The 57671-nt window shown below is 59.6% G+C and carries 49 protein-coding genes (2 of these 49 cut by a window edge); 25 read left to right on the plus strand and 24 right to left on the minus strand.

The genetic code is table 11. From position 1 onward, the window contains the following. Positions 1-96 carry the end of a hypothetical protein gene (locus DQG19_RS08500; RefSeq protein WP_198661691.1) on the plus strand. 432 nt of this gene lie to the left of the window's left edge, so the window shows 96 of its 528 coding nt (coding positions 433-528); its start codon lies off the left edge, out of view; it ends in the stop codon at positions 94-96. Between the two features lie 186 nt (positions 97-282). Next, the gene (locus DQG19_RS08505) at positions 283-852 is read left to right on the plus strand and encodes an outer membrane beta-barrel protein (protein ID WP_116125832.1); all 570 of its coding nucleotides are present in this window, start codon (positions 283-285) and stop codon (positions 850-852) included. 158 nt (positions 853-1010) lie between these two features. On the opposite strand, the gene DQG19_RS08510 is transcribed toward DQG19_RS08505, so the two are convergent. Then, positions 1011-2828, minus strand: a complete 1818-nt coding sequence (locus tag DQG19_RS08510) for a UbiD family decarboxylase (RefSeq protein ID WP_116125833.1) — start codon at positions 2826-2828, stop codon at positions 1011-1013. A 297-nt stretch (positions 2829-3125) separates the two neighbouring features. Between DQG19_RS08510 and DQG19_RS08515 the strand changes: the two genes are divergently transcribed. Then, the gene (locus DQG19_RS08515; RefSeq protein WP_232826465.1) at positions 3126-3851 is read left to right on the plus strand and encodes a hypothetical protein; all 726 of its coding nucleotides are present in this window, start codon (positions 3126-3128) and stop codon (positions 3849-3851) included. Positions 3852-3868: 17 nt separating this feature from the next. Then, positions 3869-4765, plus strand: a complete 897-nt coding sequence (locus DQG19_RS08520; protein WP_116125835.1) for an aminotransferase class IV — start codon at positions 3869-3871, stop codon at positions 4763-4765. Between the two features lie 315 nt (positions 4766-5080). Here DQG19_RS08520 and DQG19_RS08525 read toward each other — a convergent pair whose 3' ends face one another. Together DQG19_RS08525 and DQG19_RS08530 are read right to left on the minus strand one after the other, a co-directional pair. Beyond that, on the minus strand, positions 5081-6643 hold the full coding sequence (locus tag DQG19_RS08525) for a carbon-nitrogen hydrolase family protein (RefSeq protein WP_116125836.1): 1563 nt from the start codon (positions 6641-6643) through the stop codon (positions 5081-5083). 197 nt (positions 6644-6840) lie between these two features. Then, positions 6841-7209: a hypothetical protein gene (locus DQG19_RS08530; RefSeq protein WP_116125837.1), complete on the minus strand. Its 369-nt coding sequence runs from the start codon at positions 7207-7209 to the stop codon at positions 6841-6843. A 418-nt stretch (positions 7210-7627) separates the two neighbouring features. On the opposite strand from DQG19_RS08530, the gene DQG19_RS08535 reads away from it, so the two are divergent. Both DQG19_RS08535 and DQG19_RS08540 read left to right on the plus strand, forming a co-directional pair. Further along, complete coding sequence (locus tag DQG19_RS08535; protein ID WP_157974409.1) at positions 7628-9520, plus strand: phospholipase D-like domain-containing protein; 1893 nt, start codon at positions 7628-7630, stop codon at positions 9518-9520. Next, positions 9504-10550 carry a hypothetical protein gene (locus DQG19_RS08540; RefSeq protein WP_157974410.1) on the plus strand — a complete coding sequence of 349 codons (1047 nt, stop codon included), beginning with the start codon at positions 9504-9506 and terminating at the stop codon, positions 10548-10550. Before DQG19_RS08535 ends, DQG19_RS08540 begins: the two co-directional genes overlap by 17 nt. Positions 10551-10647: 97 nt before the next feature. On the opposite strand, the gene DQG19_RS08545 is transcribed toward DQG19_RS08540, so the two are convergent. Together DQG19_RS08545 and DQG19_RS08550 are read right to left on the minus strand one after the other, a co-directional pair. Then, the gene (locus DQG19_RS08545) at positions 10648-12123 is read right to left on the minus strand and encodes a helicase-related protein (protein WP_157974411.1); all 1476 of its coding nucleotides are present in this window, start codon (positions 12121-12123) and stop codon (positions 10648-10650) included. Between the two features lie 11 nt (positions 12124-12134). After that, positions 12135-13463 carry a phospholipase D-like domain-containing protein gene (locus DQG19_RS08550; protein WP_116125841.1) on the minus strand — a complete coding sequence of 443 codons (1329 nt, stop codon included), beginning with the start codon at positions 13461-13463 and terminating at the stop codon, positions 12135-12137. A 156-nt stretch (positions 13464-13619) separates the two neighbouring features. Here DQG19_RS08550 and DQG19_RS08555 point away from each other — a divergent pair, with 156 nt between their 5' ends. Genes DQG19_RS08555 through DQG19_RS08570 form a run of 4 tightly spaced genes read left to right on the plus strand, consistent with a single transcriptional unit; the run spans position 13620 to position 20096 of the window. After that, positions 13620-16412, plus strand: coding sequence for a DEAD/DEAH box helicase family protein (locus tag DQG19_RS08555; RefSeq protein WP_116125842.1), 2793 nt, complete (start codon positions 13620-13622; stop codon positions 16410-16412). Next, the gene (locus DQG19_RS08560) at positions 16409-17581 is read left to right on the plus strand and encodes a restriction endonuclease subunit S (RefSeq protein ID WP_116125843.1); all 1173 of its coding nucleotides are present in this window, start codon (positions 16409-16411) and stop codon (positions 17579-17581) included. The genes DQG19_RS08555 and DQG19_RS08560 overlap by 4 nt, the downstream gene beginning before the upstream one ends. Positions 17582-17597: 16 nt before the next feature. Further along, positions 17598-19058 (plus strand): DUF3883 domain-containing protein, encoded by a 1461-nt coding sequence (locus tag DQG19_RS08565; protein WP_116125844.1) that lies wholly within the window; start codon positions 17598-17600, stop codon positions 19056-19058. Beyond that, a complete protein-coding gene (locus DQG19_RS08570) occupies positions 19059-20096 on the plus strand; it encodes a restriction endonuclease (RefSeq protein ID WP_116125845.1) in 1038 nt (345 codons plus the stop codon). A gap of 10 nt (positions 20097-20106) precedes the next feature. Here the strand turns inward: DQG19_RS08570 and DQG19_RS08575 are convergent, their stop codons facing one another. Together DQG19_RS08575 and DQG19_RS08580 are read right to left on the minus strand one after the other, a co-directional pair. After that, a complete protein-coding gene (locus DQG19_RS08575) occupies positions 20107-21321 on the minus strand; it encodes a PD-(D/E)XK nuclease family protein (protein ID WP_116125846.1) in 1215 nt (404 codons plus the stop codon). Between the two features lie 108 nt (positions 21322-21429). Next, positions 21430-22560, minus strand: coding sequence for a Fic family protein (locus DQG19_RS08580; protein ID WP_116125847.1), 1131 nt, complete (start codon positions 22558-22560; stop codon positions 21430-21432). A gap of 182 nt (positions 22561-22742) precedes the next feature. On the opposite strand from DQG19_RS08580, the gene DQG19_RS08585 reads away from it, so the two are divergent. Together DQG19_RS08585 and DQG19_RS08590 are read left to right on the plus strand one after the other, a co-directional pair. After that, positions 22743-24245: a class I SAM-dependent DNA methyltransferase gene (locus DQG19_RS08585; protein ID WP_116125848.1), complete on the plus strand. Its 1503-nt coding sequence runs from the start codon at positions 22743-22745 to the stop codon at positions 24243-24245. A 10-nt stretch (positions 24246-24255) separates the two neighbouring features. After that, complete coding sequence (locus DQG19_RS08590; RefSeq protein ID WP_116125849.1) at positions 24256-24855, plus strand: hypothetical protein; 600 nt, start codon at positions 24256-24258, stop codon at positions 24853-24855. A gap of 455 nt (positions 24856-25310) precedes the next feature. Here the strand turns inward: DQG19_RS08590 and DQG19_RS08595 are convergent, their stop codons facing one another. After that, positions 25311-27350: a glycoside hydrolase family 3 protein gene (locus DQG19_RS08595; RefSeq protein ID WP_116125850.1), complete on the minus strand. Its 2040-nt coding sequence runs from the start codon at positions 27348-27350 to the stop codon at positions 25311-25313. Between the two features lie 162 nt (positions 27351-27512). Continuing rightward, positions 27513-28406, minus strand: a complete 894-nt coding sequence (locus DQG19_RS08600) for a bestrophin family protein (protein ID WP_116125851.1) — start codon at positions 28404-28406, stop codon at positions 27513-27515. Between the two features lie 251 nt (positions 28407-28657). On the opposite strand from DQG19_RS08600, the gene DQG19_RS08605 reads away from it, so the two are divergent. Together DQG19_RS08605 and DQG19_RS08610 are read left to right on the plus strand one after the other, a co-directional pair. After that, complete coding sequence (locus DQG19_RS08605; RefSeq protein WP_116125852.1) at positions 28658-29710, plus strand: succinylglutamate desuccinylase/aspartoacylase family protein; 1053 nt, start codon at positions 28658-28660, stop codon at positions 29708-29710. 210 nt (positions 29711-29920) lie between these two features. After that, the gene (locus DQG19_RS08610; protein WP_116125853.1) at positions 29921-30319 is read left to right on the plus strand and encodes a DUF2809 domain-containing protein; all 399 of its coding nucleotides are present in this window, start codon (positions 29921-29923) and stop codon (positions 30317-30319) included. 31 nt (positions 30320-30350) lie between these two features. Here DQG19_RS08610 and DQG19_RS08615 read toward each other — a convergent pair whose 3' ends face one another. The 8 genes from DQG19_RS08615 to DQG19_RS08650 all read right to left on the minus strand — a co-directional run bounded on the left by DQG19_RS08615 (position 30351) and on the right by DQG19_RS08650 (position 39566). Beyond that, positions 30351-30989 (minus strand): SET domain-containing protein, encoded by a 639-nt coding sequence (locus DQG19_RS08615; protein WP_116125854.1) that lies wholly within the window; start codon positions 30987-30989, stop codon positions 30351-30353. A 528-nt stretch (positions 30990-31517) separates the two neighbouring features. Beyond that, on the minus strand, positions 31518-32165 hold the full coding sequence (locus DQG19_RS08620; RefSeq protein WP_116125855.1) for a Crp/Fnr family transcriptional regulator: 648 nt from the start codon (positions 32163-32165) through the stop codon (positions 31518-31520). A gap of 171 nt (positions 32166-32336) precedes the next feature. After that, complete coding sequence (gene cydB / locus DQG19_RS08625) at positions 32337-33440, minus strand: cytochrome d ubiquinol oxidase subunit II (RefSeq protein ID WP_116125856.1); 1104 nt, start codon at positions 33438-33440, stop codon at positions 32337-32339. A 34-nt stretch (positions 33441-33474) separates the two neighbouring features. Continuing rightward, on the minus strand, positions 33475-34857 hold the full coding sequence (locus DQG19_RS08630; RefSeq protein WP_116125857.1) for a cytochrome ubiquinol oxidase subunit I: 1383 nt from the start codon (positions 34855-34857) through the stop codon (positions 33475-33477). Positions 34858-35067: 210 nt separating this feature from the next. Next, positions 35068-35682, minus strand: coding sequence for a TlpA family protein disulfide reductase (locus DQG19_RS08635; RefSeq protein WP_116125858.1), 615 nt, complete (start codon positions 35680-35682; stop codon positions 35068-35070). Positions 35683-37158: 1476 nt separating this feature from the next. Further along, positions 37159-38496, minus strand: coding sequence for an MBL fold metallo-hydrolase (locus DQG19_RS08640; RefSeq protein ID WP_116125859.1), 1338 nt, complete (start codon positions 38494-38496; stop codon positions 37159-37161). 48 nt (positions 38497-38544) lie between these two features. Then, positions 38545-38958, minus strand: a complete 414-nt coding sequence (locus tag DQG19_RS08645; protein ID WP_116125860.1) for a DUF6691 family protein — start codon at positions 38956-38958, stop codon at positions 38545-38547. A 5-nt stretch (positions 38959-38963) separates the two neighbouring features. Beyond that, on the minus strand, positions 38964-39566 hold the full coding sequence (locus DQG19_RS08650) for a YeeE/YedE family protein (protein WP_116125861.1): 603 nt from the start codon (positions 39564-39566) through the stop codon (positions 38964-38966). A gap of 112 nt (positions 39567-39678) precedes the next feature. On the opposite strand from DQG19_RS08650, the gene DQG19_RS08655 reads away from it, so the two are divergent. Continuing rightward, positions 39679-39936, plus strand: coding sequence for a DUF202 domain-containing protein (locus DQG19_RS08655; RefSeq protein ID WP_116125862.1), 258 nt, complete (start codon positions 39679-39681; stop codon positions 39934-39936). On the opposite strand, the gene DQG19_RS08660 is transcribed toward DQG19_RS08655, so the two are convergent. From DQG19_RS08660 to DQG19_RS08670, 3 genes are all read right to left on the minus strand, one after another. Further along, a complete protein-coding gene (locus tag DQG19_RS08660; RefSeq protein ID WP_116125863.1) occupies positions 39917-40576 on the minus strand; it encodes a Crp/Fnr family transcriptional regulator in 660 nt (219 codons plus the stop codon). The two genes, DQG19_RS08655 and DQG19_RS08660, sit on opposite strands and share 20 nt — an antisense overlap. A gap of 60 nt (positions 40577-40636) precedes the next feature. Next, positions 40637-41152, minus strand: coding sequence for a DUF3124 domain-containing protein (locus DQG19_RS08665; RefSeq protein ID WP_116125864.1), 516 nt, complete (start codon positions 41150-41152; stop codon positions 40637-40639). A 95-nt stretch (positions 41153-41247) separates the two neighbouring features. Then, entirely contained in the window at positions 41248-41649 is a 402-nt protein-coding gene (locus DQG19_RS08670; RefSeq protein ID WP_116125865.1) for a nuclear transport factor 2 family protein, read from the minus strand. A 243-nt stretch (positions 41650-41892) separates the two neighbouring features. Here DQG19_RS08670 and DQG19_RS08675 point away from each other — a divergent pair, with 243 nt between their 5' ends. From DQG19_RS08675 to DQG19_RS08685, 3 genes are all read left to right on the plus strand, one after another. Continuing rightward, positions 41893-44151, plus strand: a complete 2259-nt coding sequence (locus DQG19_RS08675) for a S9 family peptidase (protein WP_116125866.1) — start codon at positions 41893-41895, stop codon at positions 44149-44151. A gap of 63 nt (positions 44152-44214) precedes the next feature. Next, positions 44215-45360: a Gfo/Idh/MocA family protein gene (locus DQG19_RS08680; RefSeq protein ID WP_116125867.1), complete on the plus strand. Its 1146-nt coding sequence runs from the start codon at positions 44215-44217 to the stop codon at positions 45358-45360. Positions 45361-45513: 153 nt separating this feature from the next. Continuing rightward, positions 45514-46146, plus strand: coding sequence for a metallophosphoesterase family protein (locus tag DQG19_RS08685; protein ID WP_116125868.1), 633 nt, complete (start codon positions 45514-45516; stop codon positions 46144-46146). A gap of 126 nt (positions 46147-46272) precedes the next feature. Here DQG19_RS08685 and DQG19_RS08690 read toward each other — a convergent pair whose 3' ends face one another. Together DQG19_RS08690 and DQG19_RS08695 are read right to left on the minus strand one after the other, a co-directional pair. Next, positions 46273-47631: a pyridoxal-phosphate dependent enzyme gene (locus tag DQG19_RS08690; RefSeq protein WP_116125869.1), complete on the minus strand. Its 1359-nt coding sequence runs from the start codon at positions 47629-47631 to the stop codon at positions 46273-46275. Between the two features lie 27 nt (positions 47632-47658). Further along, positions 47659-49176 carry a hypothetical protein gene (locus tag DQG19_RS08695; protein WP_116125870.1) on the minus strand — a complete coding sequence of 506 codons (1518 nt, stop codon included), beginning with the start codon at positions 49174-49176 and terminating at the stop codon, positions 47659-47661. A gap of 56 nt (positions 49177-49232) precedes the next feature. Here DQG19_RS08695 and folP point away from each other — a divergent pair, with 56 nt between their 5' ends. The 7 genes from folP (at position 49233) to cmk (ending at position 56291) form a co-directional block, all read left to right on the plus strand. Further along, entirely contained in the window at positions 49233-50099 is an 867-nt protein-coding gene (gene folP, locus DQG19_RS08700; protein WP_232826466.1) for a dihydropteroate synthase, read from the plus strand. 135 nt (positions 50100-50234) lie between these two features. Next, positions 50235-51092, plus strand: coding sequence for an acyl-CoA thioesterase II (gene tesB, locus DQG19_RS08705; RefSeq protein WP_116125871.1), 858 nt, complete (start codon positions 50235-50237; stop codon positions 51090-51092). Positions 51093-51102: 10 nt separating this feature from the next. Then, entirely contained in the window at positions 51103-51753 is a 651-nt protein-coding gene (locus DQG19_RS08710; protein WP_116125872.1) for a hypothetical protein, read from the plus strand. Positions 51754-51805: 52 nt separating this feature from the next. Further along, on the plus strand, positions 51806-53728 hold the full coding sequence (locus DQG19_RS08715) for an ABC-F family ATP-binding cassette domain-containing protein (RefSeq protein WP_116125873.1): 1923 nt from the start codon (positions 51806-51808) through the stop codon (positions 53726-53728). A gap of 209 nt (positions 53729-53937) precedes the next feature. Continuing rightward, positions 53938-55143: a hypothetical protein gene (locus tag DQG19_RS08720; protein ID WP_116125874.1), complete on the plus strand. Its 1206-nt coding sequence runs from the start codon at positions 53938-53940 to the stop codon at positions 55141-55143. A gap of 135 nt (positions 55144-55278) precedes the next feature. After that, complete coding sequence (locus tag DQG19_RS08725) at positions 55279-55500, plus strand: DUF2795 domain-containing protein (RefSeq protein WP_068220307.1); 222 nt, start codon at positions 55279-55281, stop codon at positions 55498-55500. 101 nt (positions 55501-55601) lie between these two features. After that, on the plus strand, positions 55602-56291 hold the full coding sequence (cmk, locus tag DQG19_RS08730) for a (d)CMP kinase (RefSeq protein WP_116125875.1): 690 nt from the start codon (positions 55602-55604) through the stop codon (positions 56289-56291). Here cmk and DQG19_RS08735 read toward each other — a convergent pair. Then, complete coding sequence (locus tag DQG19_RS08735; protein ID WP_116125876.1) at positions 56272-56763, minus strand: DUF4112 domain-containing protein; 492 nt, start codon at positions 56761-56763, stop codon at positions 56272-56274. The genes cmk and DQG19_RS08735 overlap by 20 nt on opposite strands. 71 nt (positions 56764-56834) lie before the next feature. Beyond that, a protein-coding gene (locus tag DQG19_RS08740; protein ID WP_116125877.1) for a T9SS type A sorting domain-containing protein crosses the window boundary here: on the minus strand, positions 56835-57671 show its 3' end. Its footprint extends 1398 nt past the window's final position; 837 of the gene's 2235 nt are visible here — the last part of the coding sequence; the start codon falls outside the window, past its right edge; its stop codon occupies positions 56835-56837.

Genomic DNA, 57671 nt, shown 5'->3' on the forward strand with positions numbered 1-57671 from the left:
CGACTGACGATGGGCTACCTGCGCGCCCTACCGGCCGCTGTCCCCGGCTGCTGGTCGCTGACCGTGGCGCCCACCCTCGGCAACGGGCGGCGGTAGGTCCTGGACATCGGATGTCCCCGACATCCGATGTGGGGCTTAAAAAATCGCCAGACAATTCAATCACTTGATTATCAGCTACTTGCTATTTTAGACATCCGATGTCCTCCAGCGTCAGTCTCCCACATCGGATGTGCACCACATCCGATGTCGGGAGCGTTTCTACGTGCAAATCACCACCTGCCCATGAATTTCAAGCTATTCCTCGCCGCCATCCTGCTTGCGACCTCCACGCTCCTGACCGCCCAGTCCAATAACTATCGCCACTTGGAGTGGGACCTCCTGCGCCTCGGCTACACCGCCCCCAGCAGCGAGTTCTACAACGGCGGCGCTGCCATGGGCACGGAGGTACGCTTTAACGCCACGGATAACCTCTCGGCGGGTATCCGGCTCGAACTGGCCTTCTATACCTCCGACCTCGACGCCGACGTGATCGACATCGGTGCCGCCAGCAGCACGCTCATTACCGGCGATTACTACCTGAAGCGCATCGGTGGGTTTCGGCCCTTTGCGGGTGTCGGTATTGGAATGTTTACCGGGGCGAGCGCCACGGTACGCGATTTAGACAACCTGGACCCCGAGGATTTCAGCGGCGGCCGGGGTCTTGGACTTACCCCGCGCCTCGGCCTGGAGCTGGGCCACTTCCGCGTCAGCGCGGAGTACAATTACACCTTCAGCAACCGGGTGTCCAACTACTTCAGCATCATGGTGGCCCCCACCCTCTTCGGCGGACCGAAGGACGACAAGCAGCATTAGCTTCCGACATCGGATGTGGATCACATCCGATGTGGGGGGCTGCTAACGTAAAATAATCGATAGTTCATTCATTATCAGATCCTTGTCAATTTGCACATCCGATGTGCCCAAAGCGTCAAGCAACAACATCCGATGTGCAGCACATCCGATGTCGCGGGTCAGTACGTCAGCCCCATCCGCTCCATCAGCGCATCCACCCGGCGGGTGACGGCGTCGTCGGTGACCAGGCCGGGCGCGTGCCACGGCTTGATGCGGGCGTCGATCACCACCGGCCCGCGGCAGCCCCAGTGCTTGTGCTCGGTGAAGGCGTCGATGCCGTGGAGGTCGTGACTGGGATTGGACCGGGTGAACGCGGCCCACACGAAGTTGCTGAAGTCAGCGGCGAGGAAGGCACTGTCGTCGCAAACCACGATAAGTGGCGTCTTTTCCAGTAGCCCCGCACCTGCGTTCGCGCCCAGGAAGGGTTGGAGGGAGGCGTAGCCGTCTTCTTTAGTGAAGGTCGGTCCCTGGACCGCCAGGATGCCCGGGGCCACCAGCTGCGGCGCGCCATAGCCCTCCGGCAGGGACAGGGCATCGGGTACCGTGGCGGAGAGCGTACGGCGCGCTTCCCCCCGGCAGGCCCAGATGAGCTTGGAGCCCGCGTTCCAGCCGGAGCCGGAGTAGTCGAGGGTATCGATGGTGGTGCGCGTCTGGAAGTGGAGATCGCGCGTGGGGTCGAAGCGCTCCAGGAGGTGGCGGAAGAAGGCCGGCTGGTCGTTGGCGTTGAGTGCGGGATCGTCTTCCTGGGCCACGATGAGACAGTACTTGGCGAGGCTCGTCTGCCCGCTGCCCAGGATGCGGTTGGCCTGGGTGATGATCTCCTCGGGCACCTTCTCGCGGAACGGCATGTAGCGCTCCGAGCCGACGGCCAGCAGCAGGGGGTGGACGCCCGCCTCGTCGACGGCGTTGATCTGCCGGATGCCGGGAAATTCGCCGGGGGTGAGGTCCTCGACGAGCTGGTGGATGAGGTAGCCGAAACTGGAGTCCTCCGCCGGCGGCCGGCCCACGACGGTGAAGTGCCAGAGGGGGTCCTTGCGGTGCCAGACGGTCTCGACGTCCATGACCGGGAAGTCGTGCTGCAGCGAGTAGTAGCCCAGGTGGTCGCCGAAGGGCCCTTCGGGCTTCTTCTCGCCCTTGCGGATCGTGCCGGTGATCACGAAATCGGCGTCGGCGCTGAGGAGCCAGTCGCGGTCCCAGGCGTAGCCGAAGCGGCGCCCGGCCAGCATACCGGCGAAGGTCATCTCGCTCAGCCCCTCGGGCAGCGGCATGATGGCGCTGAAGGCGTGGCTCGGCGGGCCGCCGATGAAGACCGAGGCCCGAAAGGGCGCGTCGGTGCGGTTGTACTCGGTGTGGTGGACGCCGATGCCGCGGTGCAGCTGGTAGTGGAGGCCGATCTCCTCGTTGGTCACGTAGTCGTTGCCGGTGAGCTGTATGCGGTACATGCCGAGGTTGGTGTCCATGGGCTTGCGGCTGCCGGGCGGCAGGGTGCAGACCTGCGGCAGGGTGACGAAGGCGCCGCCGTCCATGGGCCAGGACTTCACCAGCGGCAGCTGGTCGATGGTCGTCTGGGCGTACTTGACGGCGGGGCGCAGGTGCCGGCGGGGCAGGGCGGAGAGGGCCGTAAACGGGCTTTTGGCGTAGCGCAGCGGGTTCTTGGCGAAGTTGGCGGGGTCGGCCTTGAGTTCCACGACCTTCTTCACATTTGGCAGCGTCTTGCGGAAGAGAAAGTCGGTCCGCGCGTAGGTGCCGTATAGGTTGGATACCGCCTGGAAGGGGCTCCCCTTCACCCGTTCGTAGAGGATGGCCGGTCCGCGGGCGGCGAAGACGCGGCGGTGGATCTCGGCCATCTCCAGGTCGGGATCGACTTCTTCGGTAATGCGGAGGAGTTGGCCGGTGCGTTCGAGGTCGGCGACGGCGGCGCGGAGGGAAGCGTGCATGCAGGGTAAATAGGCGGGCGGCGCCTTTGGTTCTGCTCCGACGTGGGTCGCCCCCGGCGGAGGCCGGAGGCGACGATAAAAAATCCAAATTTCACACCGTGCCGGCGGGCGGCCCACCGGCTGCCACCAAGATAGGCGGCATAACAGTGAGTTGCAAACAATGCATTTACGCGATGGCTACTTTTCCGGGGCCAGGGGGCAGCGCTTGCAGTATTTTCCCTTTTTCAGGTATTTCTCGCAGCATTTCTTTTTCTTGCCCTTGTCTTTCTTACCGCCCTTTTCTTTCTTTCCCATACCATGAGAACCACCCGACGGATCAACCTGTGGTCATCGCCGCGTAATATTAGCACCGCACTGATGTACGCCTTCGCCCAGCGGCCGGATACGGTGGTGGTCGACGAGCCGCTGTACGCCCACTACCTCACGCGCCAGCCCACCGAGGCCGACCACCCCGGCCGGACGGCGATCCTGGCGGCCCAGGACACCGATGGCCAGACGGTGGTCAACCGGCTGCTCCACGACGATTACCCGGCCGAGAACGTGGTCTTCAAGCAGATGACCCACCACCTCGTAGAGCTCGACCCGAACTTCCTCTACGGCATGACCAACGTGCTGCTCATCCGCGACCCCTACGAGATCCTGGCCTCCTTCGGGCAGGTGATCGACACGGTCACGGCCGAGGACGTGGGCCTGCCCCAGCAGGGCGACCTCTTCGACCGCCTGACCGTCACCGGCAGCCTCTCCGCCGTGGTCGACGCCCGCCGCCTCCTCGACGACCCCGCCGGGATTCTCCGGGCCCTCTGCGAACGGATCGATATCGCCTACGACCCCGCCATGCTGCACTGGCCCGCCGGCCCCAAGGCATACGATGGCGTGTGGGCCGACCACTGGTACGCGGGGGTGCACCGCAGCACCGGCTTCGAACCGCGCCCGAAAAAGATCATCAAGCTCTCCCCCGACCTCACCGCCGTGGCGGAGGCGACCCACCCCATTTACGAACGGCTGCTCCGGCAAGCCATCTAGTTGCTTACCCCCCTTCCATGCTCCAAGCTTTCAACCCCGCCAACGAACACATCAAGGTCTACATCGACGGACACCTCCTGCCCCGCGCCGAAGCGAAGGTCAGCGTCTTCGACAGCAGCGTCCAGGGCGGCGATGCCGTCTGGGAAGGCCTGCGCGTCTACGACGGCCGCGTCTTCTCCCTCGACGCCCACCTCGACCGCCTCTTCGACTCGGCCCACGCCCTCTGGTTCCAGAACGTGCCCAGCCGCGAGACCGTCGTAGATGCCATCAAACAGACCCTGGAGGCCAACGATATGCGCGACGACGTCCACATCCGCCTCACCCTTACCCGCGGCGAGAAGATCACCTCCGGCATGGATCCCCGCCTCAATCAGCACGGCTGCACCCTCATCGTACTGGCCGAGCACAAGCCGCCGGTCTATCCGGACTCGATCACCCTGGCCACCAGCAGCGTCCGCCGCAACAGCCCCATGAGCGTGGACAGCAAGATCCACCACAACAACCTGATCAACAACATCATGGCCAAGATCGAGGCCAACCAGGCGGGCGCCGACGCGGGCCTGATGCTCGACAAGGATGGCTTCGTTTCCGAGGCCAACGGCGTCAACGTCTTCCTGATCCGCCGCGGCAAGGTGCGTACCCCCTGGGCCGACTACTGCCTGCCGGGCATCACCCGCGCCACCGTGCTGCAGCTCTGCCGCGACAACGGCATCCCCTGCGAGGAGGCGCGCATCAGCCCCAGCGAGTTCTACGTGGCCGACGAGGTATTCACTACCGGCACCATGGGCGAGCTGACGCCGGTGCGGGCGATCGACGGGCGGGAAATCGTGAATAAGTACGGGGCTTCGGTACTGGATACGGTGCAGGATCTGTTTCGGGGGCTTACGCAGTCTGGGGGGACTAAACTGGTTTAGCGGGCACTCGCTTCGCTCGTGCGGGGAAAGGGGTTCTCACAGATTCGGCTGCGCCGTCAGATTCTCCACAGATTTGCACGGATTTTCCCGCGGGACTCCGGATTACCCCGATCGGCGATGGTGGCGCTAACCAGTCACCAGTCAACCAGGCCCGCCCACGCTGCTCCATTTCTCACCGATTGTCATTGGCTACGCGGAGGGGTCGCGCTTAGGCACAGACGTACACGGGTTCTCGCAGGAGAAATCCGTGTACATCTGTGCATCAATCCGTTCCAATCTGTGTGAAACAAATCGTGCGAGCGCAGCGAGTACGCCCTACTTCAGCGAAAGATTATACACATCAATCCTACGGTCGCGCAGGTTATGCACGCTGCCGTGGACGTGCAGTTCCTTCAGCAGGTCGAGGTCGACGTCGGCCACGAGGATCATCTCGGTGTTCGGGGTGGCCTCGGCCTTGACGCCGTTGCTGGGGAAGGCGAAGTCGCAGGGGGTGAAGACCATCGACTGGGCGTACTGGATGTCCATGTTATGCACCTTGGGCAGGTTGCCCACGGAGCCGGCGATGGCGACGTAGCACTCGTTCTCGATGGCGCGGGCCTGGGCGCAGTGGCGCACGCGGCTGTAGCCGTTCTGAGTATCGGTGAGGAAGGGGACGAAGAGGATGTCCACGCCCTGCTCGGCCAGCAGGCGGGGCAGCTCGGGGAACTCGACGTCGTAGCAGATCAGGATGCCGATCTTGCCGCAGTCGGTGTCGAACGACTTCAGCTTGTTGCCGCCGGTCATGCCCCACACCTTGGCCTCGTCGGGGGTGACGTGCAGCTTGTAGAACTTCTCGACCGTACCGTCGCGCTTGCAGAGGTAGCCGACGTTGTAGAGCTTGCCCTTCTCCACGGAGGGCATGGAGCCGGTGATGATGTTGATGTTGTAGCTGATGCTGAACTCGCTGAACTTCTTCACCAGCGGCTCGGTGAACTCGGCCAGCTTACGGATGGCCTCCGGCTCGGGCAGGTCGTTGTAGTCGGCCATCAGCGGCGCGTTGAAGAACTCGGGGAAGAGCGCGAAGTCGGAGCGGTAGGCGGCCACGGCGTCGACGAAGTACTCGGCCTGTTCCAGCAGCTCGTCCATGCCGCTGTAGGGGCGCATCTGCCACTGCACGAGGCCGAGGCGCACGACGCTCTTCTCCGTGCCCACCTTGCGGGTCGGGGCGGCGTAGAGGACGTTGTTCCACATCAGCAGGGCGGCGTACTCCTCGCTCTCGTGGTCGCCCTCCAGGTAGCCCTTGATGATGCGCTTGACGTTGAAGTCGTTGGCAAACTGAAAGTTGAGCACCGGGTCGTGGATGTCCTTCGACTTCACGCGGTCGATGTACTGCTTGGGGGTCAGCTCGTCGGAGTACTGGTGGTACTTCGGCAGTCGCCCGCCGAACATGATGCCCTCCAGGTTCATCTCCTCGCAGAGCTCCTTGCGGTAGTCGTACATACGCCGGCCGAGCCGGAGTCCGCGGAACTGCGGATCCACGAAGACGTCCACGCCGTAGAGGATATTCCCCTCGGGGTCGTGGGTATCGAAGGTGTACTTGCCGGTAATTTGCTCGTAGGTGTGGGTATCCTTGAACTTGGCGTAGTCCACGATGATCGACAGCGCGCAGCCGGCCAGCTGTCCGTTGATGTGGATGGCAATCTGCCCTTCCGGGAAGCGCTTGATCAGCGCCTGGATCTCCTCCCGCGCCCAGGCGGCATCGGGCAGTACGGCGTAGGCCTCCTCCATGATGCTGCGCAGCTGCTTGTACTCTTTGATGGTGAGGTACTTGAGCTCTACTTTTTCAATTTCGGGGTGCGCGAGGGCGTTCTTTACTTCCGGGGTTGCGGGACTGGCCATGGACTGGGGTTGATAAGGGGATAAAGGGAGAGAACGCCCGCAGCGGCAAGCGGGTTGGGTGACGTGGACGTTATTGGAGCGGCGCGGCCGCGGGTGCGGGGCTTTTGTGGAGGAATCAAGTTGAATCGGGTAGCCTACTACCCTACTGCCGCGTTGACCGATGATCGTTTCCCCCGCCGCTGCGATCGCCCAGGCGCTCAGGCACTATCCGGCGCGGTGAACAGCAGCCAGAGATTGTAGCCCGGCACCAGCAGCCACCCCGGCGACTTCCCTGCGGCCCGCATCCGGTTGATGCTCACTACCACCAGCACGTAGCCATGCGCCACGAACAGGGGCGTAAAAAAGTAGGGCGCGATGGCCATGGGCTCGTGCCCGAAGAGGAGCCCGTCACCCGGCCGCTTATTCGCCAATACCGACAGCACCGTCGGCACCCCGAAAAAGATCATGATGGGCGTGACCCCCAGCAGCAGCGCGAAGGCGGGAAAGTATTCCCGGCTGATGCGGCGGCGGGGGTCGTAGAGGTCCCGGAGGTAGATGCCTTCGGGTGGGGTGGCTGCAGGTGGCATGGGCGATAGTATTCCCGCTGCAAAGTAGACGATCGATTTCATCGCTCGATTGTGCAGTGTATCAATGGATGGTGGCTAAGCTAGATGCGTGGCACTTACTTATGCGTTAAAATCACGTTTCAGCGTACATGATAAAAGGAATCAAAGGTTGGAATTATCCAACCAATCAACCTTATTGATTCGCAGGCAACACACAAGAAACAAATTACATGTTTTGACACTAATAGTGATAATAACTTTTTCCTTAAAATCAAAAAAGTATCATCTTGAAAGGCTTGGTTAGCTCAAAAAAATGTCCTTTTTTGAGAGAGTATACTCAATGAGTGCTGAAGTAAGCTTGGTGATTTGATACTATGAACTCTCTCAAGCCCCAGCTAACTTGACACAGACCTACTTTACTAATATCCACGAACAACTCGTGGATAACCTCTCCAAAGCAGAAACCGAAATTGTAGCGGCTCTGGCTTGGTTCACCGACGTCGAACTTGTCAACCTCCTTACGGATAAGGCGCAAACAGGCGTTAAGGTCGACCTAGTCTTAGCAAAGAACTCCCATAATGAGGAGGTTGATTTCTCGGCGCTAGAAGCCGCCGGAGGATCGGTGACTTGGATCACCACAAAGGGGTACGGGCTGATGCATAACAAATTCTGCGTTGTTGATGAGCAGGTTGCTATCACCGGATCCTACAATTGGACAGTAAATGCCAAGCGCAACAATGGCGAAAACATACTCGTGACCGCCGACCCAGTAGTTGTCAAGCAGTACCGAGATCAGTTCTTCGCATTGAAAAGTGGCGTACCGATTGAGGAAGCTGAAATTTACGGAGATGCAGGTCCGGTCGGAGATTCAATTCCCAAACACAAGATGGATGCACCAACCGGTGACTATGCCGAGTTCGAGAAGGAATGGAATCACTTCCTAAACAGTCGCGTGGTTCCGTTTGAACGTAATCTGATGAAGTCTTACGGTGCGGAGATCGCCGAGAGTACGCAGGGTAACGCGGAAGTAATTCCCCAGCAACTGGATTCAATCTACCAGCAGTTGCTGTCAGACACCGAAATCAACCATGAAGACATTGAGGTTCTAAAGCGCAGCCTAGAACAGAAAATTTCTTTTCACGAAGCAAAGAACAGTACGGCCAATCGCAATGCCATACACGTTGCAGAGATGAAACTGATTGCGCGTAAACGGGTACTGGAAAATCAGATCACCTCGCTGGAAAATGAGCGTGATAAGACCCAGCAAGAAATACTCGGCATCTCGGACACCCAGATTCCGATTTTGGAGAAAAAGAGGTTACACAGTCGCGAAGAAATAGATGACTTATCGCGTGAGGCCGTAAAACGACCTAGCAAGAAAAGAGTCTGGCCGGAGGTAGCACTTCTGATCGGCCTAACCTTTTACCTTGTACTGTTTTACTCTTCAGTGATGTACAATATCCTGTACGGCAAAGCTGATGCAAGACTCGCAGGTGAACGTGGAGGGGAGGTGGTTATGGAAGTGTTCAACGCGAATGCAATTTGGATGGCGCTAGATCGAGGCCTTTTTGTCCTTTCGTTTATACTGATTTTTACTGCTATTCCACTGGCTGTTGGGTATTTACTTCATCGTATCACTGGATGGACACGATGGATTTACGGAGTTGGGGCACTTCTTCTAGACCTCCTGTTAGCTTACATCATTACCAAGGCAATCTATGAGGTCCGATACGAAGAGACACCAGGTTTAGAGCCATGGGATAAGTTGATGGTGCTGTCATCTGGTGATTTCTACCTCGTTTTAACTATGGGGTTTGTTTCCTTCCTAATCTGGGGAGGGCTGCTTGATCACATTTACAAACAACTTGACACCGTCAGCAAATCAGAGAGCTATGAGGTCAACGAGGAAAAGAAATCTCAGTTGCTTGCAAAAGTTGCTGAGTACAACTCAGAAATTGAGACCATGGAGGAAAAAAAGTTGCTGCTGTCACGGCAAAATATAGATACCTCGGGCAAAATTACCGCCCTCCAGAATGACTTGGCACACACCGACTACGAAATGGCCAAGGAAAAGCTATTGATTGACTCTGACTATGAGGACAGAAAACACAAGCTACAGAATCTCAAGGAAACCATCTTGCTCCACCTGAACCGGGAACGTATTCCCGTATCAATGACCTCGCTGAAGGATCGTGTGAGTACTTTCCTCTCGGGTTGGGACGATTGGCTGTACGACTACTACGCCTCTACACTCGCCACCGAGCGCTCCCATGCTGCACACAACCGGGCCAAAGAATGGCTACAAAATAAGCGTGATGAAATATTTGCTTAGTGAAGGTGCCTTGCTGTTGCTATGTGCACTGCTATTGTCAGGCTGTGGAAGGGATGAGTCGGGTGAAGGTCTTCTTGCCAGCCAGGAAGAAGAGCCCAAATTTAGCGTTCACAACAACATTGTGATTCTTCCCGATTTGTCCAACCGAACGGATCAAACGCTTTATCCGAGAAATGTGACGGATGAAGAGATAATAGGCATGGTTGTCGACATGTTTCCCGACATGACCCGATACTACCACCGGCGTAGAAGTCAAAGAGATAAGTTGACGCTACAACCCATCAATTACAACGACGTACCTAACTATACGGAGCTAGAGGACGCGCTGACTTTCGACCTCGGAGTTTTTGAAAACCAAGGTGAACGCGCTAGCTACTTATTTGACCGCTCCGACAATAACCTAAGCGCGGACATTAAAAAGTTCAAGGGAACTGTTCCTACCTTCTACAAAGGAACCGAAAACGGGTATGCCTCCGATCTGTATGGTTTCTTCAGAAACCGAATGAAGAACCAGCCGCTGTTTCAACTGACGCAAGCGCGAAACAATGAGGCTATCGTCGATGACCAGCGCAAGGTACTGATCCTTTTGACGGATGGATACATGGACCTCGCCACGGATGGTCCAAAATCTTGCCCCGATAAGCAATGCCGTCGCCTCACGCAACATGTACTGAAAGACTTTAGGCGGGATTGCAAGTGCTCCCAAAACCCTGACTCCGCAGCCGAATTCTTTGCCTCCAGCGGCTACGGTATCCCCCCCGTGGATCCCGCGAATCTAGAAGGCGTGGAAGTTTTGATGCTGGAGGTTTACGATCGCTCTAAAACAACCAGCGGTCGCAAGACGGTATATCCCACTGACTTCGACGTGCTGGAGTTATTCTGGACGGACTTCTTCAAAAAGTCAGGAGCTAAGCGGTTCCACATGGTGGAAACCGCAGTCTCCGAAGCGGCCATCCGGACAGAAATACAAAACTTTTTGGCCGAGGATAAGTATGTGGCTGCTACACCATTGCTTTCCGCTGCGGAATAGCGCAAATAGGTTGTAGCTCGGGTTGCCAGCGCTTAGCTAACATTGCATCGTAGAGCACCAATTAGAAATGCGATCAAACCACCCGTTACGAGATGTATTAGCGAAGCAAATCTTTGGTGCTACCTTGACCCTCCGGAACGAGTAGGCAGCCGCACACTCGTTCGAACCGCTGTTCAGCGCGACCGCGCTCCGACCTTAACCAGCGTAAAAATACGTTTTGAATGCGCCGTTCTACCTCATCGGCTCCAACGGCAGCTACTTCCATGTCCGGAGGGCACTTTAACAGGTCAAAAAGATCATCTTCTGTAGTAGAAAGAAAGCGCCTAGTCTGCTCGTCAAAATGGATAAAATGGGGTCTTCCTTCCTCATCCCGTAAGAGCAAATATACTTGTGGTCGACTACCAGTATAATAGCGAGCGGAGGCAAGGTCATTAAGGAGCGCTAATGCTTCCGATTGATGCTGTAGTAGGGTACGGGAGTGATCAAGAAAGGGACTGGTTCCAGTAAACTCTTCCAGTTCCTCAAGAGAAACTTCTTTAAGTCGCGCGACTTTTATGCGGGATAGATCACCAATATCTCCGTATCGTACCGATTCTTCATTGGAAAGTAAGGGAAGCTCACTAAACTGCTGGGCCTTTTCAGTCCTTTCAAGAAGTCGATTTAGTCGCTTTCTTATCCGGTTACTTACCTCGTGCAAATGTGTCTCCACCGGGCCAAAGTCATAGATAAAAGTGTAAAACGAAACCGTTCGTGGCTCTTTCCACAGACGTAAAACACGCCCCGCCCGCTGAATGAGGACATCAGGGGTCCAAGGCATATCGTAGTTGATTACTACACTGGCATCCTGAAGATTCACTCCAGTGGATAATGCATTGGTAGTGATTAGTATATCAATATCCTTTTTCCTGAATTTGCCTTCAATTTTGCCGTCATTGGCGACTGGTGCAAACCTTTTAATTAATTCTAAAGTGTCCGATTCAAATTTGCGCTGCTGAACAACATCCCTTCTTTTTTCTACTGTACTGCAAATTGTGATTTCTGGAAAGTCAACTTGCAGTTTTTCTTCAAGGTATAGCGCAGTGCGTAGGTATTCGCAGAAAATCAACACTTTCGTGTTAGCAAGTTTACCCCGAAATAATTCTTTCAAAACAAAATATTTGGGGTCAGCATCAGGAGGTAGCGCCTCCAATCGATCTATGATGGGTCGAATGAGTTCACGCCGTCTCTCCAAAGTGCAGGCATACTTAACTTCCTTCTTTCCCTGCCCCTCCAATAACGGTTTATCAGCTACGACGTAGCGTAAACTGTTGATTAACGTAGCTGGAGAACTACTCCAGGCATATTCTATAAGATTTCGTACCCTAGTATTTGTATAGTGCCACAACCCCTTCCTATCACGGTATTTCAAGGTATCGTGATTGAAAACACCCGATTTAATTAGGCTTGAAATTTCCTTTTCAAGAGGAAGAAAGGACGTGATCGAATGAATATCTACAGAGGGTATCCAGCGTTTGTTCTCACGAAACAGAATGTAACTTCCACCATTGCCCTTTATAGCATAATCTTTGGCCACCTGGGAAGTGCTTATAACAGTGGCCACGGGCAGGCGTATGAACCGATCAAAAAATCTTCCTGCTCAAGTACACTCCAGGCATGAGCCGACAGTTTGTCGTCCAGCAGTTGCCAAAACACTCCCCTCCCTTTTTCGTCAAATTCTGCGGGCGGGGCAGTGTGAGGTAATAGCTTGAGTTGATTGTTGATGTCGCTCACACCCTTAGAATAAGGTGTCGCGGTGAGCAGGAGAATCAGTGCTTTACGTTCACGAACTAGTGGTTCGAGTCGTTTGAAACTTCGCCGAAGTGCGGTAGCGTCTGCTTTAACTCTGTTGCGAAAATGCTGACTTTCGTCGATGATGATTAGGTAGCGGTTGTCCACATACTTGAGGGCCTTTTCTACCTCTTTAAGAGCTTTACCGCTACGACTAACGTCTAGTAAGTTTCTTGTAAAGATTTCCGCATTCAGCGGGGTAGTACGAATTGACTCTTTCCAATCGGGGTGAACTTGCTTTGGAGAAAAAATTATCACATTGGTAATGCGCCTTTGGTGGGCCAGCCGAACGGCCACGTGCGTAGCCATCACCGTCTTGCCCAAACCCGTAGAGGCAACGAGCATGGCTCCCCGGTACTGATCCAGTTGGCGCAGCACCCGCTCGATAACGGCCTTTTGGTAGTCGACCGGATACTTGTACTCCGGTCTTAAATCAAGCGGCTGTTCCTCCCGCAGCAGGACATGCAGGGTCTTCAGATAGATATCAAACGGCCGATCCAGCGCTAGCCATCGGAGCAACGCATCCAGTAATTCCTGCGTCAGATCCTCCGTAGCGTCCGAATCCCATTTGGACTGGAAGGTATCGACGTAGTACTGTACCCGATCGCTTTCCTCCACCGGAGTAAGGTTTTCTACGTTGTTTTTCAAGCCGCTGTGCGTAAGATTAGCTGAACCGGCGAGCACATACGTATCATCAAAAATGTACACCTTTCCGTGGTTTCCCCATTGTGCCCGGCCCTCTATCGCGGCACCTTCGGTATGGCCGATGAACAGTTGGCGGTTTTTCAGACAGCATACTAGCTCGATGACCGCCGCTCGCCGGTCGGCTACGTCCCAGCTTGCCAGGTGAGCCAGTATGTTTTCGATAACCGCCTCGCGAAGTTTTTCCCGGTCGTTCTCGTCAAAACCTAGCAGCAGCCGTACTCGTACCGCGCCCAAGTGGGGCCGGATAAGGTCGTATCCCTGTACCGTAAAGTAACCAGTTGCGACATCGACAGATCGCTCGGCACGCTGCAGGTAGGGTTTGAGTGCCTCAACGGCATTACTGGACCAGTGGTCGATCGGACGATCAGTAGAAGTAGACATAGCGTGGTACCCGGATTGCCGGGTACTTAAAGTAAAGGGTTTTAGCCCTTTTTATTTTGCCGTGCCGTTAGGGTAACGCCAGGATTCTTCCCATATCCGGGAAAATCACCATCTTAGGCGCACACTCATCTCAGTCCGCGCTTTTGCGCCCACCCCATGAACCAGACCCCCGAGCAACTCGCCCGCGACCGCATCGACCGACATCTGCGGCAGGCGGGCTGGGAAGTACAGGATAAAAACGGCGTCGACCTTTACGCCAACGACGGCGTAGCCGTGCGGGAGTTCCAGACCAACGAGGGACCGGCCGACTACGTGCTGTTCGTCAAGCAGCAGCCGGTAGGCGTGATCGAGGCGAAGCGGGAAGAGGCCGGCATGAACATTACGGTGGTGGAGGAGCAGAGCCTGCGCTACCTCACCGCCGGCATGAAGTTCGTGAGTACCGACAAGCTCTGCTTCGCCTACGAGAGTACCGGCGAGATCACCCGCTTCACCGACTACCGCGATCCACTGCCCCGCAGCCGCGAGGTCTTCAGTTTCCACCGCCCGGAAACCCTGCTCGCCTGGGCGACCACGGCACCCGCGCTCCGCCGCCGCCTAAAGGAGCACATGCCGCCCCTGCCCGAGCAAGGATTGCGGCCCGCGCAGATCGAGGCCATCAATAATCTGGAGCGGTCGTTCGCCGACAACCGGCCGCGGGCCCTCATCCAGATGGCCACCGGGGCGGGCAAGACCTTCACGGCCTGCACCTTCGTGTACCGCCTCTTGAAGCACGCCAAGGCCCGGCGCGTACTCTTCCTGGTCGATACCCGCAACCTCGGCGAACAGGCCGAGCAGGCCTTCCTGAGCTACCAGCCGCGCGACGACAACCGCAAGTTCAGCGAACTCTACAACGTGCAGCGGCTCACGAGCAGCCACGTGGCCGGCGACAGCCAGGTGGTGATATCCACCATCCAGCGGCTCTACGCCACGCTGAAGGGAGAGGAACTGGACCCTACTGCCGAGGAGGAGGACCCCAACGAGAGCGGTGGCTGGCGCAAGAAGGAACCGCTGCCCGTGGTATACAACGAGCGCCACCCCATCGAGGAGTTTGACTTCGTGGTGATCGACGAGTGCCACCGCAGCATCTACAACCTCTGGCGGCAGGTGCTCGACTACTACGACGCCTTTCTGATCGGCCTCACGGCTACCCCCGACAGCCGCACCTACGGCTTCTTCAATAAGAACGTCGTGAGCGAGTACACCTACGAGCAGTCGGTGGCCGACGGAGTCAACGTACCCTACGACGTCTACACCATCGAGACCCGTATCACGAAGGCGGGCGGCCTCATCCCCAAGTCGGAGCGGCGCATCGAGCAGCGCGAGAAGCTGAGCCGCCGCCGCCGCTGGGAGGCCATCGACGAGGACGTGGAGTACGAGGCGCGGCAGCTCGACCGCGACGTGGTGAGTCCCGACCAGATCCGCACCATCATCCGCGAGTTCCGGCGGGTATTGCCCGGGCTGTTTCCCGACCGCTACCACGCCGACGGCACCTTCGAGGTGCCCAAGACGCTGGTGTTCGCCAAGAGCGACAGCCACGCCGACGACATCATCCAGTGCGTACGCGAGGAGTTCGGGCAGGGCAACGACTTCTGCAAGAAGGTGACGTATAAGTCCGACGAAGACCCCAAAAGCGTGCTCAACCAGTTCCGCAACTCCTGGAACCCGCGCGTGGCCGTGACCGTGGACATGATCGCCACCGGCACCGACGTGAAGCCGCTGGAGGTACTGCTCTTCCTGCGCGACGTAAAGAGCAGCAACTACTTCGAGCAAATGAAGGGCCGCGGCACCCGCACCATCGACTTCGACGCGCTGCGGGACGTGAGCGGTACCGCCAAACATGCCAAGACCCACTTCGTGATTATCGACGCCGTGGGGGCCACCGAGAGCAAGAAGACCGTCAGCCGCCCCCTCGAGCGCAAGCCCGGCGTACCCCTCAAAGACCTGCTTGGTGCCGTCAAGATGGGCGTGCGCGACGAGGAACTCTTCAGCAGCCTCGCCAACCGCCTCATCCGGCTGGAAAAGCAGGTGACCCCCGACGAGCGCGCGCAGTTTGAACAACTCGCGGGCGGGCGCAGCATCAAGCAGGCCGTCAAACAACTGCTGGACGCCTACGACCCCGACGTACAGGATGCGGCGCGGACGCAGGTGCAAAGCGAACTCCGGGGAGCCGCGCCCGACGACATCGACCGGGCCACCGAGCAGGCCCTCGAAGACCTGACCCGCAACGCGGCCCGCATCTTCAACGGCGCGCTGTGCGAGTACGTGGAGAACGTGCGCAAGGTGCACAGCCAGGTGATCGACCACGTGAGCGTGGACGAGGTACTGCGCAGCGAAGCGGCCGGCTTCAGCCAGGAGCGAAGCAAGGAGGTGGTCAGGGACTTTCAAGGCTGGCTGCGCGAGCACGCCGAAGAGATCACGGCCCTGGACATCTACTTCCGCCACCCCCACCGGCGGCGGGAAGTCACCTTCGCCATGGTCAAGAGCCTGCTCGCTACCCTGAAGGCCGACCGGCCCAACCTCGCCCCGCCCTACGTGTGGGAGGCCTACGCCAAGCTGGAGGAGGTCAAGGGCGGCAAGCCCGAAAGCGAACTGGTGGCCCTGGTGAGCCTGCTGCGGCGGGTGGCCGGTCCGGACGAGCGGTTGACCGACTACCCCGGACAGGTGGACCGCAACTACAAGCGGTGGATCTTCGCCCGCAACAACGACGGCGGCGTGGTCAAATTCACGGAGGAGCAACTGGACTGGCTGCGCATGATTCGCGACCACGTCAAGCAGAGCTTCCACCTTGAGCCCGATGACCTGGACTACGCCCCCTTCGACCAGCGCGGTGGGCGGGGCGGCATGTTCCGCGCCTTTGGTGCGGAGATGAATGCCGTTATTGCGGAAATGAATGAAATATTGGTGGCATGATGAAGGAAGGGTGGAATGAGATTAAGTTTGGTGAAGTTTTGAAGGTCAGTTCCGGCAAAGGTCTACCAAGGTCAAAACAAGATTCTCATGGAACATGCCCCGTATATGGCGGAAACGGAGTTATGGGGCACCATTCCGAATACATGTATGCGGATTCTAAGTTAATCATAGGAAGAGTTGGGGCTCAGTGCGGAAATACTCACATTACATCTCCGAATTCATGGATCACAGATAACGCCTTTGTAGCAGACTTTGATGAAAAGCTCTACGATAAGCAGTTTTTATGGTATCTCATCCAAGAGATGAGACTCATTCGATATTCTAAATCGACTGCTCAACCCGTAATCTCAGGAAGATCCATTTATGGGATACGCCTAGACCTCCCCCCCCTCCCCGAGCAACGCGCCATCGTAGCCAAGCTGGAGCGGCTCTTCGCGGAGCTGGACCGCAGCGTGGCGGAGCTGGAGGCGGCCCGGGAGAAGCTGGGGGTGTACCGGCAGAGGGTGTTGAAGGAGGCGTTTAGTGGGCGGTTGACTGAGGGGTGGCGGGTATTAAAGGATGTTGATTTCGATTATCCAAGTGTAAAAATTGGAACTGTAAGTAAAGTAGGTACAGGAGCAACTCCGAAACGTGGAAATCCTCTGTACTGGAAGAATGGAAATATACCTTGGATTACTAGTGGCGCCTTAAATAGTGCAAAAGTGACCCAGGCTTCTGATTTTATTACGGAGGTAGCTATTAAAGAGACTAATGCCTCCATTTTTCCAAAGCACACCCTGTTGATTGCCATGTATGGAGAAGGCAAAACGCGGGGTAAATGTGCCGAACTTCTATTGGAAGCTGCGACCAACCAAGCTATTGCAGGCGTCGAACTTGATACACAAATGGCGTTTTTGCCTTTTGTTAAGTATTCATTCGAGAGAATGTATCATGAAATTAGAACTAAGTCATCCGGAGGAGTGCAGCCAAATTTGAATCTAACCATTATTAGGAATATAGAGATTCCGCTGCCTGCGATCGATGAGCAAATGGCTATCGTTGACGAAATAGAAACCCGCTTCTCCGTAGCCGACAAGCTCGAGCAGGAGATTACGGAGAACCTCGAGCGGGCGCGAGGCTTGCGGCAGGGGGTGTTGAAGCGGGCCTTTGCTGGGGAGTTGGTCCACTAAAATTCAAGATACCGTTATGATTTATCTTGACGAAAACGGTCAGAGACTGCGTAGGCTCTTGATTGAAAATGCTTTCAACAACGGAAAGCCAGTATACTATTCAACGGCTGCCGAATGGATAAAGGACGAGCTTGGATATGCACATTCCCAGGAGTTTGCAAATCTTCTTGGAGATGTGAGCGAGTATGAATATGAGAGCTCACCACAGCGCCCGTTTCTCTCTGCAACGGTGATATATAAAAACCCAAGTAGGAGTGTAAAGTATGATGCACGATATGGAGATGGGCTCATCAATCGCGCTTTAGCGATGGGTTTAGATAAGAAGTCCAATTTTGATCCGTTGAGTTTCGGTAGAGATGAAGAATCCGCTGCCTTTAAATTCTGGAGTCATTTATCGCGTTACAAGCAATTTAAAGATTACGTGCCGCCCATAGCTCAAGAACCGGCCGAACCAATTGCATATAGTGCACCAACAGTTCCCTTCTTTACTGTCGAAGAAATGGGTTTGTTTCATGAACTGGCTGGGAGACAATATTTAGAACAGAGTATAGGGGAAGCAATCAAAGAAACAATCAATAAAAAAGTTCGCTTCTGGCAGGAGCAATTGCTCAGCCGTTTCAACATGACTGATACAAACGTTAGCGAAAATTGGCAACAATCTGGTAACATCAAGAAGTATATATGGGGTCGCTTGAACCGGCCAGAAGATGAAGAAGCGGACGTTTTTTTTACGATTGACGCTATGGGTACGGAGAATCGCTTAAAGGCCCGCCTAGGATATAATTTTGGAAGAACAAATCATTTTTCTTCATACCAGATAAACAGACTCGAGGAAATTACAGCGTCCAATACCGATTTCTTTTCCGTGCCGGCACAGGAACTTCAAGGATGGGACTGGGAACGACTAGTGGTCGCAACCAATAGGTTTATTGATCGAAAGTGGGAAGCCTACCAGTCCGCAATCGAATATGTCCGTGGAATTACCACTGCATCACAAGAATCAAGACTGCGAACAGGTAATTTTCCAGTTGCACCAGCGGCCGCATCTGCCGAAGACAATACTGACGCTCCAATTGATCCAACAGGGAGTGGGCAAGATTTTGCCGCTCTCGCTCAGCGTAGGCATGTGATCGGTGAGGAAGGGGAAGATTACGTGCGCGATATATTAGAAGTAGAATACCCGGATTGGTCTTTCGAAAAGATGCCCGCCGGATCACGCTATGATATACGCGGCAAAACAGAAGGACAACCAGATATTGAGGTAGAAGTAAAAACTACCACGAGCACAGACGAGAGTGCGCCATTCTACGTGAGTGTTTCCGAATTGGAATACGCTAAGCGAACTACAAATTGCTATTACCTATACCGAGTGACGGGGCTAGGAGGCGATCAACAGAAAGTTGCTTACCGGCTCACGCGCGATGAATTGATGAAACGCACTCGGACAGCGATTACATTTCAAATTGAAGGCAAATAAATGTCAGATCAAAATAGTCAAGTATACGTAGTCCGCGCTGGCCGCCATGGCGAGCGTGAAGCCGCTGCTCTGGAAGCGAACGTGGCGACCATCGGTTTCGACAACATTGGTGATCTCACTCAGTATAAATCAAAGGAGGAGGTTAAGGCCCAGTTTGCCGAGCAGTATCCGGATAAGAGCGCGGTAGCCATCGGCAACTGGGCGGGGCAAGTTTGGCGCTTCAGTCACGAAATTCCGGTTGGTGCAACGATCATACTACCGAGTAAGATGCAGTCTACCATTCACGTAGGCCGGGTAACGGGACCGTATTACTACTCTGACGATCCAAACATGCTACACTGCTTGCCGGTGGATTGGAAGGCGGAAGTCCCCCGTACCTCATTTGACAAAGACCTGCTGTACTCCTTTGGCACCCTACTTACAGTGGCCTCAATTAAGCGGGAAGCCGGCGCGGAACGTATTTGGAATGCGGTGGAGGGTAAGCCCACGCCGGTGGTCAATCGGCCTAAGTCAAAAGAAAGCAAAGAAGTCAGCGAAGCGGAAGAGTCCGAAGTTGACCTGGTACAGCAAGCCGAAGATGACATTGTCCGCCATTTGAATCGCAGCATCGACGGGCACGATTTTGCTGATCTCGTTACGGAATTACTTGAAGTTCAGGGCTACGTCAGTCAGACAAGTACGCCGGGGGCAGACGGTGGCGTCGACATCCTGGCGGGGTCTGGTCCATTGGGTTTTCAGGAACCACGGGTATGCGTACAAGTAAAATTTACCTCGGCAACGGTAGACGTGCGAGTGCTCCGAGAATTGCAGGGAGTAATGCGCCGTACGAAGGCGGATCATGGGTTGCTCGTCTCGTGGAGCGGTTTCAACCGATCCGTGCTAAAGGAAGCGCGAGACGATCACTTTTTTATTCGTCTTTGGTCTCAGCGAGAGGTGTTAGAGGAGATATATCGTCATTACGATAAGCTGAGTGAAAAATGGCGGGCGCGGGTGCCGCTGCGGCGGATTTGGGCGTTGGTTTCTGAAGGGGAGGGATAGCTTGCGACGTTTAAGGACCGATAGTCGATAACGGTTGTTGAGAAGCTTTACATAAGCTGATTACCTTTTCGACTACATTCTTAATTAATTTAGTTCGAAGGGTTTCATCAAACAGTTTTGCCATTTCCTCTGGATCACCGAAATTGAACAAATTGTCTTGCCAGGGCCACCATTTAATTCCCTTCATATTTTGATGAAAGAACTTAATCTCACCAAGACGCATATCAACTGTTGACCGGATAGGTTCGTCTTTGTGGGTGACGATTCCATAGACGGTCCGATCATTCACGCAAGTAGCCTGGCCCTGAATTTCAACACGGGCTACAGATGGCCACTTCTTGTGAGTTATTACCAGTGAGGTCCAGCTATTCGTGGCCATATCGCTGAAGCTTTTATTCTCCGGGTTGATGGACCAGCCTTCGTCGAGTTCAGCGGTTAATCTATCGGTAAGTTCCGCTATGAAATTAGTGACGGCTTCCACCCGGACCGCTTCTATCTGCTTACTCACCAAGTCAGCTGCGATATAGTTATTTTGGATTGCTGTTTTGAGTTCTTCAATCATTTCGTCGTTGGTTAGCTGCCCAGTGAGTTTTCGCACTAGAACAACATATTGTTTAATGGTTTCCCGAAGCGGTGCGTGATCCACGGCTTTCTCCCGGCAACGCTGCAGCCAGGTCAAAAGGTCATCACCGTAGGACACCCGATGGTATTCTATTGCCCCGTGCAAACTTTTACTTTTTTTGGCACCATCTTTTGAGTCACGGCCATCAAGAGTCAGATAGATGAGTACGCTCCCCTCCGCATCGCGGGCATGCAGGAACTGACTGTAGCGTTCCAACTGGTTTTCCTGATCCCCAGCGTGTATCTTATTTTCGATGATAGCTTGACGTTCACCGGTTTCCAGGAAGATGTCTGCCCGACCACGTGGAAGTCGCTTCTCCGCTTCAACCGACGTCTGGTCAGTTATGGGAAATTCTATACGAGCCACCTCAAAAAATAATTCGGCGAATACTCTGCCCATTCCGTGCGTTCCAAGTGGGTTAAGGAGATCCATAATAAAGGCTGAGTGTAGATACTCTTCATCGTGTTCCTTCCGCAGCAGCGAGAAGATGTTAAAGGACTCCTTCTTGAGTTTAGTGATGCGGTCGTTATTGGCCTTGATTCTTGCAACCTGACTGAGGAGCTGGTTTACGCTGCTCCTGTCGAATGTGGAATTGGTGGTCATTTATAGATGATCGTTACTTATTTGCGCAGTGATATGCGGTGGTAGCCAAGCTACTTATTAAAAATGGAATTCAGCGTATATGCGCCAACGCGGGTATGGGCTATTGATCTACCGCTTGCTGGAGAAAAGCTCGAGGTAATCCTTGAATTCGAAAAGCTTCTCCCTGCCGGAAGTGGGCCTCTCCTGTAAAATATCAATTTCCTGCAGAGCCTGGAGAAGACGACTGGAAGTATTTTCCGACTTTCCTATCAGTTCCGCCGCTTCCGTGATCGTGATGACTGGACGCAAGTACAGGGCATCCATGACGATACGGGCATCCTCAGCCTTCCTACCCAGGGTCAGCAGCGTCGCGTCAACTGACTTTGATAATTTTAGAATTCCGTCGAATGTCCGGATTCCGTCGCGGGCGGTTTCCGCCACGCCGACGAGGAAGAAGCGGAGCCATTGCTTGAGGTCGTTTTTCGCGTGTACGCCGGAAAGGTTATCGTAGTAAAGTCGCCGGTTGCGCTCAAAGAAGTCAGATAGGTAAAGTACGGGACTTCGTAGGGTGCCGGTGCTGATCAAATACAGCGTGATTAGCAATCTCCCCACCCGTCCGTTACCGTCCAGAAACGGATGAATGGTTTCAAATTGATAGTGCAGGATGGCGGCGCGCAGCAGGTCGGGTAGCGGGTGTTCCTGGTCATTTGCGAAGTATTCAAGGTCGGAAAGCAATCTTCCTACCTCACCAGCGGGCGGGGGCACGAAAACCGCATCGGAGATGCTCGCGCCGCCGATCCAGTTTTGGCTGTTCCTGAACTCCCCGGGCATCTTATGCTGCCCCCGTACCCCTGCTAACAGCATGCCGTGGGCTTCCCGAATCAGGCGCGAAGAGATGGGTAGCTCCGTAAGTCGGTTGATGGAGTGCTTCATTGCCGCGATGTAGTTGGTGACCTCTTCCCAGTCCTGCCGGCGATCCTGCGGCAATTCCTCCCGGTGCATGAAGGCTTCGGCGAATTCCGTTCTGGTCCCCTCGATGCGGTTGGACTCTACTGCTTCCTTGGTCAGGTGCATGCTGATGAAGAGGTCAATGTTAACGTAGCCCGAGAATGCATCAAGTCGCCCCAACTCAATGTCGGCTTTGCTCAATAAATGGATGATTTCCGGATCACTGATTTCCCATTTACGATTGACGGGGTTTGGTATGAATGCGCGGTAATAGCCCTGATTCACCCATTTTCCGGCCACAAACTTCATCATAGCTGCTTTTTTGAAGTAACATACGGATTTGTCTTCAAAAAAGGTCCAGTTGTGAAGATTGAGATGAAGTTAGCTTCATCTCCCGCGCGGTTAGAAACCGCTTTTTGCTTTCGCGGTCGGAGACCGCCTTTTACTACCTTGCACCTGCGCCCTGCCGCGCCTACCTCACTTAATTAGTCTCTATGTCTCAATCCGCTATCGTATCCAAGGTCTGGTCCTTTGCCAATGTACTGCGGGACGACGGGGTAGGCTACGGCGACTACCTGGAGCAGATCACGTACCTGCTCTTCCTAAAAATGGCGGACGAGCTGACCAAGCCACCCTACGGCAAGATGATCAACTTCCCCCGCCTAAAGGACGTCGAGGGGAACGAGATTCCGGACGGCGACGTCTGCAACTGGGAAACGCTGAGCAGCAAGCGCGGGGCTGAGCTAGAAGCCTTCTACGGGCAGATGCTGCGGACGCTGGCTACGGAGCCGGGCATGCTCGGACAGATATTCGTGAAGAGCCAGAACAAGATCCAGGATCCCGCTAAATTGCTCAAGGTGATAAACATGATCGACGAGCAGGAATGGAGCCTGCTGGACGCCGATGTGAAGGGAGACATCTACGAAGGCTTACTGGAGAAGAACGCGGAAGACACCAAAAGCGGGGCTGGGCAGTACTTCACGCCGCGGCCGCTCATCCGGGCCATGGTGGCCTGCCTCCGGCCGGAACCGCTGAAAACGATCATCGACCCGGCCTGCGGTACGGGCGGCTTTTTTCTGTCGGCCTACGATTATATCGTCCGCGAGCACCAGCTGGACCGGGAAGAGAAGAAGTTTCTCAAGAATGATACCTTTCACGGCAACGAAATCGTGGCCAACACCCGTCGACTGTGCCTGATGAACATGTTCCTCCACAACATTGGAGAGATAGACGGGGAGCCGAGTATCAGCCCCAACGACGCGCTAATCAGCGACGACGGCAGTCGCTACGATTACGTGCTGGCCAATCCGCCCTTCGGCAAGAAGAGCAGCATGACCATCACCAACGAAGCGGGCGAGCAGGAGCGGCAGGACCTCACCTACAATCGACAGGACTTCTGGGCCACTACCAGCAACAAACAACTAAACTTCCTGCAGCATATCCGTACCCTGCTGAAAACTAATGGTAAGGCTGCCGTGGTGCTGCCGGACAACGTGCTCTTCGAGGGCGGCGCCGGAGAAACCGTGCGTAAGGAACTCCTCAAGAGTACGGACCTGCATACGATCCTGCGGCTACCTACGGGCATATTCTACGCCCACGGCGTGAAGGCTAACGTGCTGTTCTTCGACAACAACCCCGCCGCTCCCGCTCCGTGGACAAAGGAGGTGTGGATCTACGACTACCGTACCAACGTACACCACACGCTTAAAAAGCGTCCGCTACGCTTGGAAGACCTGCAGCCCTTCATCGATGTCTACCACCCGGGCAACCGCGCCGCGCGCACGGAGGAGCCCGAGGGCCGCTGGCGCAAGTTCAGCTACGACGAGATTGTCGCCCGCGATAAGACCAACCTCGACATCTTCTGGCTGCGCGACGAAAGCCTCACCGACCTCGAAAATCTTCCCGAGCCGGACGTGCTGGCGGAAGAGATCATTGAGAGTTTGGAAGCTGCGCTGGAGGGGTTCCGGAGTGTGGCAGGGGAATTGACTGGTGAGTAAACGACGCAATATGGATAAGGGAAGCGAGCGGCGGTGGGAAAATCTGAATGTGGCTCTGGAGAACTACCGACTGTACCTTGGTAGAAAAAGCGATGATGTGCTCACGCTTATCGATCTACTGCATATTTCCAATTTTAAAGGAGGTAACGCGTCAATCACTGAACCGGAAGCAGAAATTGCCCGAAAATTGCCGGAGTATGAGCGGCGCATGGATGCTATCCGCAATGAGTTTGGCACAATGGGATTAGCGAATTTGTCCAATCAGCAGAGGGCAAGTCTCGTCAAGATGGTCAAAAAAACACTTGAACTTTCAAGTAATGAGCAATTCTGTATTCGAGGGTTCGGGCCGTCGTACTTAAGTGCATTGCTGCACGCGCATTTCCCCGATCTAATACCAATTATTGACAGGAGAATTTTGATAAATACCCGTAGGGTCAAGCGAAAGGATGTAAACAGCCAACTGCAAGTTAAGAGCATCCCGGATCACGTTGGCCCACTGATTAGCTGGTTTCACGATGCTTTGCAGTCCGGTCAAGCCTCAATGCGAGATTTGGACCGGGCACAATTCATTAAGCCGCTGGATGTGGCGGGACTGGATGAAAGTGATTGATCAATAGGGCTGAGTTCGCAGCTTATCGAAAGTTGATACCTACTAGATCAGATATTACCTGCTGCATAAACAGCCTATTGCCACCAACGGCAACTTCCACGCCGGACCGAGCTGTGACATCCTCCTCCTGCCGGTAACCAGCGATAAGACGTCCAGCCAGTGGATGCGAGAGATCGCGCTGGCCGTCGAGCACTGGCTCCCAAAGCCTGCTGAATCCGACTCCTAATCCCAAAATCACCGGTCGTTTTGGGAGTATGATCCTAAAATGTGAGGTGTTTGGGGATGAAGTACAAGCCCTGAACCGCAAACTTACTCGACCCCAACCGATACTGGTCAAACATAAGGAGGTATTGCCGCTGACGCATACCAGCCCTGGCCTGTTAATGATTATCGGTATGGCTGAAGGCGGACTCCTCAAGAGGCAAAAAATGCGCAGCATAGCGCAGTTGCCACCCTCAATACCCACTTATCCCCTCCCCAAACCCAAACAACCCATACCCCACCCCCTCATCGTAGCCGGGCACGTCCGATAGCTGCTGCTGCGCGGCGGCGTCCGAGACGGGGGTGGTGAAGGGCATCTTGCCGGAGGGCGCGAAGCGCCCGGTCACTACGTCGAGGACGGCCGCGGGGGTGGTGCCGAAGGTGGCCAGCACGGCGGGGATCTGCGGGTCGCCGTCGGTGTAGAGCTCGTCGATGGACCAGGGGTTGCTGTAGTTGACCACCAGTATGGTCGGTTTTATAGTCACCAGCGTACGCAGGCGGTCGACGTCGCTGCCGTTGGCGGATAGGTTGACGTGTAGGGGGCTGCCGTCCGACTGGAACAGCGACTTGCCCTGCGGTAGCACCCACAGCACGGTACGGTCGGCGGCTTCGGGGGTAGCGACGAAGTCCACCGGCCAGTCGCTGCCGGGCTCCGGACGGTACACCACCAGCGAGTCGCCGCCGCGCCGGGGCACATAGGTCGCGAAGTAGACCTTGGTGCGGGGTGCCAGGGGCAGTACCTGCTCGCCGTCCACCGCGCCGTTGCGCAGCAGCACGATCGATTTGCGCATCGCCTCCGCGGCCCGTTCCCGGAAGCGCTCCTGCCCCACCGTGGCGGCGGCGGCGTCGACGTCCACGTAGGGGTCCTCGAAGAGGCCCAGCCGGAATTTCTCCAGCAGCAGCAGGTATACGGACCGCTCCACCGGCTCCGCCAGCGCGGGATAGGTGCGAAGGGCCTCCAGCAGCAGCGCCGGATCGGCGGTGCCGGAGAAGAGGTTGACGCCCGCCTCCAGTGCGAGCTTGTAGCGCTCGGGGATGCTCAGTTCCTCCACGCCCCAGGGCATCATCTCGATCGGACCGGTATCCGAGTTGATGATCCCCGCGAAGCCCAGTTGCCCGCGCAGCACCTCCTGCAGCATCCGCTTATTGTAGGCGTAGGCCAGCTCGGGGTAGTCGGTGCCCACGGGGTAGGAGTAGTACGGCATGATCGCCGAGGTGCCCGCCTCGATCGCCGCCCGGAAGGGCACCAGGTTGTCCTCCAGCCGCCCCCCGGGGAAGACCTCCCGCTTGCCCCAGTCGAAGTGTGGGTCCTGCCCGCCCTCCGTAGCGCCGCCGCCGGGAAAGTGCTTCGTGGTCAGGGCGACGGAGCGCGGGTGCAGGGCCTCCCCCTGAAAGCCGAGCACGATGGCCCGGATCATCTGCGCCGCCAGCTCCGGATCCTCGCCGAAGGTGCCCTCGGTGCGCTGCCAGCGCGGATCGGTGGCGAGGTCGGCCATGTACATGTAGCCCTTGCGGAGGCCGACGGCCGCCCACTCCTGCCGCGCGATGTCGGCAAACTCCCGCACCAGGGCCGTATCGCGGGTGGCCGCCAGCCCCAGCTCGCCGGGCCAGGTGGAAAAGGGGGTGTCGCCGACGTTCAGTCCCGCGGCCACGTCCACCGCGATGTGGTTGCGCGGATTGGACGCCACGAGGGCCGGGATGCCGTGGCCCGTCCGCTCGCAAAGTTCCTGCAGCTTATTGGCCCAGGCGGCGATGATCTCCGGGGCCGGATTGGCCCGCAGGATGAAGTGGCGCCCGTGAAACTCGGTCACCGCCCGCGTGGTGCCCGCCGAGCTCATCATCGGGGCGTCCAGCGGCTTGCGGGTGAAGATGTTCGTCTCGGTTACGGCATCCTCCTCGTTGAAGCCGCTGGCGATGGGCTGCCCGTTGCCCGGCCCGAATCCCGCGTCGTTCTCCATCCGGGTGGTGCTGATGAGCATGAAGCCGGCCTTTTCCTCCAAGGTCATCCGGTCGAGCAGGTCGCGGCTGCGGGCCTCGGCGGGGAGGCGCCAGTCTTCGTAGGGGTCCAGGGTCCCGTTGCGGTTCAGGTCCTTGAACTGGCGGCCGTCCACGTTGAGCAGGCTTGCGCTGCGGTAGCCCAGCCGGGGTTGTTCGGGGGATGATTCCGCGGGCGGACGGCTGCTGCAGGCGGTGAGGAACAGGCCCAGGAAGGCCAGGATGGGGGTGTAGCGCATGATCGGACGGGTGGCAGGATGAGCCGGTGCCAGGGAAGATAGCGGAATCGGGGGAACCTTTGCACCTGCGTGCGCGCCTGCGCTTAGCGCGGTCGGAGATCGCATTGTGCTTCCGCTGCCGGAGGCAGCGTTGTACTTCCGGGGTCGGAGGCAGGATCGTACTTACATCAGGTAAAAATCCTCCGGCTCTACTTTGGGGGGGAGCTCCGTCTCGCCGAGGAGTTGGCGGATGTTGATGTCGATGGTGCGGCTGATGGCGCTCATCGCCGTATCGGTAGGCAGGTTCTCGAAGGGGTCCTGCAGGAGGTAGGCGGCCTTCTCGAGGAAGAAGAAGACCATGGCGATGAGGAGTACGATGAGTACCTCCAGCACGATGCCAAATTGTAGGGGCACCGACAGGATCAGGAACACCACGAACATGTAGATCGCCAGGTGCAGCCCCTTGCGGTAGTTCGTGGGAAAGACGGTGTTCTTGATCCGCTCGCATTTACCCATGTCGGCGGTGAGGCGGACGAGCGTCTCGTCGATCTGCAGCCGACTGAAGTTGTCGAGGAGCTCGGAGCCGCTGAGCTGCTTGGCGGAGGAGGTCTGCAGGCCCAGAATGCCGAGGGGTACGTTCTTGTGGCGGCGCAGGGCCTCCAGCTCTTCGGGGGGCAGCAGGCCGTCCAGGTCCGCGAAGGGGTCCTGCTCGCGCAAGGAGCGGGTCAGGGCGTAGCACCAGGCGATCTGCCGGTAGGCCATGCGCTGGATGGCGGGGTTGCCGTCCTCCAGGTAGAGCTGCAGCTGCAGCACCAGCGAGCGGGAGTCGTTCACGATGGCCCCCCAGATCTTGCGGGCCTCCCACCAGCGATCGTACGACTGCGAGATCTTGAACGACAGCAGGATCGAGATCGCGATACCCAAGGTCGTAGCGATGTTGATCGGAAACTCCGGCAGCCGGTCCTTCAGGATCAGCGGCAACAGGTCGAAGGCCGTAGCCCCAAAGAGCACGATAAAGAAGGGGATCTTGATCTTGTCAAAGATGTACTCAATGGGCAGGAACTTGCGGATGATCATGTTGGCTGGATTAGGGTGGCGGCTGCAAAAGTAAAAAGACTTGGTTGGGCCGCTGCGCGGGTTCCGGAGTCAACACGGAGGCGATACTGGGGGCTTCACGTACGTGCCACGGAGAGGTAGGCGGAGAGAAAAGAGGGGTAACGCAGAGGAACTGAGGTCCGCGAAGGTACGCGGAGGGGGGGTTAGCGCGCGGGCAACCTTCCGTACCGGGGGGCGTTGGGCCCTATTTACTACCCCGCAATACCCCTACCGTGCGCCTCGTTTGCTCTCTCCTCGTCCTGTTCCTCGCCGCTGCCCTGCCGGCCCAGTCTGCGTTTTCCTTTGCCGGCGAGTCCGTCCCGGCCGGTAGCCGCCGCGACTTCAGCATCCCCGTCGCCGCGGGCGATACCGCCACCACGATCCCGATCACGGTCCTGCACGGGGCTACCGACGGACCGGTCCTCAGCATCACGGCCGGCGTCCACGGCTACGAGTACCCGCCGATCCTGGCGGCGCAGCGGCTGGGGGAAACTATCGACCCCGACACCCTCCGCGGCACCGTCATCCTGGTACGCATCGCCAACTTGCCGAGCTTCCTTGGGCGGTCGCCCTTCGTAAGTCCCCTCGACGGCCGCAACCTCAACCGCAGCTTTCCCGGCCGGCCGGATGGCAGCCTCACCGAGCGCATCGCCCACTTCATCACCGCGCACGTCATCGCCTCGGCCGACTACTTCCTCGACCTCCACGGCGGCGATGCCCCGGAAGACCTCATGCCCTACGGCGCCTACTACGACAACGACGGGCAGCCGGAAGCCTCCGAGCAGGGCCGCGCGATGGCCGTCGCCCTGGGCTTCGACTTCATCGTCCGCTTCAATACCGACGGTAAGGACTATATGCGCCCCGACCACCCCAGCCTCTACTGCTCCGCCGAGGCCTTCCGCCGGGGCATTCCAGCCGCCGACGTGGAGTGCGGTCGCCTGGGCCTCGCCGAACCGCTGCTCGTGGACCGAATCGCCGGCGGCGTCGCGCAGGTGCTGCGAACGCTGGACATGCTGCCGGCCGCGCGGGATACCACCCCCGTCGGCGCCCCGGCCTTCATCACCGACCGCTCCTACCTGGAAGCCGCGCAGGATGGCATCTTCTACCCCGCCAAGCGGGCGGGGGAATACGTCACCGCGGGCATGGAGATCGGCTACGTCACGGACTACTTCGGTACCCGCGTCCAGACAATAGTTGCCGACACCGCCGGCGTTCTCCTGCTGGTGATCGGCACGCCCCCCATCCGGAAGGGGGAAACCATGGCCGTCATCGGACAGGTTGAGTAGCCAGGTTTAGGCCTCCGGCATTGCTTGGGGTTTTTTACCACGGATGGCCACGGATTGATGTCACCGATTCACCCAGATTTTGCCTATCACCACGGAGTAGCGGCGTAGCCGATCTGTACTAATCCAAGACGGAGCGACGCGAAATCCGCGTAAGCCGCAGGCGGACCTGTGGTAAAACAACCACTCCCGGCAACCTACCTTTGCCCCACCATGCTCACCTTCCGCCCCGTCTACCTGGCCCTGACCGGCGTGCTCCTGCTGGTAGAGACGCTCATTGCCCTCTACGTGCGGGACGCCTTCCTGCGCCCCTATGGCGGCGACTTCCTGGTCGTCATCCTGATCTACTACTTCCTGCGATCGTTCCTGACCTGGTCGCCGGCCGTAGTGGCCTGGGTGACCCTGGCTATTGCCTTCACCGTAGAGATCGGGCAGGCCTTTCAACTCGTGGACCTGCTCGGACTGAGCGGCAACCGGCTGGCGGAGATCGTGATCGGCACGGGCTTCAGCTGGCTGGACATGCTGATGTATGCGCTCGGCGTGGCGGCGGCTTACCTACTCGACCGCTGGTGGAGGAGGGGCCGGTTTCATCCGCAAAAATCCGCGCCCTAATCCACGGTGAGCCCCTCCGAAGGGAGCAATATTACCGCACCACCCGTTCCCCCACGTGGTTATCGCTGCCCGTAGGTACCCGTTTGCGGTGGTACTTGAGGGCATAGACGGACTTGTAGGCGCCGGGATCCCGCTTGAGCTCCCCGAGTTCGCGTTGGGTGGTGGCGGTGAGGTACTTCAGCAGGGGCTGGTCGACGGTGAAGAGGTGACCGATCGAGTCCTTGATCTTGCTGTCCCACTCGGGGTAGTGCTTATCGAAGTCGCCCGGACCGATGCGCTTGCGGCAGCCCGGCTGGTTGCAGGTCAGCTCCATCTCCTCGTCGAGGTTGAAGATGCCGTACTCGTCGGTGATCTGCTCGCCGGCCTTGATGGGGCGGATGGCCATCTCGAAGCCGTAGCCGGTGCTGATGGTGTTGCAGTTGCAGCAGTGGTTGACGTACTTGGCGAAGTCCCAGCTGACGATGCGGTCGCCGTGCTCGTCGATGTAGGAGTACTTGTCGACCACCTCCCGCATCGGGGCCTCGTGCTTAGCGTAGGCCTCGGGGGTGACGACCAGCTCCAGTCCGTCCTTGACGTAAACGATGGTGCCTTCGGGAATGTCGGCCGTGGCGAAGACGCCGTAGCCGATGGTGTCGTTGATAAACTGTAGGCGGGTATTGGGATGGATCATCGGGACCGCGGGTGTTGGTTGGTTGCCGCGGGTGGTTAAAAGTAGTCTTTCAAACTATACCGGGTGAAAATTTTTCACCTCCCCGGGCCCGGGACGGAGAAAACGGTCGGACCTACGGCGACAAGCCTGAAAAAGGAAAAAGCCGCGGAGCAACCCGCGGCTTTTTTAACCCTACACACATAAATTAAATCTCGAAAACGCTAACATAATAAGGCAGAGAAGACTACACACATACGCTCATAATCGTTGATACATCAAATGTATGATCATCTATACCGGGAAACGGTGATCTGGATCACACGACACCTAATCTTTTAGATTTTCTTGCTCCGCCAAGGCTGAAAAACGAAAAAGCCGCAGGAAATCCTGCGGCTTTTCGAGTGAACGTTCAACGGTATCTCGGATAAACTTGGCCTCTTAAACTAACCGGTGCGATATATTTTGCGGCGTCGTTTGCGCCTTGGCCCACAAAGGTAAGGGGGTTGTGCGCAGGAAGTGGTGATCCAGATCACAGAAGCCGGATTTTCTTTAGGCCGCCGGCGTGAGTCGCACCAGGTTGCGCCCGAGTTGTACCGTGCCCCGCTGCTCGAGCATCTTGAGCAACCGCGAAACGGCCTCACGGCTTACGTTCAAGTCGTTGGCAATGTCGCGGTGGGTGGCGTGTACGGTCTGGTCGTCCCGCAGGGCCGCCCGCTTGCGGAGGTAGTCGTGCAGGCGTACGTCGAGTTGACAAAAGGCCACCTGGTCCACGGTGAAGATGAGTTCGTTCATCCGCCGCGAGTACGACTGCAGAACGAACTGCTGCCAGCTGGCGAAGCGCATACAGTCGACGAACAGGGAAAGCGGCAACCCGAGGATCCGGGTATCTTCCTCCGCTACGGCACGGATCTCGCTGCGTTTATCGGCCAGGCTGCAGTCGAAGGTCATGGCGCAGCTCTCACCCGCAGTGAGATAATACAGGAACAGCTCTGCGGCGTCGTCCGACTGCCGGCTCACCTTGATGGAGCCGTCGAGCACGAGCGGCATCATCCGGAGCGGGTCGCCAAAGTCGATAAGGGTGGCTCCGGCCGAAAAGTGATGGACCCGTCCGTGGGCGGCAATCAGGTCACGCAGGCCGGGTTCCCGAAACTGTGGAAAGCCGGCACCGATGTCCGGGGGAAGTTGTTGGGTAGTCATGATCAGGCGTATGATTATATAACGCGCTGACCCGCCGCCGATTGCCACCCCGTCTACCCCTCCCGGCGACCGCCCCCTTCCCCAGCTCAGTAGCCCGGCGGGGTTCGCCCCTGCCCCCCTCCGGCTCGCAACTACGCCACTTTAACATTTCGGGCGCCAAACCGCCGGCGCTTAATAACTGTGCTCGTCCAGCCGCACCTTGCCCCAGAAGGTCTTGTATACGAAGGCCGTGTACCCGATGGCCAGCGGGCCACCGATAGCTACGAAGGTGAGCATGATGCCCAGCGACTTGTTGGAGGCCACCCCGTTGTATACCGTGATGTTGTTGCCGGAGCCGCTACTGTCGAGTAGGATGACCGGGTACAGTTCCATCGCCGCCGTAATGAGCAGCAGGCCCACCGTAAGGGCACTGAAGATGAAGGCCAGCAAGTACCGCTGCTTGCTGACCAGCCGGGGGATATTGGCAATGGAGAGGATGGAAAGTACCGGCACGATGAGCAGAAACGGGTTCGCCCTGAGTCCGTCCGACAGGTGCGGGATGTAGAGCAACACGTAACCGGTCAACAGGACGAAAAGCAACACGAACGCGATGATGGACCGCTGCAGCAGCGTATTGACCCGGGCAAACAGCCGGCCCTCGGTCTTCATCGTCAGGTAAATGGCCCCGTGCATCATGAACAGCGCCAAGGCCGTGAGCCCCACCAGGATCGCGAAGGGGTTCAGGAAGCTCAGCCAGTTGCCGCTAAACTCCATATTCTCGTTAAGGGGCATACCCAACAAGACATTTCCCAGCACGACCCCCAGGGAAAAGGCCAGCAGGGCGCTCGACACGCTGTAGGCCACGTCCCACATGCTCCGCCACCACAGCATCGGCTCCTTGCTCCGAAACTCGATACTGAGGGCCCGGAAGATTAACGCGAAGAGGAACAGCATAAGCGGTATGTACATGGCCGAAAAGAGCGTGGCGTACACCACCGGGAAGCCCGCGAAGAGGGTGCCGCCGCCAATTACGAGCCAGACCTCGTTGCCGTCCCACACCGGACCGACCGCGTTCAGCGCGATCCGGCGGCTCTCCTCCTTGCGGAAGAATAAGTGCCACGCCCCCGCCCCCAAGTCGAAGCCGTCCAGGATACCGTAACCCGTAAACACGGCTCCCACCACCAGGAACCAGAGCGTCGGATAGTCGATACCGGCAATGGTGGAATAGCCGGACCCGGGGTCATTACCGCAGGCGGTAAGGAATAGGAAAGGGACTAGGGCGAAAAGAATTTTCATGCTATTCAGTTACTAATTACAAAAGCGGAGGTCATCAAATCTCCCCCCCGGCCACCCGGGCCATCTCCTCCTGCAGCGGCCGGTCGTCGATCTCGCTTTCGTCGTAGGGGCCCTTCTTGATCTTTTTGTTGAGCAGGTAGATAAAGAGGGTCAGCAGCAGAATATAGATCAGCGTGAATCCGATGAGGGAGAACAGCACCTGGTTGGCCGTCACGGTATTGGACAGCGCGTCGGAGGTGCGCAGCAGGCCGTAAACCACCCACGGTTGCCGCCCCATTTCGGCGGTGTACCAGCCAAACTGATTGGCGAGCTGCGGCAGCACGACCGCCAAGACGAATACCCACAGCAGCCAGCGCTGCTTGAAGAGCGTGCCTCGCCACCAGAAGTAGCAGGCCGCCAGCGTCAGCCCGATCAGCGCCATACCGATGGCGACCATGATGTGATAAAACTGAAAGATGGCGTTGATGCGCTCCGGCCGGTCCGCCTCCGGAAAGGCCTGTAGCCCCGTGACGGGTGCATCGAAGTCCTGCTCGAGCATGAACCCTAGCCCGCCGGGTACCCCGAGCCCCGCGGTGGTTTCCGTTTCCTCGTCCACCCAACCCAGTACGTAGAGGTCGGCGGGGGCCGAAGCCTCCCAGTGGCCCTCCATGGCCGCCAGCTTCGCGGGCTGGTGCTCGCCCACCATGTCGGCATTCCGGTGCCCGGTGAAGAGCTGGCTTAGGCTGAAGACGGTCGCGACCACGAGCGCGATCTTGAAGGCCTTGCGCGACAGGTCGACGTACCGTCCCCGGATCAGGTAGTACGCATGGACGCTCAGCACCAGGAAAGTCCCGGCCAGGAAGGCGCCGATCCAGACGTGGCTCAGCCGGTCCATGCTGCTCGGATTAAATACCATGGCCCAGAAGTCGACGATCTCGGCCCGGGCCTCCATCCCCTCCCCCACGATGTGGTAACCCGCCGGGGTCTGCATCCAGCTATTGGCCACCGTGATCCAGATGGCCGAGAACATGGACCCCAAGAATACACCTACCGTAGCGATGAAGTGTACCCGCGAACTTACCCGGTTCCAACCAAAGAGTAGCACGCCCAGAAAACCGGATTCGAGGGCGAAGGCGAAGATGCCCTCCGCGGCCAGGGCACTGCCGAAGATGTCGCCCACGTAGCGGGAGTAGGTCGCCCAGTTCGTCCCGAATTCAAATTCCATCACGATGCCCGTCGCCACGCCGATGCCGAAGGTCAGGGCGAAGATCCGGGTCCAGAAGCGGCACATCGTCTCGTAGACCTTCTTCCCGGTGCGCAGGTACAGCCCCTCCATTATCACCATCAGTAATCCCAGCCCGATACTCAGCGGCGGATAGATATAGTGAAAAGCAATTGTGAAGGCAAACTGGAGGCGGGCGAGTACTTCGACATCCATGATCTAGAGGTTTAGGACGAATTTAGGGCGTACCGAAAGCCGAAATGAGGTGAGCCAGCTACTTTATACCGCGTATAGATTTGGGCCTTTCGGCAACTTTTAGAGGCGTCGAAGCGCGGGTGCAATGGATAGTTTGTATCCCCCTCAATCCGGGTTTATCGCCCGCAAAACCGGCCGCTACGACAAGGATTCCCACCCCGATTCGCGATCCTATTCCGCCTCCCGCGGTAGTGAACGCAATCCGTTCAGCAGTGCCCGGAACTTCCGGGTATCGTAGCGGGCCATCCCCTCATGGGCCACCACCACCTCCCCGTCGGGCGAGATCACGTAGGTCGTAGGGAGGGTCCCGGATCGGAGTTCCTCCGGCAGATTACCCCGCAAATGATAAACGGGGAAGTCGTAACCGTGCCGGCGTACATAGTCTACTCCCTTGGTAAAATCGGCCTCCACGTTCAGAAGCACGAAAGCAACCCGTTCGTCTCCCGCGTAATCCGCGTAGAGCGCATTGATGTTGGGCATTTCCGCTAGGCAGGGCGGGCACCAGCTGGCCCAGAGGTTGAGGAAAACTACCTTACCCGTCAGGTCACCTGCGTCCACACTGCGCCCGTCAGCATCGACCATGTGGAAATCCAGTTTTACAGTAGGCACACGCTCCTCCGCACCTGGGTCGGGCCCGTCCGTATCCGGCTGGAAAAGACCGGTAGCCAATATCCCCCGCTGCAGGAAAGCCATCACCGGCGTATGCAGCCCCGTCAGGTATAGTCCTCCAACGAGTACGATGGGAAACCACCAGGAGTCCAGCACCCACCTCAGTTTTGCAAGCATCGCTCAAAGTTAGGAACTGCGCGCTGCAGTACGATGGTGCCTCTGGCAGAGTAGCTTACTACCGCGGGCGGACCGCAGGTCGGGCCCTATCCGCGTAATCCATTTTCAGTACTGCGGGCTACTGCTTCAGTTATGCGGGAATCTGCGAAAATCTGTGCCGAAGCGCAGCGCCTCTGTGACGCCGCAGGCGATCTGCGTGAAACCCTATCCCACCGGCTGCCCTTCGTTCTTTTCTCTTGATAGAAAAGAACCAAAAGATCAAGCCTGTGCGCCCGCCTCTTGGGGGTCCGGCCCCCGGGCGTTCGCAAGGGCGGGTGGTACAAACCACGTGTGGCTTTAGTAAGTTTTGTGCCAATTGGTCATGTAGAGGATGCCGTTCGCTTATGGCAATGTGCGTCAGTACCGCGGGCGAACCTCAGGTCCGGCCCAATCTGTGTAATCACGCATCAGCATTGCGCGCCTCGCATCAGCCCTGCGGGAATCTGTGGCTATCTGTGCCCGAGCGAAGCGAATCTGTGATTAGCCGCAGGCGATCTGTGGTAAACCTTTTGTTGCGGTAACCCACCAAGACTTGTACAGACCTATGCCTTGTAAGTGTAAGCCAATATCAGCCCGGCGAAAATCTGTGTGTAAGCGTAGCGCCTCCGTGACGCCGCAGGCGATCTGCGTGAAACCCTATCCCACCGGCTGCCCTTCGTTCTTTTCTCTTGATAGAAAAGAACCAAAAGATCAAGCCTGTGCGCCCGCCTCTTCGGGATCCAAACCCCAAACCGGCTAAAACCTGCAAACTCGCGTGGGCGCTACCGGCTTCGATCAGATACGCTCCCCGTTGCTGCTGACCAGGCACCTTGGTGCCCGTACCGGCTCAAACAGTGCAGGTTTTTTCACGCCGGTTCGGGGCCCGGCCCCCGGGCGTTCGCAAGGGCGGGTGGTACAAACCACGTGTGGCTTTAGTAAGTTTTGTGCCAATTGGTCATGCAGAGGATGCCGTTCGCTTATGGCAATGTGCGTCAGTACCGCGGGCGAACCGCAGGTCCGGCCCAATCTGTGTAATCACGCATCAGCATTGCGCGCCTCGCATCAGCCCTGCGGGAATCTGTGGCTATCTGTGCCCGAGCGAAGCGAATCTGTGATTAGCCGCAGGCGATCTGTGGTAAACCTTTTGTTGCGGTAACCCACCAAGACTTGTACAGACCTATGCCTTGTAAGTGTAAGCCAATATCAGCCCGGCGAAAATCTGTGTGTAAGCGTAGCGCCTCCGTGACGCCGCAGGCGATCTGCGTGAAACCCTGTCCCGCTGTTCAAGCTCCGTTCTAATCTCGTAAAAGAAAAGAACCAAAAGATCAAGCCTAATGCCCGTAGATTCCGTGCACGCATCCTAAACTGACCCTCCGAAAAGCATCATCAACCGGATGGACCAAACCATTCCGCTGCCACCACCAGCAACCGACGCTCCTGCTCCGTACCCCGTCTCCCTTATTGAAACTCCTTGACCGCCTCACTAAGGTCATACACTTCCACGTCACCCGTCTTAGCCGCCACAATACTAGCCGCGATAGCCGAACGGTACCCCCCCGCACAGTGCACCACCACCGGCTTATCTGAAGGGATCTCCTCCACCCGGTCTAGCAATTCGGGCAGCGGAATGGCAATCGCCCAGGAAAAGAACTTACCCTTCTCCACCTCACTCGCATTGCGGACGTCGACAATGGTGTAGCTAGCGGGATGCTCCCGGAAATCGGCCAGGTCGATGGGCGACAGGGCGGCATCCAGCGCGGCTTCCCGCTGGGGGAAGGCGGCCTTGATGAAGGGCTCATAGCCGATCTTGGCGGCCTTGGCAATGACGGTATCGAGGGCGTTGCTGTCCTTGGCCACCAGGTAGAAGGGGGTGCGCGGCGCCACCAGGGCACCGAGCCAGGTTTCGAACTTGCCACCGTCCTGGATATTGAGGGCGCCCGCTAGGTGATCGAGCTTGAAGGTGGCCTCGTCGCGGGTATCGATGACCACGGTTCCCTTCTCCGGGGAAAAGCCGTAATCCTTCCGGACGACCCCGTCCAGCGCCTTCGTAAGGTTGGGGGCGCCCCGCTTGTTGACCTCCACGTCGTAGGGGAAGTACTTCGGCACGAACGGCTGGTCGGCGAGGAGCCAGTCGACGAAGTCGTCTTCCGACATCTCCTGCAGGGCGGGGTTCGTCCGTAATTCCTTCCCGATGGTGCTGCTACGCTCGTCACTCATGCCCTTGCCGCAGAGACTGCCGGCACCGTGGGCGGGGTACACTTCCGTATCCGGGTCCAGGGGCATCAGTTTTTCGCGCAGGCTGTGGTACATATCCCGGGCCAGCCGCTCCTTCTTGCTGTCGGCCTCCCCGCCGGATTCCCGGAGGTCGGGGCGGCCGACGTCACCGACAAATAGGGTGTCCCCGGTGAAGACCGCGCGCTGTTTCCCTTCCGCGTCCGTCAGCAGGATGCTGATGCCGTCCGGAGAGTGGCCCGGCGTATCGAGGGCCGTCAGGGTGCATTCGCCCAGATCGAAGGTGGCACCTCCGTCAAAGGCCCGGTGGGGGTAGCCTGCCTTCACCCTTTGGCTGACCAGGATGGGCGCCTGCGTGGTCTCGTGCATTTCCAGATGGGCGGACACGAAGTCCGCGTGCGGGTGGGTCTCGATGATGGCGGTCAGCTCCGCTCCCTGCTCCTTGAGGTAGTCGTAGTAGGGTTGCGGGTCGCGGGCCGGATCGATCACCACGGCCTGCTTGCTATCAGTAACTATATAGGAGGCATGGGCCAGTCCGTCGTCGAAGAATTGCTTGATATTCATGTTGATAGGGTAGATTGGTAAGATAAGGTTAGCGGGCGAGCGGGCGAATTAGTGGGGAAGCCGCTCCCGGACCACCCCGTAGGTAAAGGTGCCCAGGGTAGCGCTAAGCAGCACCAGGCCGATGAGCCAGATGCCCTGTCCCAGCAGGGTGAACATCGGCCCGGGGCAGGCACCCGTGAGGGCCCAGCCGAGTCCGAAGAGGATGCCCCCGAAGAGGTAGCGGGGTACGCTCAGGTTTTTAGGGTTAAGGCGGAGCTCCCGTCCGTGAATGGCGGTCCAGCCGAAGCGCTTGGCCAGGGCTACGCCGAGGATGCCCAGCACCACGGCCGTGCCGATGATGCCGTACATGTGGAAGCTTTCGAAGCGGAACATCTCCTGGATGCGGTACCAGGAAATGGCCTCGGACTTCGTCATTACGAACCCGAAGAGAGTGCCGATGAGGATATAAGAGAGGTAGCGCATGGGGATCAGAGTTGAAGAATTAGGGGAAGGAAGAACCAGCTCATGGCTAGCCCGCCGATGAAGAAACCGACGACCGCCAGCAGCGAGGGCAGCTGCAGGTTGGACAGGCCGCTGATGGCGTGTCCGCTGGTGCAGCCCCCCGCCCAGCGGGCACCGAAGCCGACGAGAAACCCACCCAGGACGACGACCACGAGGGTCCGCAGGGTAAACAGGGTGCCGAGGGAAAAGAGCTCGGCCGGCACGAAGGAGGACCCCGCCGTTTCCCCCGGGCCGCTGATACCGACCGAATGAAGGTAATCCACCGTCGCGGCGGAGATCTCTACCGGCTCCGGGGAGGGAAAAACGTAGAAGGCCAGAAAGCCGCCCAGTACGGAACCGGCCACGAAGAGCAGGTTCCAGCGCTGGGCCCGCCAGTCGATGTCAAAGAAGGCGTACTTCCGCCCCGCCCCCGCGAGGGTACAGGCGGTGCGCAGGTTGGAGGACACGCCGAATTCCTTACCGGCGTAGAGCGGCAGGAACATCACGGCGGCGATCACCGCTCCGCTGACGGACCAGTGCCAGGGCCCGGAAACCAGGGTATAGAATGAGGCTAAAAATAAGTGGGGCATAAGTGATTTCGTTCTGTACCGCAAAGGTCCGGGATGCCATTTTCCCGGTACGTGATCCGCATCACACAGCTGGATTTATCCGGCCTTAATTTTGCAGAACAACCTCTGCCGTATGACCGAACAAGACCTGGGCCTCACCGACCGCCTCGCCCTCGACCGCACCCACCTGGCCAATCAGCGGACGCTGCTCGCCTTCACCCGCACCGGCATGTACCTCTGCTTTACCGGCATCGGCATCTTCAACCTGATCAAGAATCCCGACCTCTTCTGGCTCGGTTGGGTGGCCATCGGTTTCGGTATCGGGGCGGCCGTCATCGGCCTCATCAATTACCTGCGCATGAAGGGCAAAATCACCCGCCTGTACCAGTAGCCAGCAGCCGGATCTGGTTACGGCTTAGCTCGATCTCCCCTCGGTGCTCGAGGGCCTTGAGAAGACGGGAAACCGCCTCACGGCTGACGTGCAGGTCGTCCGCGATCTCTTGGTGGGTGGTCTGGATGGTGCGGTCGCCCCGGACCTTGGCCCGTCGGCGCACGTAGTCGCCGAGCCGCACGTCGAGCTGATTGAACGTGACCTGGTCGATGGTCCGGATCAGTTCCCGCATTCGCTGGTCGTAGGCCTGCATGACGAAGTTCTTCCAGCTCTTGTACCGCATCATCCACTCGTCAAGCCGCTGCTGGGGCAGGGCCAGCAGGGTGGTGTTTTCCTCGGCTACGGCGCGGATCTGGCTCCGCTTGTCGGAAATACAACACGAAAAAGTCATCGTGCAACTTTCGCCCCGCGTCAGGTAGTAGAGGAAGAGCTCGGCCCCGTCCTCGCCCAGGCGGCTCACCTTGATGGTGCCCGTGAGGATAAGCGGCAGCATACGGACGTAACTGCCGTAATCCAGGATCACCTCCCCCTCCCGGAAGTAGCGGACCCGGCCCTGGTCGGCAATGACCTGCAACAGGCCGGGTTCGGTAAAGTCGGGGAAGTACTGCTGTACCTCTTCGGTGGTGAGTTTATCTTCCATGGGCGGGGTTGTTGCCGGACAACGCCCCACCGTGGGTACCGGTTTTCCGGCGGCCCCACCCTACCTGACCCGCACCCCCCGCGTCGTGAACGAAATCCCCTGCTGCCCGTAAGTGGAGATGAATACCCCCTCCAGCAGTGGCTCGTGCAGTCCCGCCGGTACCGCCCACTCGAAGTAGAAGTTATCTCCCGTGCCGCCTTCCCGGTCGTGGTTGTCGATGATGATGGCCACCGTCTCCTGCGGCCGCAGATAGATCGGATCGGCGAAGTAGTTGCGTACCAGCTCGCCACCCGTACCGTAGTAGTTGGCGCTGGTGAGGTAGATCGTATCCCGCAGGTTGATGTTGCGGATGCTGATGGTGCCCGTCAGGTCGAAGGTGCGGTGCTCCGACTCGGTATAGATCTGGGAGTAGCTCGACAGGTAGGTTTCCCCCCGCGTAAGCGAGTCCCCCACGGGCAGGGTCGCGCGGCGGGCGGCCCAGTTGGTAGGATCTACGGAGCTGATCTCCTGCTCCTGCGCTTCGCAGGCCAGCAAAAACAGGAAGAGAACCGGCAGGAGGCGGATGAGTCGGTGCATGCTACGAAGGTAGGTATTTCGGTGGGGCGCGGCGGCAGCGGCGGGCGGGGCCGCGGGTGCGGGGGCGCTTCGCGAACCGCGGGGAAGGTAGGCACCTACCTCATGAAACGCACCTCGGTGATCAGTCCCCCCTCGACCGTATAGATGGCGATGACCTCCAACGGAGCATCACCCGGCGTCCGCCGCACGCTTTCGTGGTCCAGGACGCGGTTGCCCATCACCATCCGGCTCACGAGGCGGCACTGCAGGTCGGGCAGTCGCTCGAACATGCGGCCGTAGGTGTCGCGCATGGCTTCCTTGCCCTGCCCCTGCAACTCGTCGGGGTAGGCGTAGATCTTCACCGAGTCAGCGTAGGCACTGAGAAAGAGTTCCAGATTGCCGGTATTGTAGCCGTCCAGCTGGGTCTGAACCGGCGTCACTACGGCGTAGGGGTCGGACGGGGACTGAGCCGGGGCCACGGCGGGCAAAGCGAATAGGAGAAGCAATAGGTAGCGCATAGCCGGGGAAGTTTGACCAACCAAGATAATTATCCGGAATAAAGCTACCCCGGTCGGGCACGTTGTCCGGTAGTCACTGCTCCAGTAACCGCCCGGTACCGACGAAGTAAGCCGCGGACAGTAGCGGGCCGACCGGCGCCGGCAGCCCCGACAATTCGGATGAGTAGCCAAAAAAGGCGCGGCGCCGGACCGGGCAGCAATTTCGTATGTTCGGCTTCGCTACTACCCCCCCGAACCCCGCTTATGCTTCGCTACCCCACCCTCCTCGGACTCCTGCTGGCTGCCCTCGGCCCGATCTGCCTGGCCGCCCAGACCGCAACCCCGGATAGCTTGCTCACGCTGGACCGCATCTACTCCGGCGAGTTTCGCCAAGATTACGCGCGGCCCATCTCCTGGATCGACGGCGGCGAAGCCTACGTGACCATCGAGCAGCGCGACGGGGCCGATGAGCTGGTGCGCTACCGCAGCCGGGACCGGGACCGCTCCGTGTACCTGGGTGCCGAACAGTTAAGGCTGGATAGCGGTCCCATGGCGATCGAAGATTTTTCCCTCTCCCCCGACGGCAGCCAGGTGCTGCTGTTCACCAATTCCCGTCGCGTCTGGCGCTCAAATACGAAGGGCGATTACTGGGTCTACGACCGCACCACCGGCACGCTGCGCCAGCTGGGCACGGCATTTCCAGCTTCCTCGCTGATGTTTGCCAAGTTTTCCTCCGACAGCCGCTACGCCTACTACGTGCACGACTTCAACCTATACCGGGAAGACTACCGCACCGGAGAAACCACCGCACTGACCCACGACGGTACGGGCGACCTCATCAACGGCACGTTCGACTGGGTGTACGAGGAAGAGTTCGGTAAGCGCGACGGCTTCCGCCTGAGTCCGGACGATCGCTACCTCGCCTACTGGCACCTCGACGCCTCCGAGACGGGCACCTTTTACATGATCAACAACACCGATTCGATCTACTCCCGTCCCATCCCGCTGCGGTATCCCAAGGTGGGTCAGTCTCCCTCCGCGGCCCGGATCGGCCTTATCGACCTGACCACCGACCGGACGCACTGGATACCCGTACCCGGCGGGGAGCGCGACAACTACCTGCCCGGCCTGCAGTGGGTCAACGACGACCTGCTCCTGATTCAGCAACTCAACCGCCACCAGAACGAGCTTACGGTCTGGGCCTACCGCCCCTCCGATAGCGACCTGCGCCGCGTGTACACTGAGACCGAGGACACCTGGGTAGACCTCGGTTACCCCGACATTTCCGCCAACAGCTGGGGCAACAACGACCTGCCGCTGGTCGACGACGGTTCGGCCTTTCTCCGCATGACGGAGTCCGACGGCTGGCGGCACGTCTACCACGTCGATATCACCACCGGGCAGCAACGGCTGGTGACGCCGGGCGACTACGACGTGGCCTCCCTCCGTACCGCCACCCGCGATTCCCTGTACTTCGTCGCCTCTCCAAAAAATGCTACCCGGCGCTACCTCTACCGCACCGACCTGGCCGGGCGGGGGGACACCCTGCGGGTCACGCCCCAGCGCTACGGCGGCCTGAATGGATATGACGTAGCACCCAACGGCCGCTACGCCCTGCACACCCACCAGAGCGTGACCGAGGCCCCCACGGTGCGGCTCGTTGAACTGCCCGGCCACCGAACCATCGACGTGCTGGTCGATAACGCCGCCTACCGGGCCGCGCTGGCGGGGCTGGCCCTACCCGTAACACGCTTTTCGGAAGTGACTACGTCCGATGGGATCACCACGGACGTTCGGACCACCTATCCCGTAGACTTTGATTCCACCCGCACGTACCCGGTGCTGTTCCACGTCTACGGCGAGCCCTGGGGACAGGTAGCACTCGACGGGCCCATCGGGCTCTGGGACATTATGATGGCCCAGCGGGGCTACGTAATCGTGAACATGGACAATCGCGGCACGCCCAGCCTACGCGGCAGCGAATGGCGCAAGAGCATCTACCGGAAGGTCGGCGTCATCAACACCCGCGACCAGGCACTGGCCGCGCGCGAGTTGCTCAAGCTCCCCTACTTGGACAGCAGCCGGGTGGCCGTCTGGGGGTGGAGCGGCGGTGGCTCGATGACGCTCAATCTGCTATTTCGCTACCCCGACATCTACGGTACGGGCGTGGCCGTGGCGGCCGTCTCCGACCAGTTGATTTACGACAACATCTACCAGGAGCGCTATATGGGCCTGCCGAGCGAAAACCGCGAAGACTTCGTGGCGGGCAGCCCGGTCACCCACGCCGGCGGGCTGGCGGGCAACTTGCTGCTGATCCACGGGACGGCCGACGACAACGTCCACTACCAGAGTGCCGAGCTGCTCATCAACGAGCTGATCCGCCGGAACAAGCAGTTTGACCTGATGATCTATCCCAACCGTTCGCACGGCATCAGCGAGGGGACGAACACCCGCCGCCATCTCTACACCCTCATCACCGATTACCTGCTGGAGCACACGCCCCTCAACGGCGCGGCGCAGTAGCCCGGGGTCGTACTACCGACCCTTTGCTATATTGGCAGCCTCACCATACGAACGACTTCATCTATGTTTAACTCGCTCACCGTAGCCGTTGCCGGCGCCGGATTCATCGGACCCGTTCACGTCGAAGGCATCCGCCGCCTGGGGATTCGCGTCAAGGGGCTTCTCGGTAAGGACCTGGCCGAATCCCAGTCGGCCTGCAAGCAACTCAACCTCGACCACCCCTACGGCTCCTACGAGGAGCTGCTGGCCGACGATGAGATCGACGCCGTCCACCTGGCCGTACCCAACGTGCTGCACTACAGCATGGTCAAGAAAGCCCTCGCCGCCGGCAAGCACGTGATGTGCGAGAAGCCCCTCGCGATGACCTCCAAGGAGGGCGCCGAGCTGCTCGAGCTGGCCAAGAACAGTAACCTGAAATGCGGGGTGAACTACAACCTCCGCTTCTACCCCATCAACCTGGAGGTCAAGGACCGCCTGGCCGCCGCCGATACCCGCATCTTCGCCGTCACCGGCAGCTACATGCAGGACTGGCTCCTCTACGACACCGACTACAACTGGCGCGTACTGGCCGAACAGGGCGGCGCGCTGCGGGCCGTCAGCGACATCGGCACCCACTGGCTCGACCTGGTCCACTTCCTCACCGGCCTCGAAGCCGAAGCCGTGCTGGCCGACCTCACCACCGTCCACAAGCAGCGCAAGCGGCCCATCGGCGAAGTATCCTCCTTCACCAACGACGCCGAAAAGGAGCAGGCCACCGAGACCATCGACGTGACCACCGACGACTGCGCCAGCATCCTCTTCAAGTTCAGGGGCGGCGCCCGCGGCCAGCTCTTCGTCAGCCAGATCAGCGCCGGCCACAAGAACCAGCTGAAGTACGACATCGCCACCCAGCAGGCCGCCTATGAGTGGAACTCCGAGCGCCCCAACGAGCTCCTCATCGGCAAGCGCGGCGAAGCCAACCAACTCCTCATGAAGGACCCCGGCCTCATGACCGGCACCGCCGCCCCCTACGTGAACTACCCCGGCGGCCACAATGAAGGCTTCCCCGACACCTTCAAGCAGTGCTTCCGCGCCTTTTACAACGATATCCTCGGCAATACCCCCGCCGGCGAGTCGCTCTACGCCAGCTTCGAGGACGGCCACCGGGAACTGGTCCTGTGCGACGCCATCCTGGAAAGCCACGAGAAGCAGGGCTGGGTTGCACTCTAGGGAACGAGTAACCGAAGGGGCTGTGGGAGAAAGAGCGGGCGTGACCGTTGCTTCACCCTGGACCCCCAGCCCCTTCAATCCCTCATTCCATCACCCCACCAATCCCTTACTCCTTCAGTCCTTCAGTCCTTCAGTCCTTCATTCCCTAGCAGTATGCCCAGATACGCCATCACCGACATCCACGGCTGCGCCCGCACCTTCGCTGCCCTGCTGGAACGGATCGGCTACGGACGGGAGGATGAACTGTTTCTGCTCGGGGACTACATAGACCGGGGCCCCGACAGCGCGGGCGTCCTGCGGCGCATCTGGCGGCTGCAGGGACAGGGCCACCGGATCGTCTGCCTGCGCGGCAACCACGAGCAGATGCTGCTCGACGCCCACGCCCGCGGACACACGCCCTGGGACTACCAGCCCGAGGCCCTGGAACTGCAGCAGACCCTGCACTGGATCGAGCACCTCCCCTATTACCACGAGACGCCCGGCTACGTACTCGTCCACGCCGGACTCAACCTGGGCCTGGCCGATCCCCTGAGCGATACCCAGGCCATGCTGTGGATCCGCGACTGGGAACGCGAAGTCACCTACGAGTGGCTCGCCGACCGCATCCTGGTGTACGGCCATACGCCCCGCCCGGTCCGTGAAGTACGCCGCGCGGCCGATCTCCTGCCCGGCCGGCCGCTGATCTGTCTCGACTCCGGCTGTGCCATGCAGGCTCCGGGCATGGGCCACCTCGCCGCCCTGAACCTAGATACCCGGGAAGTCACCTTCATCGAGCGCCAAGACTAGTACAATGCTGCCTCCGGCAGCGACAGTACAATGCTGCCTCCGGCAGCGAAAGTAGGATGCTGCCTCCGGCAGCGCAGTCCGACGCGCTCTCCGAGCGCGCGGAGTCATCCGGCCCATGAACCCACCCTAGATCGCCTGCAAAATATCGTACTGCGCGATCAGGTGCTTCCGCCCGCTACGGTCAGTAGCCACCACCGCGGGATTCTCCTTCGTGATGTGGCGCCCCAGCTCGGACAGGGTCAGATCCGTACCCACCTCCGGGAAGGGCGCGCGCATAATATTCCGCACGGGCTGTTCGGCGTGCTCCATCGGATTCTGGAGCAGGAAGTTAAGTACGTCCGTCTCGGTCACCGAGCCGACCACCTCTTCCCCGTTCAGGACGGGCATCTGGCTGTATTCATGCTCCTTCATGGCCTTCAGGGCCTCGCGCACGCTGGCGTCGCGGGATACGCCGGTGAAGCTGGCCTCCTTCTTGTGGTTGATCAGGTCGCGGACCTTCAGTTCGGTTTCGAGGAAGCCGCGGTCGCGCATCCAGTCGTCGTTGTAGATCTTGCCGATGTAGCGGCTGCCGTGGTCGTGGATGACGACCACCACCAGGTCGTCGGGCTTGAGTTTGTCCTTGAGTTGCACGAGTCCGGCGACGGCGCTGCCGGCGGAGTAACCCAGCAGGAGGCCTTCCTCGCGGGCCAGGCGGCGGGCCATGACGGCACCGTCCTTGTCGCTCACCTTCTCGAAGAGGTCGATGATCTTGAAGTCGACGTTCTTAGGCAGGATGTCCTCGCCGATCCCTTCGGTGATGTAGGGATAGATCTCCTTCTCGTCAAATTCCCCGGTCTCGTGGTACTTCTTGAAGACCGAGCCGTAGGTATCCACGCCCCACACCTGCACGTCGGGGTTCTGCTCTTTCAGGAATTTGCCCGTGCCGCTGATGGTGCCGCCAGTGCCTACGCCCACGACCAGGTGGGTGACCCGGCCGTCGGTCTGCCGCCAGATCTCGGGGCCGGTGCTTTCGTAGTGCGCCAGGCGGTTGCTGAGGTTGTCGTACTGGTTGAACCAGAAGCTGTTGGGGATCTCCTCGCTGAGCCGCTCGGCCACCGAGTAGTAGCTGCGCGGGTCGTCGGCGGAGACGTTGGTGGGGCAGACGATGACCTCGGCGCCCATGGCGCGCAGGATGTCCAGCTTCTCCTTGCTCTGCTTGTCGCTGGTGGTGAAGATGCAGCGGTAGCCCTTCACGCAGCCGGCCAGGGCCAGACCCATGCCGGTGTTGCCGGAGGTACACTCGATGATGGTACCGCCGGGGCGGAGGCGGCCGTCGGCTTCGGCGTCCTCGACCATCTTGAGGGCCATACGGTCCTTGATGGAGTGGCCGGGGTTGAAGGTCTCCACCTTCATGAGGACGCGGCAGGGCAGGCCCTTCACGACTTTATGCAGTTCGACCAGGGGCGTATTGCCGATGGTCTGCAGGATATTGTCTTTTACTTCCATGGTTAGCTGGCTTTGGCGTCTGGTGCCTTACTCGATCTCGATAATCTCAACGTCCAGGCCCGTCTCCCGGATGAACGAACGCGCAATATAGTTGGCGGTACCCTCGTCGGTCGTCGGTTGGTCGAGGTAGAGGAGGTAGCCGGTGCCGCTGACTTCCACGCAGTCGGCGGCGGCTACCGTGACCGGGGTGCGGTAGAGGCGGTTCAATTCCAGGGCCCACTGCCGCGCGCTTTCGAAGGAGTCGTAGCGGCCGAACAGGAGCAGGAACACGGGCCCGTCCAGCTCGAACAGCGGTACGCAGTCGTAGTCGACGATCGCCGTCCCGTCCGCATCCACCCGGTAGCGGCGCAGGTTCCCGAGGTCCTCGATCCGGTCGGTGGTGACGAGCGCCTCGTCGGGTATTCCCACCGACAGGTCCGGATCGGCGAAGGAGTCGCGGTCGCGCTGGTACTCGCCGTCCTCGGGGGCCAGGGCGGGGGCCGGGGCTTCGGCGGATTCCAGGACGTCGAGATCGGGCTCGGCGTACTTGCCGCCGGCCTCGGCCGTGGCGGAGTAGTTTGCCTGCCGGTGCAGTCCGAAGCCCAGCCATACCAGGGACGGGATGCCCAGGATGAACACCCACCAGCCCAGCTTATAGTAGCCGGGGCGGCGGCGCAGCTCCCCGGGGAACCAGTCGCGGTAGGTCCGCCGGGCGCGGGCCCGCAGGAGCAGCGCGCGCCGCGCGGGTTGCCGGTACAGTTTCGGCCGGCCTGCGGCGGCGGGCACCAGGGCGGTAGGCGCGGGGTCGGGGGCCAGCGGATCCAGGGTTTCGGCGGGAAGGGCGGGCGGCGCGGCGGGGGCCGGTTTTTCGGCGCGCGCCAGCCAGCGCGGCAGGCGGATGCGGTGGCCCTTGAACTGGTCGATGCGGCTCGGGCTCATGACGTTGCGGACCACCTTGTCGTCCTCCACGGCCAGCATGCCGAAGCCGTACTTCACGCACTGCCGCTCCAGCTCCCGGAACTTACGGCGGGTGCGCCAGCTGTCGGCGGAAAAGATCGCCACGTCGTAGGCCACCCACTGGGCGTCGGCGTAGAAATGCTTAAACTGGTCGACCGCGTAGATGTAGCGGTACGTCCGCAACCGCCGGAGCAGGGCGCTGACCGCCAGAAACAGGGAGGCGAAGCACAGCAAGATCACCGCGTACACCTGCGGACTGCCAAACAGCGCCCACAGGTTCCACCCCCGCACCTGCGCCCCGCCGCCCACCCATACGAAGGCAGCCGTCAGGAGCACCGACAGGACGAAGGCGTGCACGCCGAGCCGGTAGTAATTGACCTGGTAGAGGATCTCTTCCTGCCGGTCCACGCTGGTGGCCTCCACGGTAGCGGTAAAGAAGGTCCGGTCCGGGCGCTGGTAGGCCAGGCGGGCGTCGATCAGGACGCCCTGGTAGTAGTGGGGCTTGTCCACGATGCGGGTGCCGCTGCCGCCGAAGCGCGGCCGCAACTTGTAGTGAAACCGCAGAAAATTGATGGCCAGGCCGCGGATCTGCTGTTCGGAATAGGGCATCTGGGGGTAAAAGTCGTGTATTATGCGGTAATTCGCGGATAACTTCCCCATTCTCCGTGAGCTTCCAGCCCTTCTCCCTCAACTGCAACGGCCGCCTCGTGACCGCCGAACGCCCCCTGGTGATGGGCATTCTAAACGCTACCCCCGACAGCTTCCACGCCGACAGCCGCACCGACCTCCAGCGGGTGGGCGGGGACGCAGGCGCCATGGCCGAGGCGGGCGCCGCCATCATTGATATAGGGGGGATGTCCAGCCGCCCCGGCGCGGAACTCATCGGGGCCCAGGAAGAGATGGACCGGGTAGTGCCACTGATTGAAGCCGTGGCCCGCGAAGCCCCCAAGGTGGTGATCAGCTGCGATACCGTCTGGGCCGACACCGCCCGGGCCGCCGTGGCCGCGGGCGCCGGCCTCATCAACGACATCAGCGCCGGACAGTACGACGACGCCCTCCTGCCGGCGGTGGCCGAGCTGCGGGTACCCTACGTACTGATGCACCTGCCCGAGGGCGCCACCCCGGCCACGATGCAGGACTACACCAAGGGTTACGGCGACAAGGTGGTCACCCACGTCTGGGACTTCCTCGCCCGCCGGCTCGGGCAGCTGCGCGAGCTGGGCATCCACGACGTGATCGTCGACCCCGGCTTCGGCTTCGGCAAGAGCCAGAAACAGAACTACGAGCTGCTGAAGAACCTGCACACCTTCCGCCACCTCGGGGCCCCGGTACTGGCGGGCATGAGCCGCAAGGGTATGCTCTACAAACCCCTCAAGACCAACCCGGAAGGCGCCCTGGCCGCCACCGCCGCGGTGAACCTGTACGCCCTCCAACAGGGAGCAGCCATCCTGCGCGTCCACGACGTGAAGGAGGGCGTGGAAGTGGTGAAGCTGTGGCGGTTACTGGAGGAAGCGAAGCTGGTGGGGGAATAATTCCGGGTGGAGGGCTTCCAGCCCGACAAACACCCGAGTGAAGCAAGCGGCACCTATCATACCCAGGGATATTCCTCACACGTCGTCCGCCCCGTAACCCACACCCCTTAGTCCCTAAATCCCTAGGTTTGCACCATGAAACAGATCTCCGAACTCCTGACCCTGCTCGATCTTGAACGGCTGGAGGTGAACCTCTTCCGGGGCGAAAGCCGGACGGTCGGCAGTGCGCGCGTCTTCGGCGGGCAGGTGCTGGCGCAGTCGCTGGCCGCCGCGGTGCAGACGGTACCCGAAGACCGGCACGTACACAGCCTCCACGGCTACTTCGTGCTGCCCGGGGACCTGGACCTCCCGATCGTGTTTGAGGTCGACCGGATCCGGGATGGCGGCAGCTTTACGACCCGGGCCGTCAAGGCGATCCAGAACGGAATGGCCATCTTCCACCTGACGGCCAGCTTCCAGCTCAGCCAGCAAGGGTTCGACCACCAGACCGAGGCCCCGGACGTGCTCGGCCCCGACGAGCTGGTAAGCTACGAGGGAATGGCCAAGCAGTTCGGCGATCAGCTGCCCGAGAACATCCGCCGCATGCTGAGTATCGAGCGGCCGCTGGAATTCCGGCCGGTGGAGTTTCACAATCCTTTCTCCCGTGAAAAGTATGCCCCCCAGCGCAACGTCTGGTTCCGCACCAAAGGAAAGATGGCCGACGACCGCCCTACCCACGCCCTCGTGCTGGCCTACGCGAGCGACTACAACCTGCTGACCACCGCGCTGCTGCCCCACGGCCGCGCCGCCGACTACCGTAATCTGCAGATGGCCAGTCTCGACCACGCCATGTGGTTCCACCGGCCCTTCCGCGCCGACGAATGGCTGCTGTACAGCATGGACAGCCCGAGTACGAGCGGAGCGAGGGGCTTTACGCGCGGCAACATCTTCGACCAGGAAGGGAAGTTGGTGGCCAGCGTGGTACAGGAGGGGTTATTGCGGGAAAAAAAGTAATCTTTGGGGCATGACCACCCCTCAGCTTACCGTCCTGTTGCTCTCCGTGGCGGTACTGATCGCCCTCGTTGCGTTTGTGGTGTGGTTTGTCCGGTCCCGGAATCGGACGCTATCCGTGACCCAGCACGGGATCAGCGACCGGGAACTGCTCCTCCGCATCTCCCGCGAACCCGACGGCTTCGTCACCGCCGACAGTATTTCCCGGACTACGGAGTTGACGAAAAACGAAGCCCGGATCCGCCTGCAATCCCTCTCCATGGCCGGTATCCTCGACCAGGCCCACAACCCGCGCCTGCAGGGCCACTATTCCCTGCGCCATCACCTGGGAGAACCGGTGATGCCGGACCTGTCTCCCGAACCCTTTCTGACGGTGGAGGACCTGGTCACCATATTCGAGTTGCACGGAATGCGGCCCCGCGACCAGGACCTGATCGTGAGTACCGGCCTGCCGCTGTCGCTGATCCGACGGGAGATGAAGTATTTCATGGGCGAGGGAGTGGTGGATATGCTGTACTACTCCGAGGGCTACGGGAAACAATCGCAGCGCATCTACGTGCTGAAGGAGCCCTACCGCAGCCAGCCGGATACCTTCCTGCATCGTGCGCACCGCGACGATCTGCAGTTGCGTACCATACTGCGCAACGATAACTTCATCGTTTAGGGGTACCTTTGCGCCTTATTTCGCGCAGCGCACGTTCAAGCCCCACTTAGCCATGCTTACCGCCACCGGCATCTACCAGCAATACGGAGACCGCATTCTCTTTGATCGCGTCACCTTTACCATCGGCACCCGCGACAAGGTGGGTCTGGTGGGCCGTAACGGGGCCGGTAAGTCGACCATGCTCAAGATCATCGCTGGCGACATCAGTCCCGACGAGGGTAAGGTGCAGCGGGAAAGCGGATCGACGCTCGGCTTCCTGCACCAGGAGATGGACCTCCCCACGGGCAACACCGTCATGGAGGAAACCCTCACGGCCTTCGCTCACATCCAGGAGATGGAGGACCGGCTGGAGGAGCTGAACCAGGAAATGGAGGTGCGCACCGACTACACCTCCGACTCCTACGCCAGCATGCTGGAGGAGTTTACCCATCTAACGGAGCGCTTTGCGCTGGTGGGCGGCATCACCATGGAGGCCGAGGCCGAGCGGGTACTGAAGGGGCTGGGATTCGCGCAGAAGGACTTCAACCGGCAGACCACCGAATTTTCCGGCGGCTGGCAAATGCGCATCGAACTGGCCAAGATGCTCCTGCAGCGGCCCGACTACCTGATGCTGGACGAACCGACCAACCACCTCGACATCGAGTCGATCATCTGGCTGGAGAACTGGCTGAGCAGCTACTCCGGGGCGGTCATCACCATCAGCCACGACAAGCAGTTCCTCGACAACGTCACCAACCGCACCCTCGAGATCGAGCTGGGCAAGGTATACGACTACAAGGCCGGCTACAGCAAGTACGTGGAGCTGCAGGCCGAGCGCCGCGAAAAGGCCGAGGCGGCCTACCTCAACCAGCAGAAGGTGATCGCCGACAAGGAGCGCACCATCAACCGCTTCATGGCCAAGGCCACCAAGACCAAGATGGCCCAGTCGATGCAGAAACAGCTCGATAAGATCGAGCGCATCGAGCTCGACGAGACCAACACGGCCGTGATGAACCTGCGCTTCCCGCCGGCACCGCGCTCCGGGGCCATCACCCTGAAGGCAAAGGACGTGACCAAGACCTACGGGAAGCTCAACGTCCTGAGGGGCGTGGACCTGAAGGTGGACCGCGGGGACCGCGTCGCCTTCGTAGGGCAGAACGGGCAGGGCAAGACCACCCTGGCGAAGATCCTGATCGGCAAGCTGCCGGCCACCGCCGGCGAGGTGGAACTCGGCCACAACGTGAGCGTGGGCTACTACGCCCAGAACCAGAGCGACGCCCTGGACGGCAACAAGACCCTGCTCGAAACCATGGAGGAGGCCAGTCCCCCGGACATGCGTACCCGGCTGCGGTCGGTACTCGGTGCCTTTCTGTTCTCGGGCGAGGACCAGGACAAGAAAGTAATGGTGCTCTCCGGCGGCGAGCGCGCGCGCCTGGCGTTGGCCTGTATGCTCCTGCGCCCCTTCAACCTGCTGGTGCTGGACGAACCGACCAACCACCTCGACATGGCCAGCAAGGACATGCTCAAGTCCGCCCTCATGGAGTACGACGGCACCCTGCTGGTCGTGAGCCACGACCGGGAATTCCTGGCCGACCTTACCGGGCGGACGGTGGAGTTCCGCGACCACAAGCTCTACGAGCATCTGGGCGACGTGAATACCTTCCTCGAGAAGCGGCAGCTTAACGACATGCGGAGCGTCGAGCTGGAAAAGCCGAAGAACGGAGCCGCCACCGCACCCGCGGCCACCGCCGCCCCCCGCGTGGAGCTGTCCAACGACGAGCGCCGCCGCCTGCAGAAGGACGTCAGTAACGCCGAGCGGCGCATCGAGCGCCTCGAAGCCGAGATCGAGAAGATTCACCTGCGCATGGCCGACCCTACCTTCTACGACGACGAGGCGCGCGTGGAAAAGACTACCGGGGAACTGAAGCGCAAACAGGACGACCTGGAAGCCGCCATGGAAAGCTGGGAAGCCGCCAGCCACCAGCTCGGCGAGTAGCGGCCGGGGACGAAGGATCGTTGGTCTGCCGGCCGGGGAGCGAAGCCCGGCAGCCGAAAATTCCGTCGGAGGGAATCTTTCCCTTAAAAAATTCCTAATAGTGGGGCTTCGCCTATACTTTTCGGCGGCGCCAAGCGTATATTACGTAACCGGCTGTAGTCGTGTTCGCTTCGTAATTATATTCCCCGGAAACTTTAGACATACGCTCCATGAAAATTGTTCTCGCTCGGCTTACGGCACTGATCTTCTGCCTGATGGCCTTCGCGAATACGAACCTCACCAACCTCGGTAACCCTTCCGACTACCAACGCTTCTCGCTACCCTTTTACGCCCAGCTCGTGGCCGTCACCTACGACCCGGGCATGCTGGTCAGCGAACCCGCCACCCTTTCCAACGCCTCCATCCGCAATACCTACAACCAGCTCGAGCGGCGGCCCACCCAGGTGCTGCTGAACCACCTGCTGGCGGCCAAGGGCGCGTACAAGCTCAACGACTTCCTCTTCTTCAAGCTGGCGCGCACCACCCTCAACTCCATCTACCAGGGGGAATCGCCCCGCGCCCGCGAGATCACGCTCTACAAGCTGCTGATCGATTCGGGCTTCGACGCCCGCCTGACCTTCCGGGGCGACCGGATCTTCATCAACGTCTACACCACCGAAGAGCTCTTCGAGGTACCCATCATCGAAGCCGACGGACGCACCTACGCCAACATCAGCTGCCTGTCCGGCGACTGCAAGGGGCGGCAGCGGCTCTACATCTTCAACGAGCACCCCAACCCCCGGGGCAAGTCGTTCGGCTTCCAGCTCAACCAGTGGCCCGAACTCGCCGAGCAGCCCGTCGACAAGGCCCTGCGCTTCAACTACCACGGCGTGATGCAGGAACTGAACGTCACCTTTGACAAGACGATGGTCGACATCATGACCGACTACCCCTTCATCCACGAGTACTGCTACCTCGACACGCCGCTCTCCCCCACCCTCGCCAAGAGCCTGCTGCCGCAGCTCGAGCGGTACATGCAGAACATGGACACCCAGCAGCAGCTGGAGCTCCTGGCCAGCTTCACCCGCTCGGCCTTCAACTACAAGGAGGATAACGAGTACTTCGGGCGCTCCAAGCCCATGGTGCCCGAAGAGGTCTTCGGCTACAGCTACAGCGACTGCGAAGATCGCTCGGCCCTCTTCTTCGCCCTCGTGCGCGACCTCCTCGACCTGCCCATGGCCGTCATCGCCTACGACGATCACCTCACGGTGGCGGTGGGTACCGACATCCCCGGCGATTCCTTCAACTACAAGGGACAGCGCTACATCTTCTGCGACCCCACCGGCCCCCGCAACAGCAGCCGGATCGGTGTGGTGCCTCCGGGCTACGAGGATAAAAGCTTCTCCGTAATCGGCACCTACAACCAGGCTAAGTAACTGACTGCTAACCGGTTGAAAACAAATTGGCGGCAACTGCCCGACCGTACGTTTCAAGTATTACCTTCGCCGCCCGATTCGGCGGAAACAAATCGCGGCCTGACGGCTTTTTTAGGTACTTAAACAACAGTCAGTATGTATTGGACGCTCGAACTTGCCTCTCACCTCGAGGATGCCCCCTGGCCCGCTACCCGCGATGAGCTAATCGATTACGCCATCCGCTCCGGCAGCCCCCTGGAAGTCATTGAAAACCTGCAGGCCATGGAAGACGAAGGCGAGAGCTACGAAGCCATCGACGATATCTGGCCCGATTACCCGCGTAAGGACGACTTCCTCTTCAACGAGGACGAATACTGATCCGGCGCGTTCCCGGCCCCCGGAGGGCCTCAGAAAGCCGATAGCCCGCGGGTTATCGGCTTTCTGCGTATCATCCCACCGATCTTCGCACCCACTCGCCCATGTCCGACCCGGTCCCCGCTTCCTATACCATTGCCATCGACGGCTACAGCGCCTGCGGTAAGTCTACCCTGGCCCGTGCCCTGGCCCGCCGCCTCGGCTACAGCTACATCGATACCGGTGCTATGTACCGCGCCGTCACCCTGCACCTGCAGCGCAACGGCACGAACCTCGCCGCCCCCGAGGAGGTCGCCGCCGCCCTCGCCGGGCTCCGCATCGCCTTCCGGCCGCAGGACAACCACGTGCTCCTCAACGGGGAAGACGTAGAGGGAGAGATCCGCGGGCTCGCCGTCAGCCGGCAGGTCTCGCAGGTGGCGGCCCTCTCCCGGGTGCGCCGCGCCATGGTCGAGCAACAACGGCGCATGGGCGCCGACGGTGGCGTCATTCTGGACGGACGGGATATCGGAACAGTAGTGTTCCCCGATGCCGACCTCAAGCTCTTCGTGACCGCCGAACTGGAAACCCGCATCGGCCGCCGCCTCGAGGAGCTACTCGCGGCCGGCCGCAAGGTCAGTCGTGCCGACGTGGCGGCCAACCTGCAGGAACGGGACTACATCGACAGCCACCGGGCCGACAGCCCCCTGCGGCAGGCCGACGATGCCGTGCTGCTCGACAATACCCACCTGGGCCTGGAAGAGCTCGTGGAGCGGGGCGTCGAGCTCGTGGCCGGCATCAGAACAGCGAAAAAATAAATTCAAAGATCTGCACGGTCACCCACACCAGCAGGATCATCAGCACCACGATCGCGGCAATCACGGCCAGCACCACGGGCCAGACGCTGCCTTGGTGCTTGCCCTCCTCGTAGTATTCGCGCATCAGCTCCGCGTTGCGGTAGTTCGCCTTGTAGAACAGATCGAAGATGTTGCCCAGGATCGGCACCGAACCGACGAAGGCATCCAGGATCACGTTCACCAGCATGCGCGCCACCAACCGGGGACTGGCCCCGTGGCGCGCCATTGTGGCGACGAGCGTTCCTGACATACCCAGCGATACGATGTCCCCGGCTCCCGGCACGAGCCCCAGGATGAAGTCCAGCCCGAAGCGGGTGCCCGTCCCCGGTATGCGAAACTTCGTATCCAGGAGGCGGCTGAAGGTGTCGACCCACTGTAGTTGCGGGACCTGCCGTTGCTGCTCGGTGAGAATGGGGTGATCGGATTTTGGCATAGTGACTGGTTTCGGGGGACTGCCCCCGCTCCATCAAGTGCTTCCGCGGCCCTGAGGTTCGCCGCAACCGGCTAGCGGGTGACGATCAGCCGCTGCGCCGCGAGCCCCGTAGCCGCTTCAACCTGTACGGTATATACGCCGGGGAGCACGCCCGTCAGGTCGGCGGTGAAGGAAGACCGGCCCGCCGCCCGGTATTCGCGCACTACCCGGCCCGCCGCGCCGATGACGCGGATGCGCTGCACCCGCGTGCCCGGCAGATCGGCCAGGTAAATCAATCCCGCCGTGGGGTTGGGGGCCAGCGAGAAGCGGAAATCTGCCGGGCGTGGCGGTCCGAACACCCCCGTCGTGGCCCGGGCGGGCAGGTCCGAGCGGTAGTAGGTGACGCCCCCGCGCTGGTTACCCAGGACGAAATCCACCTGAGCGTCGCCGTCGAAGTCCGCCACCGCGGGCGCGGAATACCCGCCGACGTCGAGGCCCGCCACCGTATCGCTCAGCGCCGTGAAGGGGACCGTGTAGTCGCTGAAGCGGTACGCCTCCAGGGTGCCCGCGCGGTTGCCCGTGACCAGCAGAAAGTCGTCTTCGTAGGGAAGTACGACCGGGCTGGGGTACCCGGTGGAGAAGCCCGGCCGGTTAGTATTGATCCCGCCCAGCTGCTCGATGTTGACGGCTGCCTTGGGGTCGGCATCGAAGGCCGGGAAGCCCTGGGAGCCGGTGTTGCGAAAGAAGCGGATGCGGCCGTCGTAGCCGCCCACCACCAGGTCCATCAGGCCGTCGCGGTTGAGGTCGGCCAGGTAGGGAGTGGACTGCTGCCCCGCGTCGAGGCCCTGAAAGTCGAAGACCGGCGCGGCGAAGGTGGCGGGCCGCCCGGGGCCGGCGGTGTTTTCGAGGTAGATGAGTCCGCCGCGCCG

The sequence above is a fragment of the Lewinella sp. IMCC34183 genome, from assembly GCF_003390915.1.
Lineage (GTDB): Bacteria > Bacteroidota > Bacteroidia > Chitinophagales > Saprospiraceae > Neolewinella.

Coding starts and splice junctions, on each gene's coding strand:
- DQG19_RS08560 (WP_116125843.1), top strand. CDS start 16,409: ATGATGAAGGAAGGGTGGAATGAGATTAAGTTTGGTGAAGTTTTGAAG.
- DQG19_RS08570 (WP_116125845.1), top strand. CDS start 19,059: ATGTCAGATCAAAATAGTCAAGTATACGTAGTCCGCGCTGGCCGCCAT.
- DQG19_RS08515 (WP_232826465.1), top strand. CDS start 3,126: ATGAGAACCACCCGACGGATCAACCTGTGGTCATCGCCGCGTAATATT.
- DQG19_RS08595 (WP_116125850.1), bottom strand. CDS start 27,350: ATGCGCTACACCCCCATCCTGGCCTTCCTGGGCCTGTTCCTCACCGCC.
- DQG19_RS08685 (WP_116125868.1), top strand. CDS start 45,514: ATGCCCAGATACGCCATCACCGACATCCACGGCTGCGCCCGCACCTTC.
- DQG19_RS08670 (WP_116125865.1), bottom strand. CDS start 41,649: ATGCGCTACCTATTGCTTCTCCTATTCGCTTTGCCCGCCGTGGCCCCG.
- cmk (WP_116125875.1), top strand. CDS start 55,602: ATGTCCGACCCGGTCCCCGCTTCCTATACCATTGCCATCGACGGCTAC.
- cydB (WP_116125856.1), bottom strand. CDS start 33,440: ATGAAAATTCTTTTCGCCCTAGTCCCTTTCCTATTCCTTACCGCCTGC.
- DQG19_RS08715 (WP_116125873.1), top strand. CDS start 51,806: ATGCTTACCGCCACCGGCATCTACCAGCAATACGGAGACCGCATTCTC.
- DQG19_RS08640 (WP_116125859.1), bottom strand. CDS start 38,496: ATGAATATCAAGCAATTCTTCGACGACGGACTGGCCCATGCCTCCTAT.
- DQG19_RS08505 (WP_116125832.1), top strand. CDS start 283: ATGAATTTCAAGCTATTCCTCGCCGCCATCCTGCTTGCGACCTCCACG.
- DQG19_RS08565 (WP_116125844.1), top strand. CDS start 17,598: ATGATTTATCTTGACGAAAACGGTCAGAGACTGCGTAGGCTCTTGATT.
- DQG19_RS08725 (WP_068220307.1), top strand. CDS start 55,279: ATGTATTGGACGCTCGAACTTGCCTCTCACCTCGAGGATGCCCCCTGG.
- DQG19_RS08655 (WP_116125862.1), top strand. CDS start 39,679: ATGACCGAACAAGACCTGGGCCTCACCGACCGCCTCGCCCTCGACCGC.
- DQG19_RS08600 (WP_116125851.1), bottom strand. CDS start 28,406: ATGATCATCCGCAAGTTCCTGCCCATTGAGTACATCTTTGACAAGATC.
- DQG19_RS08590 (WP_116125849.1), top strand. CDS start 24,256: ATGGATAAGGGAAGCGAGCGGCGGTGGGAAAATCTGAATGTGGCTCTG.
- DQG19_RS08585 (WP_116125848.1), top strand. CDS start 22,743: ATGTCTCAATCCGCTATCGTATCCAAGGTCTGGTCCTTTGCCAATGTA.
- DQG19_RS08610 (WP_116125853.1), top strand. CDS start 29,921: ATGCTCACCTTCCGCCCCGTCTACCTGGCCCTGACCGGCGTGCTCCTG.
- DQG19_RS08645 (WP_116125860.1), bottom strand. CDS start 38,958: ATGCGCTACCTCTCTTATATCCTCATCGGCACTCTCTTCGGGTTCGTA.
- tesB (WP_116125871.1), top strand. CDS start 50,235: ATGAAACAGATCTCCGAACTCCTGACCCTGCTCGATCTTGAACGGCTG.
- DQG19_RS08525 (WP_116125836.1), bottom strand. CDS start 6,643: ATGGCCAGTCCCGCAACCCCGGAAGTAAAGAACGCCCTCGCGCACCCC.
- DQG19_RS08510 (WP_116125833.1), bottom strand. CDS start 2,828: ATGCACGCTTCCCTCCGCGCCGCCGTCGCCGACCTCGAACGCACCGGC.
- DQG19_RS08660 (WP_116125863.1), bottom strand. CDS start 40,576: ATGGAAGATAAACTCACCACCGAAGAGGTACAGCAGTACTTCCCCGAC.
- DQG19_RS08580 (WP_116125847.1), bottom strand. CDS start 22,560: ATGATGAAGTTTGTGGCCGGAAAATGGGTGAATCAGGGCTATTACCGC.
- DQG19_RS08550 (WP_116125841.1), bottom strand. CDS start 13,463: ATGTCTACTTCTACTGATCGTCCGATCGACCACTGGTCCAGTAATGCC.
- DQG19_RS08635 (WP_116125858.1), bottom strand. CDS start 35,682: ATGCTTGCAAAACTGAGGTGGGTGCTGGACTCCTGGTGGTTTCCCATC.
- DQG19_RS08555 (WP_116125842.1), top strand. CDS start 13,620: ATGAACCAGACCCCCGAGCAACTCGCCCGCGACCGCATCGACCGACAT.
- DQG19_RS08615 (WP_116125854.1), bottom strand. CDS start 30,989: ATGATCCATCCCAATACCCGCCTACAGTTTATCAACGACACCATCGGC.
- DQG19_RS08665 (WP_116125864.1), bottom strand. CDS start 41,152: ATGCACCGACTCATCCGCCTCCTGCCGGTTCTCTTCCTGTTTTTGCTG.
- DQG19_RS08530 (WP_116125837.1), bottom strand. CDS start 7,209: ATGCCACCTGCAGCCACCCCACCCGAAGGCATCTACCTCCGGGACCTC.
- DQG19_RS08630 (WP_116125857.1), bottom strand. CDS start 34,857: ATGGATGTCGAAGTACTCGCCCGCCTCCAGTTTGCCTTCACAATTGCT.
- DQG19_RS08735 (WP_116125876.1), bottom strand. CDS start 56,763: ATGCCAAAATCCGATCACCCCATTCTCACCGAGCAGCAACGGCAGGTC.
- DQG19_RS08620 (WP_116125855.1), bottom strand. CDS start 32,165: ATGACTACCCAACAACTTCCCCCGGACATCGGTGCCGGCTTTCCACAG.
- DQG19_RS08710 (WP_116125872.1), top strand. CDS start 51,103: ATGACCACCCCTCAGCTTACCGTCCTGTTGCTCTCCGTGGCGGTACTG.
- DQG19_RS08650 (WP_116125861.1), bottom strand. CDS start 39,566: ATGCCCCACTTATTTTTAGCCTCATTCTATACCCTGGTTTCCGGGCCC.
- DQG19_RS08690 (WP_116125869.1), bottom strand. CDS start 47,631: ATGGAAGTAAAAGACAATATCCTGCAGACCATCGGCAATACGCCCCTG.
- DQG19_RS08540 (WP_157974410.1), top strand. CDS start 9,504: ATGAAATATTTGCTTAGTGAAGGTGCCTTGCTGTTGCTATGTGCACTG.
- DQG19_RS08675 (WP_116125866.1), top strand. CDS start 41,893: ATGCTTCGCTACCCCACCCTCCTCGGACTCCTGCTGGCTGCCCTCGGC.
- DQG19_RS08575 (WP_116125846.1), bottom strand. CDS start 21,321: ATGACCACCAATTCCACATTCGACAGGAGCAGCGTAAACCAGCTCCTC.
- DQG19_RS08695 (WP_116125870.1), bottom strand. CDS start 49,176: ATGCCCTATTCCGAACAGCAGATCCGCGGCCTGGCCATCAATTTTCTG.
- DQG19_RS08520 (WP_116125835.1), top strand. CDS start 3,869: ATGCTCCAAGCTTTCAACCCCGCCAACGAACACATCAAGGTCTACATC.
- DQG19_RS08680 (WP_116125867.1), top strand. CDS start 44,215: ATGTTTAACTCGCTCACCGTAGCCGTTGCCGGCGCCGGATTCATCGGA.
- DQG19_RS08720 (WP_116125874.1), top strand. CDS start 53,938: ATGAAAATTGTTCTCGCTCGGCTTACGGCACTGATCTTCTGCCTGATG.